Below are 57671 nucleotides of genomic sequence, written 5' to 3' on the forward strand. Positions count from 1 at the left end.
GAAAAGGTTAATTCTTCATTGGCGAGTGAATTGGGAATCGATACAGAGCTTCTTTATTTTAATGATGAAACTGGAATTAAGGTTTCGGAATTGATCCCGAATGCTGAAACGCTGAACAGCAAGACTGCCAAACGAGAAGATTATATGACCTTGACTGCCGGAATACTTAATAAACTCCATCATTCCGGAATCAAAATGGCAAACACCTTCAATGTCTTTGAAAAAATAGAAGAGTATGAGCTGCTTTTAAAAGAAGTAAACGGCAGCACCTACAGTGGCTATGAAGAAGTGAAAAGCCAGGTAATGAAATTGAAACAACAGTTTGATGCAATGGTTTTTGATTTTGTACCTTGCCACAATGATACGGTACCTGAAAACTTCGTGAAAAGTGGAGAAGAAGGAATCTATTTAATTGACTGGGAATATGGAGGCATGAATGACCCAATGTGGGATATAGCTGCCCATTCTCTCGAATGTAATTTTTCTTCTGAAGAGGAGGAGCTGTTTTTAACCATTTATTTAGACCAGGAACTAATCCCTGGCGAAATAAAAAAAAGAATCCTAATGAATAAGATTTATCAGGATTTGTTGTGGAGCGTCTGGACGAATATAAAGGAAGCAAAAGGCGATGATTTCGGAAACTACGGCATAGATCGATTTAACAGGGTAAAGGAAAATCTGACAAATCCACTATTAACGGAGAAAACCTATGAACTTAAAAAGTAAAGGGCTTTATTATGGCTTGTTCTCGGGTTTTACAAGGGCTATGGCGCTGAACATTTCTTATTCAGCCTGGGCAATCATCCTCAGCTTCTTCATCCTTGGAACGCTTGTAACCTTCAAATTGGTTTTCTTTAGCGCGGTTATCTTATTCGGTTCGGTCATGACAGTTGCCACAGCACAAGAAATGAAATTTAAAAAATTATTCAAAGCAGGGAGAACAGTATAAATGCGAGCAATATTATTAGCTGCTGGAATGGGGACAAGGCTCAGGCCGCTTACGCTGACGACTCCAAAGTCCCTGATACCAGTGAACGGTAAACCAATGCTTGAAAGGCAGATTGAATTCCTTCAGGAAAAGGGAGTAAAAGAAATTTATGTTGTAACAGGTTATCTGCATGAAAAGTTTGAATACCTTACAGCCAAATACAAAGGTATCGAATTAGTCCACAACGATAAGTATGATGTATATAACAATATTTACACCATGTATCTGGTAAGAGAATACTTGCCAAACAGTTATGTTATAGACGCTGACAATTATCTTCACCGAAACTTCCTCCTCGAGAAGCCTGGAAAGTCCATGTATTTCAGTGCCAGGAAGAAGGATTTCAAAAATGAATGGATTCTCCGTTTCGATGGTGAAAATAAGGTTTATGATATTGAAGTTGGGGATGGCAGCGGGGAATATATTCTCTGCGGGACTTCCTTCTGGTCCCAAGAGGACGGGGAACTGATTGCCTACAAGCTTGAAGAAGACATTAATGGAAATGATTTCTCTGAACGCTATTGGGATGATATCGTCAAAGACAACCTGAATTCCCTGGATATCTATATTCAAAAAATCAAGGAAGATGACAGCTTCGAAATTGATTCTCTCGATGATTTGGAGAAAGTAAACAAATATCTGGAAGATTTAAGGAAAGAACGAATCTGATTGATTCGTTCTTTTTTTTGTTGCTTTTTTGGGAGATGCGGTGCTCTTGCTTTAACGCTATAGGAGTATACAATTATTACCTTTTTATAATTTTTAGACAATTTTATCCAAATCCTAACGATATATGATATTATTCTTGATGTATATTTAAGATTGAAGATAAAGAGATTAATATAGGGAGAGGGTATAGTTGAAGGGGAAATTGTTTAATAGCCTTGCTGCTGGTGTATTGACTTTCACTTTGTTTAGTACTTCGGTACTCGCGGAAACGACAATCAATAAAACAAAGGATCCAGCTGTTGGGGGAATCAATCAGATTGAAGACAGCTTGATGGTAAATCAAAAGATTGAAATACAAAATGTCGAGGTGCCAACATCAGAGGATTCGCGCCTGGTCATTTCAGTAGAGCTCCCTTTATATAAAAGCTATGAAGGATTGAGCGATTATGAAAAGCATAATGACCCAGAGCTTGGTAAAACCGGGCAGCATTTAGGATATGGTGATACAGTAATTATCCTTGAGGAACAGCGTCTTGGAGCTAAAGTTAAAACAACTGATGGAAGTAAAGAAGGCTGGGTACATAAGGATTATCTTAGTATCAATCTAGATCAGACATGGCTTTTAAAAGAATGGAGAAATCTGCGCCAGGGGCCAAGTACTGTCTACCCACAAGTTATGATTGACGGTGTACCGGCAAAAATCCCAGACGGGTCAATTGTTTTAGTATTGCAATATGAAGCTAGCACGAACTTTTATAAGGTAAGGACGGATACTGGTCTTGAGGGCTGGGTTTATGGTTTATATATCGACTCTGAAAGCAATCAGATGACAGATGAAGGTAAGAATATCATTCAATATGAAGTAGATAAAGTTGGAACTGTAACTAACCAGGTTACTTTATTTACGCCGTTGAATACGATTGCAAATGTTACTGCCGGAGAGATTGATAATTTTATAGCAAGTAAAACATATGGGGAACAAAGACTTATTACTGGTATGGGTTCAGCTTATATAGAAGCTCAAAATGTCAGTGGACTGAATGCATTTTATTTAGTTGCTCATTCTGCAGTGGAAACAGGATGGGGGAGATCTGATATAGTCAAAGGTAAATATAATTTTTATGGTATTGGTGCAATAGACGAAAGTCCGTATCAAAGTGCATATGATTTTAGCAGCCCTAAAAATGGTATTATTGCCGGTGCAATTTGGATTAACAACAACTATGTTGAGTCGGCTTATCCTTATTACCAGCCTACTTTGGATAACATGAGAAACAATGGGAATTTCCATCAATACGCAACTGATGAAGCATGGGCAGTTAAAATTGCCTCTATCGCGAAAGAGTTCTATCTTTATAGTGGCAATAAACCGTTGAAGACAGGCTGGTATACGGAGGGCTCAAAGAAGTATTACTTTGATTCGACCGGACGGATGAAAACGGGCTGGCTGGATTTATCGGGGAAAAAATACTTTTTTGAATTGAATGGTTACATGAAAACGGGCTGGCTGCTGAACCAGAATAAGTGGTACTACTTCAATTCCGATGGTCCTATGCGTTCGAATGCCTGGGTGCTTTATGGCGGTAAATGGTATTATCTAGGCCCTGACGGCGTAATGAAAACCGGCTGGATATTATACGGAGGCAAATGGTACTACCTTGACAAAGATGGAGCAATGCTTGAAAACAAATGGGTCCATTACAAAGGCGAATGGTATTACATGGGTGCAGACGGCATCATGAAAACTAGCTGGCTTAAGTACGGAGGCAAGTGGTATCTCCTTGATAAGTCTGGTGTCATGTTTGACTCTGGCTGGAAACTGGTCAATAATAAATGGTATTATTTCTACTCGAGCGGCATCATGGCACAGAGTACCATCATTAATGGTTACCGAATTGGTGCCGATGGAGCATGGATTCGATAAAAAATAGGACTCACATTTGTGAGTCCTATTTTATTTGTAACCATCATGTCTTCAATGAATTTTGACTAATCTCAGTAAAGGTTATCGGCTGGGTTTCCATTCGCCATTTCTGGCGAAGAAATACTCACTTCCATTAATTGTGAGTTCATTTATTGCCATTGATTCATCTGTTCTTAAGTAATGCTATTTATTACTTTCTTTATGCCAGCAGGATTTCATTGTTCCGTCCTTGTTCAGGTAGTACCATTTACTGTTCCAAAGAATCCATCCGGTTTGCATTTCTCCTTCATGATTCAAAAAGTACCGGCGATTTTGATATAGCAGCCATCCTGGATAGGGTTTCCATTAACATCGTAAGGAATAGAAGTTATTTTATTTCTGAGCAGAGCAAGATATATTTTTGATATAATAATAGAATGCAGTATTAATTTCATACGCTCAAAATTAAGGGAAGCAGTCTATCGCTGAACGTGAACTTTGCGATTAAAGGGAGGATATACCGATTACAATGATTAGAAAGTGGACACCAATTGTTTTACTGAATGGCCTGCTGGCTTTTTTATTTGTGGCGTTATTCAAATTTGTCATTCGCTCATACAGCACAGCAGAATTTATTTTATGGACTGAAGAATACTCGAAAAAATTCGTCCTATATTTATTTATATTTTTTATTGCCTTTCTTTTGACCAGCCGCTGGCAACTGAAGGCTTATGATTATTTGAAAGAACAGAAACCATGGATTTTGTCTGTTTTAAATTTACTGATTGTTTTCATTATTTCTTTCTCTTTAGCAGCGGTCATTAATCTTTATTTCCAATACTCTCAAATATTACATAATAAAGAATTAACGTTGCAGTGGATTGAAACAAAACAGTCTGTATTTTTTGCTGGTCTGCTCTTTTTGTTTTTCCTTTATATCCTCATCTATGCGATTATCGGAAACATATATTTGAGCACCGCACTGACCACGGTTGTTTTGGCCCTGATGGGGTATGCGCATTACAGCAAGATGAGTTTAAGGGTTGAGCCTCTTTACCCTAATGACTTCAAACAATTCAGCCATTTGGATGAAGTTATTCCTATGGTTGTCGGCACTTTTTCTCCTATTTATATTTTTGTATTCCTTATGCTTATTTTCGGCATTTGGGCTTCGGTTAAATTTTTGCCGGCAATCAAAATCCCGAAGGTATGGAGAGTGATCCTTGCAATAAGTTCGGCAATCCTTGTCTTTACGTTTGCAAACTTCCAGGATAACTTCTGGAAATCGTATATGGAAAAATCAGATGTCGTAATCAGTACTTGGAATCCGATCAACACCTATAATGACAATGGTTTTATTATCGGCTTCCTATCTAATTTTAAAACGGTGACGGTTGAAAAGCCGAAAGGCTATTCAAAGGAAAAAGTCCTGGAAATCGCAAAAAGATATACCGAGTCTCCTAATACAAAGGATGTCCCGGACAATCAAAGGCCAAATGTTGTCTTCCTGATGAATGAAGCATTCTGGGATCCGACAAGGCTTGGCAAAGCTGAATTCAGCGAAGACCCTGTGAAGAATTACCGGGAATTGATGACGCAGTATCCTTCAGGAAACATCCTGTCTGCAGCGTTCGGCGGGGCAACAGCTAACATCGAATTTGAGGCCTTGACAGGATTCAACACAACTTTTTTAACCGCAGGAATCATTCCATACCAGGAAATCGTCGACAATAAATCATTCATTCCCACCATTGTCAGCAGTTTGGAAGTCAAGGGGTATAAGTCTCTTGCGATCCATCCGTATAATAAAGCTTTTTATAAGAGAAGCCGTGTATATGAGACATTTGGTATCGATAAGTTTTTGGATATGGAAACAATGAAAAACAATGAGACTTCAGGCCCTATGATATCAGATGAGTCCGTTTCAAATGAAATCGCGGACCATATTGTTAATAGCAAAGAACCGATGTTCATCCATGCTGTCACGATGCAGAACCATTTACCATACAATCCAGGCCGATATGAAGAAAACACTGTGAAAATTTCTGGCCTGACCGAAGAATCCACTTCGCCTCTTGAAGTTTATACAGAAGGTGTCAAGCAGGCGGATGAAGCATTAAGGCATTTGATTGAGAGAGTCGAAGAGCTGGAGGAGCCAACAATTATCGTATTTTGGGGTGACCATTTGCCGGTTCTGGGAGCCAGCAGATCGGTTTATAAAGAATCAGGCTTTGCCGATGCAAAAAATGAGGAGGAGTACGAGCGGAAATTCTCGGAAACACCATTATTGATTTATTCGACATCAGATCCCGGAAATAAAGACCTAGGCACAATCAGTCCAGCTTATTTAGGACCATTTGTCTTTGATTTGGGCAATCTCGATGCCCCGCCCTTCTATGATTTCTTAAAAGAAGTGCAGTCAGAGATACCAGCATTCAAACATGCAGTTAAAATTGGCAAGGACCAGGAGATCCTGAAAGAATTAAATGAAAAACAAAAAAGTTTATTGAACGATTATCAAATGATCCAATACGACTTGCTTGTAGGCAAACAGTACAGTAAATCACTGTTGTTCAATTAGTTTCTTTGCTTGGAGAGTATGAATTGGAAACCTAGCAATATTATCGCTCTGTGTGCCAAAGGACAGCAAAAAATGAAGATAACATTCTTTAATTAATGTTTGAAAGGGAATCAAAAAGGGAAGCAGCTATATAGCTGCTTCCCTTTTTGATATTTTAATAGACTTGATCATGAATTGTAATCTGTATCGGATGTAGAGACGGTTGACGGAGATAAGTCAAGGTGTTGCCTTAGTTTGTTGGAAAGCTCCTGTCTTGTTTCATCGTTAACAATAAAGTACCAGCTCGTAAGGCCTGAGCCATTGTCCAGATTATCGCCTTCACCCTCAATTTCGAGCTTTTCGATGGAAGCAGCGGCTTTTTTATACTTGGCCTGAATTCCGATCATATCATCCAATGTTAAGTTTGTCTTAATGTTATCCTGCAATGCTTCAAGAATGTCGTTATAATTTGTCAGCGACGAGAGTGATGCACCTTTATCGATTACTTTAGAAATAACTTCACGTTGTCTTTCCTGGCGTCCGAAATCTCCTCGAGGATCCTGTTTTCGCATCCGTGCATACATCAGAGCTTCTTCACCGTTCAAGTGATGGCTGCCTTCTTCCAGATAAACACCGTCAAGTTCGAAGGCGTACTTGTTATATACATCGATTCCGTCTACTGCGTCGACAATATCCTTAAAACCTTCCATGCTGACTTCTACATAATAATCTATCGGTATATTAAGGAAATATTCAACTGAGTCAATCGTCATTTCAATACCGCCAATAGCGTATGCATGGTTCATTTTGTCATAACGGAGCCTATCTGGATCGTCACTGTAAACTATTTTAGACCGGGTATCCCTTGGGATGCTTACGATTTTTGTTGATTTAGTTTCAGGGTTAACAGTGAGAACCAGCATCGAGTCTGTTCTTCCAGCATCACCATCACGTTCATCTACGCCAACCAAAAGGAGTGAAATCGGATCTTTACGATCGAATTCAACTTTCGTTTCCCGTTTTTTCGACTTTTCCCGGGAAATTGGATTATGCATTTTGTCGATTGCACTTGCAACATCGCTGTATATATTGTAAACATATAATCCTGCTCCCACGCTAATAATAAAGAAGAATAAAAGAGCGAAGCGGACAATTCTTTTACGCTTGTTTTTTCTAACATTGCGGCGTGTTCTATTATTCACGAAAAACCCCTTCTTTTCTTTGAATGAGGATAGAAATTAATCTATCCATAAAGAAAATTATAATCCTCATGGTAGATAATATCAACCACAAATCTGGAAATGGGAAAGTTAAAGTACAAAATCCGACAAGTTGATGTTATAATTATTTTTTGTAAATAAAGGCTGTTTTTGTATTTGTTGTTGAATTACAAATAAGTCCTTCCATTTCGCATTCTTCTAGGCATCCAGGCACCAATTAGGTAATTAAATGCGTTACTTTTGACCGTGAATACAACAAAATTTACGAAAAGAGCATAAACAAGTAGTTTTCCGTTTGTAGAGGGTATAAGACAGAGACTGACCAAGATATCAATCTTCATAAATCCTGGCCATGACCAAATAAGAAAGAAGTGAAAAGATTATGTCACAACCAATCGTTGCAATTAGCATCGTTACTTATAATAGTAAACACATCTTCAACGTCCTCGACCATTTGAAGGAAGAATTCAAGGATGATGACCGTTTCCGCTTCGTTATTTTTGATAATGACTCTACCGAAGAATATAAGCAGCAACTGAAAAAGTATGAGGATTTTGCCGATATTACTTTTCACCATGAGAACAATGGTTTTGGATTCGGGCACAACCAAAATCTTCTGAATGCCAATGAAAGGTACTTCCTGATCTTCAATCCGGACATCATCCTGAAAAAAGACGACCTTTTAAGGATGATCGAAAAAGCGGAAAAAGATCCGGATATTGCTCTATTGGTTCCAAAAGTCCTGAATCCAGATGGGACAACGCAGCATTTAATAAGAAACCAATTATCTGTATTCGACTATGCTTTGAGGTTTATTCCTTTCAAATTTGTAAAGAAGATGTTCAGTAAACGTCTTGCTGCATATGAAATGAGGGATTTGCCGGATGACCGTGATGTAGACGTAAGGATAGGTTCCGGATGCTTCATGCTTGTAAAAGGACAGGAGTACAAAGAAGTAAACGGATTCGATGATCGTTATTTTATGTATTTTGAGGACTATGACCTTTGTCTCGAACTAGGCAAAAGAGGGAAGAGAGTGGTATACACACCTTTTTCGCAAGTAGTTCATTATTATGAAAGAGGAGCACATAAGAACTCAAAGTTGTTTAAAATTTTCATGCAGTCGATGGGCAAGTTCTTCAATAAATGGGGATGGCGCTTGTTTTAAAGCCCTTATCTCAAGGTGGACTGCAATAGCTTTAGGATTTGCATCTAATCAGGGAGAGAAATACACATGACTAAGTTTGAGAAAATATTGCTTACTGTATTTTTTGTGGAATTATTCATTGGGGGCGGAGGAAGGCTGATTGACTTTGGAGTCTTATCAATTCGCCAGGTTTTATTCCTGCTTCTGATCGTCACATTTATGTTTCGGATCGTAAAAAATAAGGCGTTCTTAAATAAGGAAATGAATACATTCATCAGGATGAACCCAATTACTTTGGGCATTTACATATTGATTTTATGGTTTTTCGTGAGCGTGATCATCGGATACCTGAATGGCCATGCATTGTCTGTTATTGTCACGGATTTCTTTAGAGTATCCTTCTTTGCTGTTTACTTCCCGCTCGCTTACTATATTTCTGATGAAAGATTTTCAAAGAATAGAATCATTACGCTTTTAAAATATAGTGCATTGATTGTTGCGTTATTTACGATTACTGTTTCAGTTTTGGGGAAAACAGTATTCAGCAGTTCTTTTGACAATTTTTATTATTTCATGAACTGGCTGATGAATGATGATCTTTATTTCCGACCAAGTGCAAGCGTCTTTTATAAGAGCCATCTTTTTGTTCTTATTGGTTTGATTTTATCCTTGAATGCCGTCCTGGATAAAAAATATACAAAAGTAGATATAGCCAATATCATTTTCTGTTCCATTTCAATACTTTGGTCTGAGACTAGAGGGTTCCTGCTGGCGTTCGTTTTAAGTGTGTTCATGATAATCCTTTTGGATGCCAAGGTACTGACTGATCCGATTAAAGGATTGGCAAAAAAGGGGGCATATCTGCTTAAATCAAGATATTTTTTGAAAAAGTTCATCATTCTTGTACTGGTTGCTTCATCCGTTCCATTACTTTATAACAATATGACGTTGGACAGATTTGAATCAGAAGTGGTCGAAGAGCAGCCAGGAGATGAAATAGCTGAGGATGGAGAGAAGGGGAATTCTGGAGGTAGGAAGAATACAGAGACAGAAGTTAACGATGTGAGTGTAAATACGAGACTGGAGTTCATTATCGATTCCAAGGATATCATCCTTGCCAGTCCGGCAAATCTTGTCGTTGGCACTGGCTACGGGACAGAGATCGCAGGCAGGGTCACTGGCCTGGAAATGAGCTTCCTTGACATTCTTGTTGAACAAGGCCTCATTGGTCTTGCTGTGTGGGCATTTTTATTTTTAATCGTATTTTATAACTATTATAAAGCCTATAAACGGGGAGCTAAATTAAGTATTCTTGAAATATCATTGCTTTCAGCATTCATGGGTCTATTATTGCTGACGAATATCAACCCATTCATCAACAACCCGATTGGAATCAGCTTTTTCATAATCCTGCTCGTTTTATCGCAAAATAAAAAAGATTCCTGGTCAAAGGAGATTAAATGATGAAAATAACGGCAGTCGTTGTTTTTTACAAGCAAGAGATCGAAAGGTCCAAAACCTTTGCAAGCTTGAAAGACACACTAAAAAGCCGGACTGAATCACCAGCTGAACTGGAAGTTATTTTATATGATAATGGCCCTGATAAGCAGGATTTTGAAGCAGGAAGGTATTGGGGCGCGAACTTTACCTATATCCATGATCCAAGAAATCTTGGCATAGCTACCGCATACAATTTTGCCTGGGCTCAGGCAGGAGAAAACGGAAGTGAGTGGCTCCTGCTGCTTGATCATGACACGGAACTGACAGACGAGTATTTCGATCATATTTTAAGACTGGGATCACCCATAGATTCAGTTGCTGCCATTGTGCCGCAAATTAAAAGTAACGGTGTTGGGATTTCCCCTGTCTTCAGCAGCCAATTACGGCCGCTGCAGGGAGAGAGGCCAGGAACTGGTTTGCAGGAAACACCGGTTATGGCCATTAATTCAGGTGCTTTAATCAAGTTGTCTTTCTTGAATGAAATCGGCGGATTTAATAATGGCTTTGCATTGGATTATCTGGACCACTGGCTTTTTAATGAAGTGTATAAGCGAGGTCAGAAAGTTTGGGTCATGGATGTTATTTTAGAGCATGATTTATCCGTTATGGATTATAGCCAGGTATCCATCAATCGATATCAGAGCATTCTTGATTCGGAAATCCGTTTTTATAAAGAGCATAAACCTGAACTTTACCGGCCTTATAAAATGCAGCTTGCTAAGCGTTTCCTGAAGCAGCTTTTGCTGGTAAGAAATAAACAAATTGCAGGATATACCTTCAAAAGGCTAATTTCCATGGAGAAGGGGCATTCAAAATGATGTTATCTGTTTGCATGGCAACATATAATGGAGCGGAATTTGTTGTTCGCCAGCTGAATTCAGTGCTATCCCAGCTGAGTGAAAACGACGAGGTAGTGGTTGTTGATGATGGTTCAAAGGACCGTACTGTTGATTTGATTCGTGAAACATACGGGAATAGGGTGCAAGTCCATGTGAATCCTGAAAACCTTGGAGTTATTAAAAGTTTTGAAAAAGCGATTTCCCTTGCAAAAGGTGAAGTCATTTTCCTGTGTGACCAGGATGATGAATGGGAAAGTGATAAAGTCGAAAAAGTCCTCGCAGCTTTTCGGCAATCTGATGCCTCTGTCGTTGTCCATGATGCCTCGGTTGTGGACGGTAAAGGGGAACTGATACATAAATCTTGGAACAGTTATAATGGAAATGTGATAAGCCAGGGCATAATAGGCAATATCATCAAGAATGCATTCACCGGCTGCATGATGGCTTTCAAGAAGGAAATGGTTCCATTTTTCACTCCTTTCCCAAAGTCGATTGAAATGCATGACCAATGGATCGCACTGGTTGCGAAGTTGCGAAAAGAAAAGATTGTCTACATTGACGAACCATTAATGAAATATTATCGTCATGGCGGGAATGTTACGGGTATGAAGAAAAGACCTGTGACAGCCCAGATAAAAGGCAGGCTTGGAACAATGTCGGCGATCATGAATTACAAGAAATAGATTAAGATTAGAGACATAGTTTTAAAACTAAATTATATTTTTATTACAAAAATTGAACTTTTTGGATTTTATATAATACTTTCCTTATAATAGGGAAGGGTTCGAGTGAATGAACAGTTATTAACTAACAATTTAAGAGGAGTGAGCTTATGAAAGGCATTATTCTCGCAGGTGGAAGCGGAACAAGGTTATATCCATTGACGAAAGTAGTTTCTAAACAACTATTGCCCGTATACGATAAGCCGATGATTTACTATCCACTATCAGTGCTCATGTTAGCAGGCATTAAAGATATTTTAATTATCTCTACTCCTGAGGATATCGGCAGGTTTGAACAAATCCTTGGAGATGGTTCTGATTTGGGATTGAACTTCAGCTATAAAGTCCAGCCTCATCCAGGCGGACTGGCACAAGCCTTCATTCTCGGTGATGAGTTCATCGGTGATGATAATGTAGCACTTGTCCTTGGAGACAATATTTTTTATGGACACGGTCTTACAGATTTGCTGCGCAAGGCTGCTGCAAGGGAAACTGGCGCTACAGTCTTTGGTTACTATGTAAACGATCCGGAACGTTTCGGGGTAGTTGAATTTGATGAGGCAGGAAAAGCTGTATCTATAGAGGAAAAACCTGAAGTACCAAAATCGAATTATGCAGTTACGGGTCTTTACTTCTATGACAATCGTGTTGTCGAGATTGCCAAAGGGATCAAACCTTCTCCTCGTGGTGAGCTAGAAATCACGGACATTAACAAAGCTTATCTGGAAATGGGAGAATTGAATGTTGAATTGCTGGGTCGCGGCTATGCATGGCTTGATACAGGCACACATGCTTCCCTTCTTGAAGCATCACAATTTATTGAAACGGTTGAAAAACGCCAGACATTAAAGATTGCCTGCTTAGAGGAAATCGCATATAAAATGGGCTACATCTCTAAAGAAAAACTATTGGAATTAGCTCAGCCATTGAAGAAAAACCAATACGGCGAATACTTGATCAAAATCGCTAACCAAGGAAAGTAATCCTGGAAGAGGTGTTTTAGATGAATATTATTGATACTAAACTGCCGGATGTTAAAATCCTGGAACCTAAAGTGTTTGGTGACCATCGTGGTTATTTCATGGAAAGCTACAGCAAACAGCTTTTTAATGAGTTAGGTCTCGATTATGATTTCGTTCAGGACAACCAATCACTTTCTGCTCCTGTGGGAACATTAAGAGGACTGCATTTCCAATTGAACCCTAAGGCGCAAACCAAGCTAGTACGCTGTGTGACTGGAGCGATTTATGACGTCGCTGTTGATATCCGTAAGGGTTCACCAACTTATGGACAGTGGGTAGGCGTCATCCTGAGTGAGCATAACAAACGCCAGCTTCTTGTTCCTAAAGGTTTTGCACATGGTTTTTGCACGCTCGTACCAGATACAACTGTAGCATATAAGGTGGACGAATATTATTCTCCAGAAAACGATGGAGGAATTCTCTGGAATGACCCGGCACTCGGAATTGATTGGCCGACTTCTAGTCCCATTCTTTCTGAGAAGGATACGAAGCATCCAGTTTTAGCAGAAGCAGACCATTTAAATTTTGTTTATGAGAAATAGGAGGAAACATATGAAATTATTAGTTACTGGCGGCGCTGGCTTCATTGGCAGCAACTTTGTCCGCTATATGGTCAATAAATATCCTGAATACCAGATCGTGAACCTTGATTTGCTCACCTACGCTGGAAACCTTGAAAACTTAAAGGATATAGAGGACAAGCCCAATTATAAATTCGTAAAAGGCGATCTGGCAGACCGCGAATTTATCAATAACTTGTTCGAAGAAGAGAAGTTTGACTACGTCCTGAACTTTGCGGCTGAGTCACACGTTGACCGAAGCATCACTCATCCTGAGATTTTCATTCGTACAAACGTGGAAGGAACTCAGGTCCTGCTGGATGCTTCAAAGAAAATCGGTGTGAAGAAATACTTACAGGTTTCAACTGATGAAGTATACGGAACGCTTGGCGAAACGGGATACTTTACGGAAGAAACTCCATTGGCGGCAAATAGCCCTTATAGCGCTAGTAAAGCAGGAGCAGACCTGCTTGTCCGTGCCTACAACGAAACATTCGGACTGCCTGTGAACATCACTCGCTGCTCCAATAACTATGGCCCATATCATTTCCCTGAAAAACTGATTCCTTTAATGATCATCAATGCATTGCATGACAAGGAGCTTCCAGTGTATGGGGATGGGTTGAATGTTCGTGACTGGCTGCATGTTGAAGACCACTGCCAGGCGATCGACCTTGTTCTTCACAAAGGCCGCGACGGCGAGGTATACAATGTTGGCGGAAATAACGAACGCACAAATATTGATATCGTTAAAACGATACTGGCACAGCTTGGCAAGCCTGAATCTTTGATTAAGTATGTCAAAGACCGCCCAGGACACGACCGCCGTTATGCAATTGACGCAACGAAGCTTCGTGAAGAGCTTGGTTGGAAGCCAAAATATAATTTTGAAACAGGTATTGAACAAACAATTAAGTGGTATCTGGAAAACCAGGAGTGGTGGGAAAATATTATTTCAGGAGAATACCAGGAATATTTCCAATCACAATACGGTGACCGACTGAATGAGGTAGAGTAAATGAAAGTTGCAGTAACTGGTGCGGCAGGGCAGCTGGGAAAAGATGTTGTAATTGAACTGGAAAAACAGGGTTTTGAGGTGCTGGCACTGGACCGTGATGTCCTTGATATTACCGATGAGCAGGCGGTCTTGTCCTTTATGGAACAAAACAGGCCAGATTCCATCCTTCATTGTGCTGCCTATACGAATGTAGACGGAGCAGAGGAAGACGAACAGACTGCTTATAAAGTGAATGCCCTTGGTTCAGAGTATCTTGCAAAAGCAGCAGCAAAAATTGATGCGAAAATGCTTCAGGTCAGCACAGACTATGTGTTTGATGGATCTGCGACGGAACCTTATGGAACTGATCATCCAACCAAGCCTTTAGGTGCTTATGGAAGAACAAAGCTGGCAGGGGAAGAGTTTGTTCAGCAATACTTGGAAAAGTACTTTATCGTCAGGACTGCCTGGGTCTTTGGGGTACATGGCAATAATTTTGTCAAGACCATGATCCGCCTTGGTAAAGAGCGTGAGGAACTTGGAGTTGTTCATGACCAAGTTGGATCACCTACCTACACTGTCGATTTAGCCAGGTTCATGGTTGAACTGATGCAGAGTGAAAAATACGGTATATACCATGCTACAAATGAAGGGATCTGCAGCTGGTACGAGTTTGCGGTGGAAATTTTCAGGCAGGCTGAAATTGATGTAACAGTCAAACAGCTTACTACTGAACAGTTTCCTCGTCCAGCAGCACGACCAAAATATTCAGTTTTAAGTAAATCAAAAATCGAAGAGCAGGGCTTTACTCCGCTTCGTCACTGGAAGGAAGCACTCGCTGCTTACCTGGCAGAGTCGAACAAGCTTTAAGTAGAAAAGAACTGATATTTTATATCAGTTCTTTTTCATAATGCTCTATTATAATTAGGGAAGAATTTGGTACTATAGTAATTGGGACTGTGACGGCACTAATACGTTGGCCATTAATATAGTGAAATGCTCAAAAGGGTGGAGGGAGTACTGACATGAACGCGTTTATAGAAAAAATTAAATCTGTCCTCCGTAACAGGAAGATTTATCATAGCATGAAAGCGAACCCTTTGCTGGGCAAAGTAAATCAGCATTATAAAGATAAGATGACAGCAGGGAAACGGGAATCTGTCCAAAAATATGGGCTGGAAAGCCTGAATTTAATGAAACAGGCATTCAATGAGCATGGACGTGAATTCTGGCTGGATTACGGTACATTACTAGGTGCTGTTCGAGAAAAAGATTTTATTGGCCATGACTTTGATATTGATGTTGCTACCTTCTTTAATGGGAATGACGCTGCCAAAGATATTGAAAAGGCACTTATTAGTAAAGGCTTTAAGAAATCCCGCGAGTTTAAAATGGATGGGAAGCTTGTTGAAGAAACCTATCTTTATAAAGGTGTCAATTTGGATATTTTTTATTATTATCAGATCTTCGAAGGAAAAGCTTCTTGTTATTCGTTAGAGGAGGGTGAGAATACAATCTATGAAAATCACCCAAAATATACGAAAGTAACAGGCTTGTCAGTGAGGAGAATCGATTCTACCTTTACGGGAATCAAAATGATTGATTTTAAAGGCGGACAATTCCCTATTCCTGAATGCTATGATCAATACTTGAAGGACAACTATGGCCCTACCTATATGATCAAGGATGAAAATTGGGATTGGTCAACGATGGGGGTAGGCACATTGCCATATAAAGAAAATACAGAGGCCTTCCAGTTCAAGCAAGATTAAGTCTATTTTCCTGGACGCCATATAATATTTTCAAATTGAACAAGCTTGATGCCCATGTGGCGATGCTGTTTTATAAAGGACTTGTTTTATGAAAAAATCACTCTTTAAAAACATGCTTTATAAGATTCTGCTCAATGTTTTCAACTTAATCGTGCCAATATTGGTTGGAACATACGTAAACCGTGCACTTGGCGTCAGTTCGCTTGGGAAAGTGCAGTTTGCAGAGTCGATTTTTAATTACTTCTTCATCTTTGCTTCGTTTGGAGTCTACCAATACGGCCTAAGGGAAATGAGCCGTTTGAAAAACGACCGGGACAAGGTCAGCCAGCTGTTCACAAGCTTGTTTACCATCAGCTTTGTATCAGGAATAGCCGCCTTATTGTTCTATCTTTCATTCAGCTATTTAGGTTACAGCGATAAAAGTACGTTTCCGATTCTATTGATATTTGCATTCAATTTTATTGTTAATATTTTTTATGTCGAATGGGTCAATGAGGCAATGGAAAACTATGACTTCATTACCGTTAAAACAATTATTGTCAGAAGTATTTATGTTGTCTTGATTTTTATCATGGTCAACACGCCAGGGGATTATCACGAATACGCCATTCTGCTCGTATTCTCCATGTTCCTGAATAACATCGTCAGCTTTATTTATATAAAAAGGAAAATTAAATTTGACTTCCGGAATATATCCATAAGACAGCATATCAAGCCACTTTTCCTGGTGGTAATCTTCTCGAATGCAAATGTCTTATATACACAGCTGGATCGATTTATGCTTGGTCAGTATGTCAGTACTAAATATGTTTCATATTACGTGATTCCCCAGCAAATAATGGGGATTATAAACACGTTGCTGCTCAGCATCATCCAAGTTTCAATCCCACGACTTTCGAATATCCTCGGTGAAAATGATGATAAATCATATTTAACACTGTTGAATAATATCTCCAAGGCCTATTTCGCCTTTTTATTCCCGGCAGCAGTTGGGCTATACCTTCTTGCAGATGTCGGCGTATTCATTTACGGAGGAAGGGAGTTCATCGCAGCAGCACCTGTCCTGAGTGCATTTTCTTTTTACATGATTATCCTTGGAATTGATTTCATCCTTGCGAACCAGATCATCTATGTGAAAAAGAAAGAGCATGTCCTGGTAAGGCTGGTTTTTTTGTGTGGCTTCCTGAATCTGGGACTGAATGCACTTCTGCTTCAGTATGATTTGTTCACACCGGTCACCGCCATCCTCACGACGGCAGTATCCAACTTATTGTTGATCCTTCTGGAGTATGGTTACATAAGGCGCTATCTAAAAGTGGATTATCATTTGTTCGAGCTTGGCAAAATGAAATATTTTTTCATTGCGCTGCTGTTTATCCCGGTATCTTATCTGATTCGACAATACGTTTCCGGGCCAATCCCGCTATTCATTTCGATTGTTGGCATCAATTCGCTGCTATATGCGGGTATCCTTTTCATCACAAAGGATCAAGTTATGAAAATGTTTTTGGATAAGGTAAAGAGCAGGTTCAATAAATAATGCTGTTAGCGCATTGATTGTTGATTTTTGAACATGTACTTCTCTCTGAAATCCATAAGGTTTCTTTTTGAAGGACTGCTGAACTGAAATCGCATTAAATAGGTTGTGAAAGCTCCAAAGTTTACGAAAAAGAGCCATTAATAAAGGCTCTTTTCTCAAACTTTGTTGCTGTTGACTACAAAATAGGAGTGAATGAACTATTTTTCTTCTCAAAGCAGCCCCTTTTTATGAGAAAAGAGCATGCAAACATAATACCGAACCACAAAATAGCATTATATTACGTTAAAATCGGCATTAGGATTTTAACAACAATCTTTACGAAAACAGCCTTAATAAAAAACATTCAGGATTCGCTCCTGAATGTTTTTTTATGTAAATATGTCTTCTAGCAACTTAAAACAAAAAAATATTTCGGGGGCATTGAAACTTTTTGTGATTTATTCCGTCTAAAGTTGGGTAGCTTTAAAAGTATAATAGATTTATACTGAAGTCAGTTTATGTCGAAATAAAAAATATAATTTCAGAAAAAAAGTTTCATTGATTTTCTGTATATGCTATAATCTCAAAGGAATCAATATGGAATTTACCAAAACATTGGTTATAGGAATATACGTATCTATGATACTAGCATGGAGGGGCTTATGTTATACATTACATTAATAATCTGTTTCTTCGCAGCACTTCTCCTGACACCATTGGTTAAGAAGCTTGCGTTTGTTGTCGGAGCGACAGATCAACCAAATCAAAGAAAAGTCCATCAAAAAATAATGCCGCGTTTAGGCGGACTAGCAATATATCTAAGTTTCCTGATTGGAGTCCTGATCCTGCAGCCTGGTAAAAATTTTGACCTGGCCACGATGGTATCAAGTGAGAAGGTTCACTGGGCGTTCGTAATCGGAAGTTTATTCATCATCATTACAGGTGTAATGGATGATATTAAAGAGATTTCACCTAAGGTTAAACTGCTTGGACAAATTTTCGCTTCCTTTATTGTCGTATTGTTCGGTGACCTGAGTGTTGGAGTTATCAACCTGCCATTCGGCGGCCAAATCGATTTTGGCTATCTAAGCATTCCAATCACGATGATCTGGATCATCGGTATTACAAATGCAATCAACTTGATTGATGGATTGGATGGCCTGGCTGCTGGTGTTTCCACGATCGCATTATTCACGATTGCTGCAATGGCTTACTTTATGGGCAACCCGTATGTAATGGTAGTCGCCCTGATCGTAGCAGTTGCTTCAACTGGTTTTCTTGTATTCAATTTTCACCCAGCTAAAATCTTCATGGGTGATACTGGTGCATTATTCCTTGGATATATGATCGGTGTACTTTCATTATTGGGATTCAAGAACGTCACTTTCATCTCGTTAATCATTCCGATTATCATTTTGGGAGTGCCGATTTCTGATACTTTCTTTGCAATTATCAGGAGGCTCGTCAACAAGCAGCCGCTTTCGGCGCCTGACAAATCGCACTTGCATCACTGCTTGCTTCGCATCGGCTTCAGCCATAAGCAGACGGTATTGCTGATTTACGCTATGAGCGCATTGTTTGGCCTTGCAGCGTTTATCTTTTCCCAGGCAACCCTATGGGGCTCAATGATCATCATTGCTGCTCTACTGATTGTGATTGAAATTATTGTGGAAAAAATCGGGCTTGTTCGAGATGACTATAAACCATTGCTGAACTTTATAAAAAAAGGCATGAAACCAGCTAATGAAAAAGGCAGATATTAAAGCGAGATTGGGGAAAATGTTTCCCCGGTCTTTTTTTATGGAGATTTTCAGTATACCTGCAATCCTTTCACGTTGATTGACTTAAATCACCGGCAAGCCCTCAGTAATCTGCGATATTTAATCAAACACCGCCCAAAATTTGCCGCTGAATATTTATAACAATTACCAGCCAAAGATTGTTTTCCTTTTAGCTTAAAAGGACAGAATAGGCATAAGGAGGTTTCAGATGCCATATTTTATCCTTATTTGCTGCTTTTTATTATCATTACTATTAACCCCGATTGTAAAAGCTATCGCATTGAAAATTGGCGCGACTGACAAGCCCAATCATCGAAAGGTCCATGAACGGATAATGCCCCGGCTGGGCGGTCTCGCGATTTTCATCAGCTTTGTGGCAGGCGTTCTCTTAAGTGACCTTAGTCATTCCCATGTATTTTATATACTGCTCGGCAGTTCAATCATCGTATTGACTGGAATTGTCGATGATCTTACTGAGCTGAGTGCTAAAATTAAGCTTATCGGACAGTTGCTGGCTGCTGCTGTCATAATCCTGGGCGGTGGGATGCAAATCGACTTTGTCGCCTTGCCATTTGGAGGAGAGTGGGATTTTACCTATTTAAGCGTACCGGTGACATTCCTTTGGATCATAGGAGTTACTAATTCAATCAACTTGATTGATGGCCTGGATGGCCTGGCTTCAGGGGTTTCATCGATTGCAATTGTCGCAATAACCAGCATGGCCATCATAAAAGGAGATTTCTTTGTATCGGTTTTGGGGCTTATCTTATTAATGAGTACCCTGGGCTTTTTGGTGCATAATTTTCATCCGGCAAAAATCTTCTTGGGAGACACCGGCTCTTTGTTCTTAGGGTTCATTATTTCGGTCCTGTCCTTGCTGGGCTTCAAAAATGTCACGTTCATATCCCTGATTGTACCAGTGATTATCCTGGGAGTGCCGCTTTCGGATACCTTCTTTGCGATTATAAGGCGGATCAGCAATAATAAGCCGCTGACAGCACCAGACAAATATCATTTGCATCATTGTTTACTCCATGTGGGACTTACCCATAGACAGGCAGTACTCTCCATTTACGGAATGGCTGCCATGTTTGCGGCCATAGGGATGATTTTAATGATATCGGATATTAAAGGGACTTATTTCCACGTTATCATACTGCTGGTCATCATCGAACTTTTTGCCGAAAAAATCGGCTGGGTAGGCAAAGAGTTTAAACCAATACTGAGCCTGCTGAAATTCCTCAATCAGCCAATGGCAAAAAAATAGGGACTTCCAAGGAAGTCCCATTGAATTTATAAATGCAATAACGTTTCCAGATAAGTAGTTTCCCCTGAATTAATCACACCCTGACCGTTTGTCAGCTCCGTCATCCATTCAGTGTACTCTTCTGCTTTGGCTTCCTCGACATAAGTCTCAAATTCCACTTTTTCCAGGTAATGTATATCCTTTAACTGATACTGAGATCCGCGAAGTTCATTTTCTACTTTGCCAAGCAAAGTATAATCAATTGTCGTATGCATTACCCGCATTAGTTTTCGTTCAACAATGCCTGTCGCTGAAAGCCCCTCAGATGTAGCTTTTCCATATGCACGAATCAACCCGCCTGCCCCCAGCTTGATGCCGCCAAAAAATCTTGTTACAACAACAACCGTATCTTTTAGTTTTCTCTTTTTAAGTACTTCAAGGATAGGAACACCTGCAGTGCCGCTCGGTTCACCATCATCATTAGCCTTTTGGATTTGATCATTCTCTCCAATCATATAGGCAGAGCAGTTATGGGTTGCATTCCAGTTCTTCTTTTTTATGTCATTAATAAATTGCTGTGCTTGTTCCTCTGTTTCAGCCCTGTCGATATATGCGATGAAACGAGACCTCTGAATTTCGATTTCGTGTTCTCCATACCCTTTTACAGTAAAATAGCTTGGAAGCATGTCTCCTGCTCCTCTCTATTAAAAATTTTCCCAACTGAAAGCAGTCTGCTTCATGTTGATTTCTATTTTCCTAAATCAGTCTTAATGCTACAATTCATATAATCATTATAAGTATCAAGCTGGCTACAAACAACATGTCTTATGATTGTAATATAACTTTAATACAGTAAAAGTGTTTGAATGTTATAATAGTTAGTGGTCTGACAGCCACAAGAAAAAATGGAAATATTATTACAACAAAAGTTTTAATTCTAAATTGGAGGTTTATCTACTAAAATTATAGGATATAAGACTTAGGATATAAAACTTAAACTGTGTCTTTTTAACGATTTTTGCTAGAATTGGCATGATTTTCTTGTTCATTATTAGTAACAAATAACTTTTCACGCTAAAATATCATTAAGTGTCACCCGTGGGGGAGTAATACATGGTGATTAAACAATTCGACAGCAAATCACTTGATCTTATTTTGGAGAAAATGATAGAAACTGTCGGTAACAGCAAAGATGAAATCTTCCGAATCGGAGAAGAATGCAGGAATGACTTTGAATCTATTACTCTTGAGCTGCAGGAGATCAAGCGGAAAGTCGCTCAAATTATCAATGAAGGCGATAAGCTTGACATCCAGGTCAGGTCTGCAAGGAAGCGGCTTTCGGAAGTAAGTAAGCATTTCAAAGATTATACAGAGGCTCAAGTCCGTGAAGCATATGAAGTTGCTCATAAGCTGCAAATGGACCTGACGATGAACCGACAAACAGAAAAACAGCTCCGTGAAAAACGTGACGATTTAGAGCGAAGATTGATTGGGCTAAACGAAACGATTGAGCGGGCAAACCATCTTGTATCCCAAATTTCAGTAGTTATGAACTATATGATGAGTGATATCAGGCAAATGGGTGAAGCGCTAGAAACCGCAAAACAGAAACAAGATTTCGGCCTGAAAATCATCGAAGCCCAGGAAGATGAGCGGAAACGCCTTTCTCGGGAAATTCACGACGGTCCAGCACAAATGCTGGCGAATGTCATGATGCGCTCTGATTTGATTGAGAAGATTTATAAAGAAAGAAGCGCGAACGAAGCAATCAGAGAAATCAGGGATATGAAAAAAATGGTGCGAAGCGCGCTGTATGAGGTCCGAAGAATCATTTATGACTTGAGGCCAATGGCTCTTGACGACTTGGGACTGGTTCCTACCCTCAAAAAATATTTACAGACAATCGAAGAGTATCATAGGACGACAAAAATAGAATTCATTAATGTCGGGAATGATAACCGACTCCCTGCAAAGTATGAAGTTGCGCTGTTCCGGATGATTCAAGAGTCCGTTCAAAACGCGCTCAAGCATGCCGATGCACATGTGATCCAGGTGAAGCTGGAAATTAAACAGGACAATGTCATGGTAGTCGTAAAGGACGACGGCAAAGGTTTTGATATGAGCGATAAGAAACCTGAGTCTTTTGGCATCCTGGGCATCAGAGAACGAGTCGAACTGCTTGAAGGCGAGCTGTCTATCCATTCGAAAATTAGCACAGGGACCCTGGTTATTATCCAAATACCATTGAATCATTAAAAAAGCATTACATCCATTTGCGGCGCTTTAGCCGCCACTGAAGATTAAAAATAGAGATAGAAGCCGTAAGGGAGGCGAATGTTATGACAACAAAGATTGTCATTATTGACGACCATCAACTTTTCAGAGAAGGGGTAAAACGGATCCTGGATTTTGAACCAACATTTGAAGTAGTGGCAGAAGGTGACGACGGCAGCGAAGCTATCTCGTTAGTAGACCAGCACCAGCCAGACGTTGTCATTATGGATATCAATATGCCAAATATAAATGGTGTGGAAGCTACAGCTGAGCTGATTAAAAAATATCCTGAGTCAAAGGTTATCATCTTATCCATCCATGATGATGAAAATTATGTAACGCACGCACTTAGGACAGGAGCGACAGGTTACTTATTGAAAGAAATGGATGCAGATGCATTGATCGAAGCAGTGAAAGTGGTTGCTGAAGGGGGATCATACCTGCACCCGCGGGTAACTCATAACCTTGTAAAAGAATATCGCCGTCTCTCTGCTGATGAGAACGGTTCAGACAAATACATATCTCCAGTTGAAATTCGCCGCCCGCTTCATTTGCTGACCCGCCGCGAATGTGAAGTCCTTCAGCTATTAGCGGATGGAAAGAGCAACAGAGGAATTGGCGAAGCACTATTTATTAGTGAGAAGACAGTCAAGAACCATGTAAGCAATATCCTGCAAAAAATGAACGTAAACGATCGGACCCAGGCAGTAGTCGTCGCTATCAAGAATGGTTGGGTAGAAGTTAGATAAGAGCTGCATTCGCAGTGATTGCTCCTTTTCGAATACATACAGTTATCCGCATTCTTAAAGGTTTCGGGCTCTTTTCGAAGATGCTGCCGTATCGATTATGCGAATATAATCGTAAAAACCCAGAAGCCGGTTTTTACTTTGTGTGTAAAAGCAACAAAGATTACGAAAAGAGCGTAGATAAAACAAAGAAACCACATTTGTCGACACGACGAATGTGGTTTCTTGTCGTTTTATGGTGGAAAAATACGACAAAAACACTGTTGAAGATTTACAAAAACTTAATAAAATTCGATATAATTAGGGAAAATAAAACAAAGGGGTGGTCAAAATATCTTCTCTATGGGAAATCACAGACGAAAAATTGATAGAAGCTTATCAAAAGGCTACTCTACTAAATTTGGATGAAACCTTTATTGAAATGCTGATAGATGAAATTGAAAGCAGAGGAATAGGCAGTTTAATTTGTTCATATGTCTCTTAATTTTGTAACGCCGTGCAATCGATTGCCGGCGTTTTTCTTGTAATAAGACGGGTTTATCGAACGCATCGAAAGTATTTGCGCAATGAGCGAGTTACTGCTAATGTATTGACCCATCAAAGGTTATTTAGGGATTTTAAGCGCCCATCATTTGATCGTTTTTCTCCTTACAAACCATATTTATTAACCCCTTGCTAAAATAGTTTTCCTGAAAGAATGCATTTTACATAAAGTTCATATAAAATGGGATTGTACATACGGTAGAGAAAAACATAAGGATGGTAATATAATAATGAAAACGGCAGTTGTCACGGATAGTACTGCGTACATCCCGAAGGAGTTGCGGGAGAAATGGAATATCCACATGATTCCTTTGAGCGTGATTTTCGATAATGAGACATATAGAGAAGAACTAGATATCAGCGCGGAAGAATTTTATGAAGAAGTGAAACAGCGTGAGCTTCCGACAACGTCAATGCCTCCAATTGGCGAGTTCGTCGAGCTTTTTGAAAAATTAGCCAAGGATTACGATTCGGTCATCAGCATCCATTTGTCCAGCGGAATCAGCGGTACTTACCAGGGTGCGGTGAGCGCAGGCGAGATGGTTGATGGAATAAAGGTATATACCTTTGATTCAGAGGTCAGTGCGATGGTGCAAGGCTTTTATGCATTGGAAGCTGCTGAGTTGGCTGGACAAGGTGTCGATCCTGAAGAAATCATGGAACGGCTCTATCAAATCAAAGAAACATCTACCGCTTACTTCATGGTGGATGATTTAAGTCATCTTCAGCGCGGCGGAAGGTTGTCAAGTGCTCAGGCTCTGATTGGAAGTCTGCTGCAGGTGAAGCCTCTGCTACATTTTGAGGACAAAAAAATTGTCCCGTTTGAAAAGGTTCGCACACGTAAAAAAGCAATGAATCGTGTAGTGGAACTGCTCGCCGAAGACGCGAACAGCGGCGGTGAGTATCGTGCTGTTGTGATTCATGCCAATCGCGAAGCAGAAGCTCTCGAGTGGAAAAGCGAGCTTGAAGCCCAGTACCCGAATGTGGAATTCATGCTCAGCTATTTCGGCCCGGTCATCGGCACGCACCTTGGAGAAGGATCGATGGGCATGGGATGGTACAAGAAATAATACCGGAAGAGTTTTTACATCAATGTTAAGGCGCCAATTCCGTACTTGGAGTTGGCATTTTTCTTTTTATCCACAGAAAGTAGATGTTATCAACAAAACGATCCACTTATCAACAAATAATTTACACTGATTTTAAAGTTATCAACAAACATAAACGCTTACATAAAGTTAAACAACAGATTACCAACAAATTAACCCACATTATACACAGGAAATTTAATTTATCCACAGATTAATCCACAAAAGGTTGTGATTAACATTGAAAGACGGAAAATTCATCCCCATTTACAAAGATGAACAGAAATTCACCAGCGCTAAACACTCACAGATATCCCCGCTATCCACAAATCATTCTTTTCCTTACAATTCAGAACTTCAAAAATTACTAACAGGTAAGCAGCTCTTGCTAGAAGAAGTGCCTTTTCCTCAAAAGGATATCCAGGAGCACTATGATAATGGCTATCTAATATACCGGCAAGGCATCAAGCGTTCACCGCTTTCATGCGCCAGGTGCGGCAATAGAGATGAATCCTGGTTCGGTGAATTCCCCTGTTCCCGTTGTGGAAAAGTAGAACTGTATTGCCGGAAGTGTTTGATGATGGGAAGGGTAAGCGAATGCACTCAACTTGTTAGCTGGGCGGGACCTGAGCGGGAGTTTAATATAGGTAAGGAACCGCATCAATGGGGCGGTCATTTATCAGAAGGACAACAAGTCGCTTCTCAACGTGTTGTCGAAGCAGTCAAAAACAAAGCAGAGCTCCTCGTCTGGGCAGTTACCGGAGCGGGAAAAACGGAGGTTTTATTCGCGGGAATTACGCAGGCTTTATCCACAGGCAAACGGGTTTGCATTGCCACTCCTCGCACAGACGTAGTTCTGGAACTGATGCCCCGCTTGCAAAAAGTCTTCCCGGATATAAAAATTGCTGCTCTCTATGGCGGAAGTGAAGACCGGCATGAATATTCCCAGCTCACCATCGCGACAACCCACCAGCTGCTCCGTTTTTACCAGGCATTCGATGTCGTCATTGTTGATGAAGTAGATGCCTATCCTTATTCAATCGATGAAACCCTCCAATATGCTGTCCGGCAATCGAGGAAACGAGAATCCTCTCTTATTTACTTAACTGCAACCCCAAACAAGCAATGGCAAAAAGAATGCAGTCTCGGAAAAAGAGAATTTATCACGATTCCGGCCCGCTTCCACCGTCACCCGCTGCCTGTCCCGAGATTTGTATGGGCGGGGAACTGGGAGAAGGAGATATTTAAGGGGAAACTTCCTCCTAATATCATTAGGTGGGTGGAGTCAAGGTTAGCCTCCGGGAAACAGGCATTGATTTTCTCACCGAAAAAAGCCGCTATGGAAAAAATCCTCAAGATACTCCGCAAACAGAATCTCCTTATCGAAGCCGTCCATGCTGAAGATCCAAACAGAATAGAAAAGGTCATGAAAATGCGAAACAAAGAAGTCCCCATTTTGCTTACTACGACAATCCTGGAACGCGGTGTAACTTTCCCGTATATTGATGTGGCCGTCATAGGTGCGGAGGACAGTGTTTTTACAGAGAGTGCGCTTGTACAGATAGCTGGACGGGCGGGCAGGAGTGCAGAATACCCAACAGGCGACGTGACATTTTTCCATTATGGTAAAACAGAAGCGATGCTCAGTGCACGCAGGCAGATTGAGATGATGAACAGAGAAGGGGTAATGAAAGGGCTGATTGATGGATGAAAGGTAGTCATTGTCTGTTATGCCATGTAGAGATTGAACCTATACTGTCATGGAGGACTCTTTTTGGGGAAGAAAAAACACCTAGACTCTGCGAGCAGTGCAACGAGAAATTCACACCGATTACAGGTGAGATATGCGAAATCTGCGGGCGGCCATTTGCCTTTTTGGAAGCGGAATTTCGGGAGGGGAATGTATGCCTGGATTGCAAGCGCTGGGAGGAAGACGACTGCTGGAGAGGAAGCCTGGATCAGAACCGGTCGCTGTATCGCTATACTGATTTTACAAAAGAAGTAGTGGCAAGATTTAAATTTCGCGGTGATTATGTTCTTGCTGAAATTTTTGCAGAAGATCTTCAAAAGGCTTTGCAAGCTTTCCAATATGATTACCTTGCGCCGATCCCACTTAGTAACGAACGGCTTTATGAAAGAGGCTTCAATCAGGCAGAAGCTCTTATCAAGTCAGCCGGCTTGGAACCAAGCCACTTGCTCTCGAGAGTTCATACAGAGAAACAGTCAAAAAAATCAAGATCGGAAAGAATCCATATAGAGCAAGTATTTAAAGTGGAGGAGGAGATTGATATCAGAAGTAAAACTATTTTGCTTATTGACGATATATATACTACAGGCTCGACACTGCGCCATGCGGCCAGGCTGTTGAAAGAGACCGGAGCAGCCAAGGTGTATTCTTTCACTTTGGCTCGATAGATGAGATAAAATTAGAGGAGGAAGGACATTGGACCTTTCGAATTGCCCACAATGCGGCGAAATATATGTGAAAAATAAATTCCGCGATGTTTGTGAAAAATGCTGGAGAGAAGAAGAAGCGGCGTACGATACCGTTTCTAAATATATGAGAAAGCGCGAGAATCGGGCAGCGACAATGCTGCAGGTAGTGGAAGCAACGGGAGTTTCGCAAAAACTGATCTTGAAGTTCATAAAAAATGGCAAACTTCAGATCACTCAATTCCCGAACCTGGGTTATCCTTGCGACAAGTGTGGCACGGTAATCCGTACTGGCAGACTTTGCGATGACTGTGCGAATGATATCAGAGATGATTTAAAACATTTAGAACGTGAAGAAGAATTTAAACAAAAGTTAAACAGTCACAAGGCGACATATTTCTCAAAGGATTAATAAGTCTAAAGTCTTTATTTTACATTACTACTAAAGATAACGGGGAAATATCCGATAAGAAAGATATAGAATCCTCAACTTAATGAAAGCGAGGGATAATGAATGAAGATCAATAATTTTAACACCAATCGAATCAACCCATATAACAACCAAATGAATAAAGTTGATGAACTAAAGAAGGCTGAAAAACCAGTTGATAAGGTAGAGATTTCTTCAACTGCGAAGGCCATGCAGCAGATTTCTGAAGTAGAACAGCTGCGCCAGAAGAAGGTTGAAGAGCTGAAAGTCCAGGTGGAGAATGGCACATATAAGCTTAATCCGGAGGATATTGCAAAAAGCATCGCTGATTTTTATTTGAAAAAATAATGGCGGGGGAAAACAATGGGCATCAATCTATTAATCGAGAGCCTGGAGAAGCTTCTGAAGCTGCACAAAAGCCTGCTTGAATTGGCGCTTAAGAAAACAGGGGTGTTGGAGGCAGAAGACATCCAGGCTCTTACCCAGCTTTTAAAAGAAGAGCAGGCACATATCCTGGCAATTGAAAAAATTGAAGCGGAACGGAGCAAGGCGGTTGCAGCTTTTTCTTCAACAAAACGCACGCTGGGCGAACTGCTGGATGAGCTTCCGCCAGAGAAGCAGGAGATTGTCATCAGGATCAGTGAAGAACTTAGGAATGTGATTGCGAGAATCCAGAAGCAGAATGAATTGAATCAGGGATTGATTTCACAATCGTTAAAATTCATCTCTTTTTCGAGGAGTCTCGTAGAACCGCCGCAGGATGATTATAACTATGGACCGAACGAGACGGGCATTCCGGGAAAAAGCCTGTTCAGTTCCAAAGCGTAAATTTCACACTGGAGGAAGTCTTACATGCGTTCGACCTTTATGGGATTAGAAACAGCAAGGCGCGGGATGTTCACACAGCAGACCGCTTTACATACGACAGGACATAATATCGCCAATGCAAATACACCTGGCTACACAAGGCAGCGGGTTAATTTTGCCCAGACTGAACCCTATCCGGCAGCGGCATTCAATCGCCCGAACCTGCCAGGACAAACCGGCACTGGAGTTAAAGCTGATGCAGTGCAGCGGATCCGTGAAGGCTTCCTTGATATCCAGTACCGCGGCGAGACGAATAAGCTGGGCTACTCTTCAACAAAAGCTGAAGCGTATTCCAAGCTGGAACAGATCATGAACGAACCGTCGGAGTCTGGCCTGGCAAATACGATGGACCAGTTCTGGCAATCATTGCAGGATCTTGCGGTCAATCCGAATAATGAGGGCGCAAGGTCGGTTGTCCGCCAGCGTGGTATTGCCGTTGCAGAGACATTCAATTATTTGCATAATTCGCTAGTGGCAGTGCAGAAGGATATCGGCAATGAAATCAATGTGACCGTTGATAAAATCAACTCCATAGTCAGCCAAATCCATGGCTTGAATGAGCAAATCGGCGACATCGAGCCGCATGGCTATTTGCCAAATGACCTGTATGATGAACGGGATCGGTTGATTGATGAACTCTCTTCCCTTGTTAATGTAAAAGTGGATTATGCAGCAAGCGGCGGGAATGCCCATTCGGGAGCTGAAGGGAAAGCGGTCATCAAGCTTGTCGGCGATGATGGCAAGCAGCATGCCGTGCTTGTTGGGGCGGCAGGCTACAACAAAATCAGCGTGAATAAAGATGGCGTTGAAGGTTCTGTTAAAACGATTTCTGTTGGCAGCACGAACCTGAATTTCACAGACATGAAATCAAGCGGAAGGCTGCAAGCGCTTGTTGAGTCATATGCGTATGAAAAAGATGGCGAGGCGACTGCGGTTTATGCAGATATGCTGGAAGAGCTTGATAACCTGGCATACACGTTCGCGACTGAATTCAACGCAGTTCATAAATCAGGCTTGAGCCCGAATGAAATCAAGAATAAAAAAGCAGAGGAAATTAACTTTTTTGCTGATTCACAGACCGGTGGAGTTACTGAACGAAAAGGCTTTGCCGGACGGATGATGCTAGATGGTAACATCCTCGATAGCCTGGACAATATCGCATCGGCAACAGGCGATGACCCGCTTCTGGCGACACTTGGAGATGGCACGAATGTGCTCAACCTCGCGAATGTCCTGAATAAGCAATTTGATTACAATGGCAGCTCGGAGTTATCAGATTTCCGGAACTATTATGAAGGAGTCATCGGCAAGATGGCCGTCGAGTCACAGGAAGCCAACCGGATGACGATGAATAATCAGGCGCTCCAGCAGGCAGTCGAAACGAAGCGTCAGTCTGTAAGTTCGGTTTCCCTCGATGAGGAAATGACGAATATGATCCAGTTCCAGCATGCCTATAATGCATCAGCGCGGATGATCACACTCCAGGATGAAATGCTGGATAAAATCATCAATGGCATGGGAACAGTCGGAAGGTAAGGTGAAATAAATGCGGATCACACAATCGATGCTCGCCTCCAACTCGCTTAAGCATCTAAGCGAGAGCTACCGGAGGATGGGGAAATACGAGGACCAGTTATCCACTGGCAAAAAAATAACAAAGCCTTCCGATGATCCAGTCGTCGCGATGAAGGGCATGACATACCGCTCAAACTTAAAGGAAGTTGAACAGTACAAACGCAATCTGTCAGAGCTATACCTCTGGATGGACAACTCAGAGGCAGGAATCGACCAGGCAAACAGCGCGCTGCAGCGTGTACGCGAGCTGACGATCCAGGGAATGAACGATTCCTATAGTCAGGAAGACCGCCAGGCTATAGCCCGGGAAGTTGAACAGCTGAAGCAGAGTCTTGTGGCAACTGCGAATACCCAGGTGAGCGGCAGATATATTTTTCATGGTACGGACGTCATGAACCCGCCAGTTCCGCAGGAAAACCCTGTACAGGTTGCCGCTAACATAGCAGATGAGGATATAAACAACTATAAAGTTGAAGTTTCCCGCGGCGTTTTCATGAAGGCGAACGTGAATCCGGCGAATGTTTTCAATCAGGAGATGTTTGATACGGTTCAAGCGATTCAAGATGAGCTCGGAACTGCCAATCCGCAAAGGATGGACGAGCTGTTGAAGGATCTTGATAAAGTCATGAACACATTGTCTGCAGAACGCTCAGAGCTTGGCGCGCGCTATAACCGCCTCGAAATGGTTGAAACCCGACTTGGAGAGCAGGAAGTCATGGCAACGAAGATCCTGTCCGACAATGAAGATGCCGATATCGAGCGGGTCATCATGGACCTGAAATCGCAGGAAAGCGTACACCGCGCAGCATTAAGCGTAGGTGCACGGATCATCCAGCCGACATTGATGGATTTCTTAAGATAAATTTAGAGCCTTATCAAGCTATTTGATAAGGCTTTTCTTATATTGGGAAGGGGAAGCCTATGAATATACCTCAACTTAGGATGGAATCTACTTTTGCTAGAATCGGAATAGAAACACAGTCAGCCAGATTGGAAATCCAGCAGCCGCAAGCATATATGAGCATCGAACAGCCAAAGGCGGAAATGATGGTGGACCGAAGACCGTCAAAGCTGACGATTGATCAGTCGAGAGCTTTTGCAGATGCTAATCTGAAAAGCGTTTTTCGAATGACAGAAGAAAATGCCCAGGCAGGATATCAGGCAGCAATGAATGCCATCGCCACCATGGCCCAGGAAGGTGATGAGCTGATGATGATCGAACATGGTTTCTCAGCACTCCGAAGCCAGGCCGAGCGAAACAGCCTGCCTCCGCAGGCAGATTTCAATATTGGCTGGATTCCATCACATAACAGTGTCAAAATAAATTATGACCCGGGTGATTTGAACATCCGATGGAACACGCAACCTGTTAAAATTGACGTAAGACCAAATAAGCCAATTATAGATTACTATCCGGGCAAAACAGATATCTACCTGCAGCAGAAAAATTCACTCAGGATCGATTTTGAAGCTTAAAAGGAGACTTTGAAATGAGACTTAATACAAAATACCATAATGAAGTTGAGATAAAAGAAGAAGAAATTTTACATTTTGAAAAGGGGATTCCGGGGTTTCCAGAGGAAACTAAATTTGTCGTCTTGCCGCTGTCCGAAGACGGATCATTTTCAGTTATGCAATCCGTAGCTACTTCTGAACTAGCATTCGTCATTGCCAGTCCGTTTGGGTTTTTTCGGAGCTATGATTTCAAACTGGAAGATTCAGTGGTGGAAGAGATTGAGTTGAAATCCGAGAATGATGTCGTCGTCTATTCCATCCTGACCGTCGAAGATCCTTTTGATAAAACAACTGCAAACCTTCAGGCGCCAGTCATCATCAATAAAGCAAACAACAAAGCAAAGCAGGTCATTCTCATAGAAGAAGGCTATAAAACAAAGCACAGCCTGTTCGGCAAAACAGAGCTGCACAAGGTAAAGGGGTGAGATGAATGCTCGTACTGACACGCAAAAACGGCGAAACCATCAAAATCGGCGATGACATCGAAATCACCATCGTCTCATCCAAAAACGACCAGGTCAAAATCGGCATCAAAGCACCCAAAACCATCGAAATTTTGAGAAAAGAAGTCTACGAACAAATCCAGGAAGAAAACCAGCAGGCATCAAAAGACATTTCAGGTTTACTAGTGAATCTAAAGTCCCGAAAATAATTTATATTTTTTTCTCAAAACTATTAAACAAACAAAAACTCCAGACGATAAATAAATTGTAAGGGAAAATAAGGGCGGCCGCCTTATCGACCCTGACCAAATTAACAGGTTCACAAGGATGTGAACCATACATTCAAGGAGGAAAATTATAATGAGAATTAATCACAATATCGCGGCTCTTAATACACATCGCATGCTAAACTCAGCTACAGGCGCGCAAGCTAAATCAATGGAGAAGCTAGCATCTGGCCTTCGTATCAACCGTGCAGGGGATGATGCTGCTGGTCTAGCTATTTCTGAAAAGATGCGCGGACAAGTTCGTGGGTTAGAACAAGCTTCTCGTAACTCACAAGATGCAATCTCATTAATTCAGACTGCTGAAGGTGCTCTAAACGAAACTCATTCTATTCTTCAGCGTATGCGTGAACTATCAGTTCAATCTGCCAACGGTACAAATACAGATGAAGATAGAGATGCACTCAACAAAGAGGTAGTTGAATTAAAGAGTGAGATTGACAGAATTTCTAGTCAAACAGAGTTCAATACTCAAAAATTAATTGATGGTACTTTTGGTACTCAGGTAGACCAGGATACTACTTCATCAACAATACTTGCAGTTGCTGGTGTTACCGGCGCAAATACAAATGGTGGTGTAGATGCAGGTACTTGGACCATTACTGCTGGTGATGGAGTGGCTGTACCGACAGGAGCTTTTTCAATTTCAGATGGTACTACTACTCTAGTATCTCAGGTTTGGACTGATGGAGATGCTGGTACTTTAACATTTGGTAATGGCGAAATTACTGTTTCGCTTAACAATGCAGCTTTAGGTGCAGACTTAGACGCAACAGCTATTGTAATCTCCGGATCAGGTAATACATTCCAAATTGGTGCTAACGAAAACCAGACACTAGCGTTATCAATTGGAGATATGAGTACTAAAGGGTTAAGTGTTGATGGAGTGGATATCTCTACATCAACAGGTGCCCAAAGTGCTATTACTAGTATTGACACAGCAATCAAATCTGTTTCTGATGAGCGCGCCAAACTAGGTGCTAACCAGAACCGTTTAGAACATACTATTAACAACCTAAGCACATCATCTGAAAACCTAACAGCTGCTGAATCTCGTATCAGAGATGTTGATATGGCAAAGGAAATGATGGAGCAAACTAAGAATTCTATTCTTTCTCAAGCAGCACAAGCAATGTTGGCTCAATCAAATCAGATGCCTCAGGGAGTTTTACAACTTCTGAGATAATGATAAGGGCGTCTTATCTGGTAACGGATAAGATCATCACTGGGTGAATTGCTGGGACTTCCTAAAGCTTCATCAACCACAGCGTAGCTGGAAACAGCAGGCGTGAAGGTTTGAAAATGGTGAAGATACAATAATGGATAATCAGCAGCCGAGCTCCTGTCTCGAAAGAGTGGAGAAGGTTCAACGACTAGGGAATACGGTCTAAGGTGAAGGCTATGGCTATGAATCCCGTAGGGCAGCTAAGCTGTCCGAAGTGCCCGGCCCCTGATTACAGGGTGAAGATATAGTCTATTCTGCAACTGAAAGGTGCAGTCGCAAAGCAAGCGAACCAACAACCACAAGGAGTTCTTCAACTTCTTCGTTAATATCTCAAGATGGCCATCTGTAAGACGGCCATCTTTTTTATTTATCATAATAAAGTTCACCTTTCTTTAATAAAACAATCCTCAACTGGTTTCTAGTTTTTAAAGTTACTATCTAGTAAAAAAAGAATGGATATATTAGAAATATAGGTGAAATAAACTAGAAATTTCCTGTTGTTTAGTAGTATAATAGACTAAAACTCACAGTTATCCAAAGTGAAAAAGGCAAACTATAGGAAACTATAGGACGCAAAGCCAAGGGCCTGTTCCATGTTTTTATGGATGGCAGCCGGTTGCCACAAGGAATCATAGTCTGTTTACCTATGAACCTTGTTTAAGGTTCTTTTTTGTTTGGATTCTGTCCGAAAGGCGGGACGATTTTTAATGGAAAGACAGTTTTACAGGAAATTGACTATTCTTGCATTATTCCTTATGTTTTCTCAAGTTTTTTATCCACTTGGTAATGCACTAGCTTCAACAAGTGTTCTCCCTCCTAGTAATCTGGCAGCCCAACTGGTTACCCCAGATGATGTGAAACTCACATGGAGTGGAGTATATGGTGCGACTGGCTATAACATATACGAAATTACAGAAGGCCAACTAATATTACGTGATAAAACTACAGCTACGAGTTATAACTTTAATAATCTAGCAGAAGGATCGTACAGGTATGTGGTTTCAACACTTAGTGCAGAAGGAGAATCCGGACCTAGTGCTCCTGTATCTGTCGGTATCGTTTATCCTGAGATGGTTGGACCGACCACTCTTTCCAAGGCAGTATCCAACGGAAATGATATTACTTTAAGCTGGCCTGCATCAACATATGCTGACCAATATCATATTTATCAACTTTCGGATGATGGCCAAAAATCTTTAATTGCATCACAAACATCAAGATCATATAAGATTACCAATGCTCCTGAAGGAAGCTTTACCTATGCTGTAACTGCGTCCAACTCCTTGTATGGAGAGTCGGAGCTTTCTCCGTATGTAAAAGTGGATATTGTATATCCAACAATGAATGTTCCAAATAACTTTAGTTATACGATAACAAATGGAAATGATGTAACCCTTAAATGGGATACAGTCTCATATGCAACAGACTATAAAGTATATGAGATTACTACAGAAGGAAAAGTTTTAAGAAACACAGTTGCAGGTACAACGCTAAAATTTACTAATGCTCCAGCAGGTGAATACGTCTACGAAGTTCACTCGAACAGTGACCGGTTCGGAGAGTCAGCAGAGGGTAGCCGAGTGTCAGTCACTATTGGTGAAATTGTCATGACAGCTCCTGAAAATTTCATCTATGAACTTAAGAACATTAATGATATCTATCTGAAATGGGATAGTGTTGCCTATGCAACCGGCTACAATATCTATGAAATAGTTAACGGGGAAAAACTATTAAAAAGTGAAAAAGTGACTGGTACAAGTATTACATATTTAAAATCAGAAGCAGGGAATCATACTTATGTGATTCACTCGTTTAGTGACCGATTTGGCGAGTCTGACGAAGGCAGCCGGGTAGACTTATCTATCGATCAGGTAACGATGGAAGCACCAGCTAATTTTACACATGAAATCCAAAATGGGAATGATATCGTTTTAAACTGGGAAACCTCTCCAAATGCTACAGGGTATAAAATCTATCAGGTAGTGGATGGTCAAAAGGTATACAAAGCAACTGTTTCAGATACTTCTTACACGTTCGCAAAAATGCCAGCCGGTGAATACACTTACGAAATTCACTCATACTCAAGCAGATTCGGTGAATCCCTAAAGGGGAGGCAGCTTTCAGTTACACTCGTACTACCAGTAATAAAAGCCCCTTCCAATTTAAAAGAGACTATCATAAACGAAACTGATTTCACTTTAACTTGGGACTTAGCTGAATATGCGGATAGTTACAGGATATATCAAATGGTTGATGGTCAAAAAAAATATGTTGCTGCTGTTAGTAATTCAAGTAAAGGATTTACAAGCATGCCGTCTGGAGAGTATACATATATCGTTTACTCATACTCCTCTCGTTTTGGTCTATCAGACGAAGGGTCACAACTGACGTTTACCTTAAAAGGAAAAACTATGCTTCCTCCTGAAAATCCTGCTTATACAGTCACAAATGGCAATGACATTAAGCTCAATTGGACTGCTGCAGAGAATGCAACAGGATACAAAGTATACCAGGTAGTAGGCAGTGAAAAGGTTTTAAAGAAAACAATAACCGGAACGGTTACAAGCTTCTTAAACTTACCTGCTGGCGATTATCATTTTGTCATTCATTCAAACTCTACACTTTTTGGTGAGTCGAACGAAGGTTCTGACCTGAAATTCCAATTGGTCCATCCAGTGATGGAAGCACCTGTGGAAGTAAACCAAAGTGTAAGAAATGGCAATGACCTTGTTCTAAGCTGGACAGAGGTTGAATATGCAGACAACTACAAAGTATATGAAATAGTTAACAATGAGAAAGTATTGAAGTATGAAGGTTCTGCATTAGCAAAGGTTATTTATAAAGTGCCAGCAGGAAACCATACTTACATAGTCCATTCTTTCAGTAACCGGTTCGGAGAATCAATAGCAGGTAAACAATTAACGGTAACTATACAAGACTACACTATGGATCCACCTGAGATTACAAATCAGACTGTTACAAATGTTAATACTCTAAAACTCGAATGGGCACCTGTTGGATATGCAACAAAATACAATATATATGAAATTATTAACGGAGAAAAAACACTCAAAACTACAGTAACAGGTACTACCGCAACAATTTTTAATATTTCTGAGGGAGAACATTACTACCAAGTTCATTCTTTTAGTGATCGATTTGGCGAGTCACCAGAGGGTACTGCAGTACCAGTTGATATTGTTTTTCCCGAAATCAAGTCACCGGAGAGCTTAAATAACGAAATTAAAAAGGGTAACGATGTAGTTTTAAGTTGGTCAGCTACTGACTTTGCTACAAATTACATGGTGTATGAACTGATTGGTGAAGAGAAAATACTGAAAACAACTGTTGCAGGTTTGACGACAACACTGGTAAATGTTTCAGAAGGGAACCATACTTATATTGTTCATACTTATAGTTCAAGGTTTGGAGAATCTCCAGAAGGGAACAGCCTTGTAGTTTCTGTTATATATCCAACAATGGAGGCTCCTGATAACTTTTCTAATAGTGTTACAAATGGGAATGATGTTATCTTAACATGGGAAAAAGCTGATTATGCAACGAACTATAAAGTCTATCAGATTGTTGATAATCAAAAAGTTTTAAAAAGTACTGTAACTGGTACTTCTGTAACATACGAAAATCTTCCTGAAGGTAATTATGAATACGAGATACATTCGTATAGCAACCGTTTTGGTGAATCACCAGAAGGTAAATCATTAACCCTTGAAATGGTTCACCCGATCATGCAAGCGCCAGAAAATCTGACACACACCATATCAAATGGAAATGATATTACACTTAACTGGAGTGGCGCTTCGTATGCCACCGGTTATAAAGTGTTTCAAATAATCAATGGTGAAAAAGTTTGGAAGAAAACAGTCTTCGGAACTTCAGTAAGTTTCACTAATATGCCTGAAGAAGATTATGAATTCGAGGTTCATTCATTTAGTAATCGTTTTGGCGAGTCCCTGGCAGCCTCTGAGTATTCTTTTAACCTGGTCCATCCAACAATGCAGAAACCGGAAAATTTCTATCAAACGATTCTTAATGGAAATGATATCAGGTTGCGCTGGAGTGCAGCTGAATATGCAACTGGTTATAAGATTTATCGTATAACCGATGGGCAAAAAGAATTAGTAAAGACTTTATCAGGATTAATCACAACCTTTGTCAATATGCCAGAGGGAGACTACCAATATGAGATTCATTCCTTTAGTGATCGATTCGGCGAATCACCGGAAGGTACAAAGCTAACTTTCAACCTAACATGGCCTGAAGTGGAAACACCAGTTTTGTCTGGAACAATTTTTAACGTAAACAATATTACGTTGACCTGGCCAGCAACAGCCTGGGCAGACGAATACAGGGTTTATCAGATAACAGATGGTAATAGAGTATTAGTTACTAAGGGTACATCAAGAAGTGTTAAAGTATATAATTTAACTGAAAAAACTCATTCATTCGAGGTAGTTTCCTATAATACTCGCTTTGGAGAATCCAAACCTTCGAATCTGGTGACAGAAACAATTGTTTACCCTGAGATGGAAACACCTAAAGCAAACTTGATTTTGCTAAGTGACACTAGCGCAAGAATCTACTGGGATTTTGTTACTTATGCAAATGGGTACAATATTTATGAAATCATTGACGGGAAGCCAGTACTTGTAGCTGAGAAAGTCAATAATCTGTCATATACATTGACAAACCTTTCGTACGCTAACCACCTATACTATGTAACCTCCTACAGCAACTCGTTCGGTGAGTCCGATCCATCCGAAACGGTACTAGCAAAGTTGATCATCGACGAGGAAGCACCTGTCACTACTTTGGATGCTTCTGCAGATTGGACTAACAAAGTCGTGACGGTTAATTTGTCGGCTACAGACAATGAAACTGGCGTAGATGCGACATATTATTCTATCGACGGTTCAGACTTTGTTAAAGGCACGACTTTTACAGTAGAAGATGAAGGAGTACACAAGGTATCTTTCTATTCGATTGATAAAGTAGGCAATAAAGAGGAAATTAAATCTACTGATGTTAAAATCGACAAGACTCAGCCTGAAACATCTTCGGATCTCAGTGATAACTGGGCAACGGCAGATGTGGTGGTTAAGTTATCTGCAGCGGATCAGCTGAGCAGTGTGGCTAAGACATACTACTCTGTAGACGGAACTGAATTTGCTGAAGGTGATACGTTTACAGTATCAGGCGACGGAATTCACAACGTGAAGTTTTTCAGCGTTGATCATGCAGGCAATGTTGAAGATGTTCAATCTAAGACAGTTAAAATTGACAGCCAGACACCAATGACAAAGTCCAACATTGAAGATAAATGGTATCAAGATGTAGTAACAGTCGAACTGACTGCAACAGATGACTTAAGTGGAGTTGCTGCAACTTACTATTCATTAGATGGTTTGAATTTCACTGAAGCTACTGAGATCACGCTTGAAGCTGACGGCATTTACAAAGTTTCCTATTACAGTGTCGATGAAGCAGGCAGCATTGAAGAAACTCAAACGCAAACTGTTAAAATTGACAGTGAAGCTCCAGTAACCTCGGACAATGTATCGGATATTTGGTACAACGCCGATGTTGAAGTAGTATTGAGCGCCAAGGACAACTTAAGCACAGTTGACAAAACATACTATTCTATCAACGGCTCAGTGTTCATTGAAGGTACAAGCTTCGATGTATCAGAAGAAGGCATTAATGAGGTTATGTATTACAGCGTTGACAAAGCTGGAAATAAAGAAGAAGCAAAAACAACGCAGGTTAAAATCGATAAATCAGCACCAACGATTTCTGCGGACCTGCAGGAAGAGTATAAACTTGGTTCCGATTTCACCATTTCATACACTGCAGCCGATGAACATTCTGGCGTTGCTAGCGAAGAAGTGACGATCAACGGTGTTGCCTATAAAAATGGCGATACAATGACTCTAGACAACCCAGGTGTTTATACACTAAACATCAAAGTAACTGACCATGCTGGCTGGACAACAACAGTTGAAAAGGAATTTGTCGTCTACATCCCGGCAACTCTTGAGGTGCTGCCGAAAGTCATTAAAGGCAACAAGGGCATCTTTACAGTCAAGGCGAACCTTCCGGCCGAATTTGCCCGTTCTTCATTCGATGTTCCGACAGCGACATTGAATGGAGTGGCTCCTAAGGTTGATAATAACGGCTTGTTTAAACAAGCGGATAAAGGCCATTTCAAATTCGAACGTGAGGATTTTGACTGGAAGCCGGGTAAAGTAGAATTAGAATTCAGAGCATATCTTGATAATGGTTACCTTGTGGTAGGTTCGACTATTGTCGATGTAAAATAAGCAAACAGCAAAGGCCCCTCGAAATGAGGGGCCTTTCTTTTTAATCTTCGGGATACATTACATGATTCTGGCAGCTTCATCATTAAGGTTCATCAACTCTAGCTGATTTTGCAAATATTGTTTGAGGTCAATGTTATCAAAAATCAACCCAAATGATTGGGCATCGCGAAGGAACTTTAATTTTGCCTCCGGTGGAGCTGCCTTAAAAAATTCCTCAACCTGATTCAGCTCTAGATTTTGATCTCTGCTTACTTCCATTATCGGATGGCTGCTGCTGCCAGAAATCGCACTGGCAATTCCTATTCCATCACCTGTTTCAAGTGCAGTCGCTTCCGATCGATCCTCTTTCAAACTCTTATAATATACAAGTAAATCCTCAATATGCTCCAAATTAAACGCATTTTTAAAAATGTTCCTTACTTCTTGGGAAACTGGATCATCAGAAGCATTCGCTTCAGCCCTTTTAAAGTCATCTTCTGTTGAATTCATATCGAGTACTTCCACAGAAGCAGGATAGGAGTATATAAGCTTAAAAAAATCACTTAAGTTCCGTGCGACGATTTTTACCGGGTCATCAAAATCCATTGGTGATACCCGGACAATATATGACTCCTCTAAATCCTCGACCAATCCAAAATCGGTGAGGAAGCCGAAGTGGATGCCATCCGAACCAGGACGGGCAAAAGTAATTAAATCAATTGGTGTGTTCAGATAACGCTGGTCTACCTCGTCTAATGAAAAGTACAAACCAAATAAATCCCCGTAAGGCAGCAGGTCTCTTTGTTCAAGTTCCTTTTGCAAATCAATTAGCTTTATTAATGTCTCTGGAACAGCGTATTTCCCATAATTGCGATTAACCACTGAGCCACTCTCCAATAATTCATTTTACCTTTTATTATTCTCCAGACTCCTAGCCGTTCCTTCCCGCCTGGCTTAAAAGATTGCAAACATTCCCAGCAATCTAGTCATATATTCACATTCAAAAAATCAGATAGAAGCCGATACAATTAGTAGATTTATATGTTCGGAGTGTGTTGAGATGATACAGGTAACAAATCATTCGGTTTCAAGACAGATAAATGAAAGCACGACTCGGATCAATACCGGCGATGTTACACCGGTGCTGATCAAGGATAGAACCGGAGCGAATGAGGCGACGGTGATCATCAAGGGCCAGGAGTATAAAGCTCAGTTTGAAGGCTCGGTGCCTGCTTCAGACCGTACCCTGGCTGAAGTCGTCGGAATGCCTGAAAAAGGAAAGGTTGTATTACGCCAGGCAGATATGCCCTCGTCTCTACAACGTCCAGAAGTCCAAACCATTGATACACGTCTTACTAAGGCTGGAATCGATCCAGCTAAAAACATAGATTTGAAGAATGCTGTGAAAATACTTGATGCAAAGTCTATTTCTTTATCAAAAGACAGTCTTCAAGTGTTGCAGAAATTCATGAATGAAGCACCTGGAACCATCCAGGAAAAAATTGAAACGGTAAAAGTGATTGCCCAAAAGAGCCTGCCGGTGACAGCTCAGCATTTAAAGTCCATCCATTCGGCGATGCATGGACCTGTACTAAAAAATGCGCTGCTCGAACTTGCGGCAGGAAATGAAATGAAACTTGATTCCCCACAGCCAGCAGCTAAGCCAGAAACATCCCAGACGGCGCCTGGGAGGCAGGCAGCAAACGGCAGTGCACGCCCTTCAAATATAGAACATGTACTGCAGCAAGTTAAGAACGGGCCCATCCCTGCAAAAGAAATTCAAAGAATTGTTGCTGAAGCTGGAAACAAGTCCAATCCAGAAGTACAGACGCTAAAACAAGAGATCCTCAAGGCTTTGCAAATCCATGAAGCTGGGACAGAGCGCATCAACCAGGCCAATGCAAATCAAGATAAAACCAAAGTGGCGCAACTGGTGGCAGATGGCCAGAAGCTGCAGCAAATTTCAGCCGCAAGGCTTGCCCAATCACTGGGAAGCCTGGTTACTCTCTTAGAGGCAGATAAAGAGCAAATTAGCCAAAGTCTATTAAACTTTCACTCTTCTATTAAAGATGCCCAAAAAGAATCTTCCGTTGAAAAGATGCTGCAAAGTATTGGCCAGGCTATTGAAAGTTTTGAAGATACACTCGATTTAACACAGTTAAAGTCTTCTTTTGAAAAAGCACACCTGCTATCGGAGCAAGGAAGGGAGCTTGCAGCCCGAAAAGCAGTAGCAGAGTCCGTCAGCCAGCTCGAGAAGCAGCATCCGATTTTACAAAAGAATGCGGACCCGCATGCATTGACAGATGCTGAACAGTACGCAATCAATGAATCACTTCAAACACTGGGACTCCAGTCGAAGGCCATTTTGGTTACGGAAATCTCCAAAAAACTCTCGCAGATGGCGATCGATTTTAAAAAAATCAAGCAGGATATTACAAGGAATCTGGATAATATCTCGAGCCTGATCGAACAAAGCGGCAGCAAGGTTACGGCCAGGCAGATGCTTGATACGACTATCAACAAGCTCGATAATGCCATATTAAAAAGCAATTTCATGCTGTATACAGATATGCTGACTGAGAAAAAAATGCTGAATGCCAGCTCCCGTTTGAATGAAGCGAGAAACCTTCTGGCGAAAGGCGATTTCAGTCAGGCAAGCCAGATTGTAAAAGAAGTGAAAACAGTCCTTGATCAAATCATTTTTAAGCCGTCGACTACAAGAGTGCAGAACTTCGTCAGTGAACAAAGCTTCTTAAAGTCTGCGCCAACGATGGATGAGCAGCTGGCCTATAGCATCAAGCAGGCAGTCAGGCCGATGCCTGACCAGGATTATTCATCTCGCCAGGTGTTTGAATCACTGAAACGATTGGGCCTGACACATGAAAATGATGCTGCAAACAATCTGGTGTTCGGTTCAAAAGGGAATCAAGAGGAACTTAGTCCTAATGTTAAATCGCTGCTGATCAAAATGAGCCAGGAAGGTGAAGGGCAGGCAAAAGCGGAACAGGCCCTTTCCAGCCTGACTGGCCAGCAGCTGCTGAATAAGCAGGATTCAGCAGGAATGCAAAACCTGTTCATGCAAATGCCTTTCCTCCTGAATCAGAAAATGGAAAATATCAAGGTGTTCATCAACTCCCAGAAGTCCGGGGGAAAAATCGATTGGGAGAATTGCAGCCTTTATTTTGTCCTTGAAACAAAGAAACTCGGTGAGGTGGGCATCCTTGTTACGGCACAGAATCGCAATATCTCGATTACTTTTAACAGCAACAAGGAAAACCTTGAGCAAAAGCTTACGCCATTAACAGAAGTGTCAGCGGAACGCTTGCAGGAGATAGGCTATAAGCTTGAGGGCCTGAAATCGAAGAAGCTTGCAGAGGCTCAACCTGAATCAAATGGTGAAGAGAAACAGAGTTTAACCCCTGCTTTTACAGAGAAAGGGTATGATTTCACAATATGAATAATCTTTATTTTAACCAAATCAATCGCAGAGTGGCGAACGGGCCTTCTGCGGCTGTTATTAAATATGACGAGGAGCAGGGGAAATCTCCGACGGTCGTTGCGCAGGGAACTGGTGCAGTGGCTGAAAAGATCATCGAAATGGCAAAGAAAAATAATGTCCATCTCCAGGAAGATTCCTCCCTGCTGCAGGACCTGCTTGATATCGACCTTGGGGATTCCGTACCCCCGCAACTATACGGAGTCGTTGCCGAGATTTTTATTTTGCTGGAAGAATTAGAGAAAAACTATTAAACTTCGGCGGGTATTGCCGATAAATACATTAGTTACCATTTACGGAGGTATAAGATGGAGGCACTGACAAAAGACGTCATCTTTAAGAAAAGCCCCCAGGAGCTAACGGCCCTCCTTTATGAAGGGATCATCGATAACCTGGAACAGGCAATTGAGCTGATCAATGATAAGTCCTATGTGCAGGCAAATGCCAAGCTGCAGCGGACAAATGATATTTTACATAGGCTTGGAGTCGGGTTGAAGTATGAGGCTGGACCGATTGGCCAGCAGCTCGACATGCTGTATAACTATATGGCTGACCAAATTATCCAGGCGAATTTGAGAAAGGACACAACCCTTCTCAGAGAAATGATCAATCTAATCCAACCCATCGCCCAGGCATGGAGCGATGTTCTAAGGAAGAAAGTGAACGTATCTCAATCCAGTACTGTACGAAAAGTGACAGCATATGAAAACAGTGTAATGAGGGTTCAAAATTAAAGAGAGATAGAGGGAGAATAGAAAATGAGAATCAACCATAATATTTCCGCATTGAACGCATACCGCAATTTGGCGGTTAACAATACAAACACAGCGAAGAGCCTCGAAAAATTATCTTCTGGTCTTCGCATCAACAAAGCTTCCGATGATGCAGCAGGTCTCGCCATCTCTGAAAAAATGCGCTCGCAGATCCGCGGCCTGGAAATGGCGGAAAGAAATGCACTGGACGGCATCTCTTTGATCCAGACAGCTGAAGGGGCACTATCTTCTTCCCATGATATTTTACAGCGTATGCGTGAGCTTGCCGTACAGGCAGCAAACGACTCTTACACAGATACAGACCGTGCTGAAATCCAGAAGGAAGTAAACCAGTTGACTTCCGAGCTTAATAGAATCGGGAATGCGACTGAGTTTAACAGTGCATCTCTTCTGAATGGAAGCAGGATGAACACTCTATCCACAAATGGAAAAGTATTTGCAGATGGAGCGGGAAGCAAGTTTGATGATGTGACGGGCATGGACCTTACAGTCGGCAGCGAGCTTGAGCCAGGCAGCTATACAATCAATGTGTTCAAGTCGCCGGCGGGGGCATTGCTAGCGAATGGAGCAGAAACAGAAGTGGTTGAACTTTCTGCTAGTGATTTGACGATTACTGGCTCTGCAACACCTACATTTACTGGAAATGGCATAACTTATGACCGTGGCCAGGGAAATCCGGCACCAGCTCTGAATGATACAATCACTCTTGAAATGCTTGACGCTGCTACTTTTAGCGTGAAAGACAGCTCAGGCACAATCAATGATACTTACACAATCGGAGAGCAATATAACAATCACGGAATCTCTTTCCGCATTGAAGATGCCTCAGGATTCGTGGCAGGAAATAAAGCCGAATTCACTATTGATGCTGAGTCAGGCACTGTAGGTACGCTGCAGCAAGGATTCGCAGCAGCGAATACAGGTAATAATGATGTAACATTTGTGCAGCCAATCATGGTTACCACTGCAGCAGAAGCTGGCGATTGGAACCTTACAAAGAATGGTGCTGACTGGCTAGTCAAATTCACACCAGCTGGCGGAAGCACTCCTACAGTATCGGATACAGTGGGTGAAACGGGGCTTTATGACAATCACGGTATCTCATTCCAGTTTGCATCTGCAGATATGGCTGACGGAGATAAAATCACTTTCAGTACAACTGGAGCTCAGCCATTCTACAAGTATTCAGTAGAAATGGGCGGCGTTGAACAGGTAGTTGCACCAAGCGTTGCTGATGGTGTAGAACCGATTGTAATGGCATTCGATGTAACTGAAGGGTTAAGCTTGAACAGCCTTGGTTTAAAAGAAGGATCGTTCAGCTTCGAAATCCAGGAAGTAACAACTGGCAAGGATGGCTCATTGAACTTCCAGATCGGTGCGAATGCAGGACAGTCAGTTACTCTGGAAGTTAATGATATGCGTGCAAAGGCATTGAAGGTCAGCGCTGACACTGCCGGAGAAACTTCTGTCACTTTGCAAAATGGAACACAACAAAAAGTTTGGTACACAACTGCTGCTGATGTAAATGATGGAGTTTCCGCTGAAAACACAGAATTCGCAGTAGACGTAACTTCTCATGAAAAAGCTCAGGCTGCGATCACGGTATTCTCTGATGCTATCCAGCAGGTATCATCCGAGCGTGCGCGTCTTGGATCGATTCAGAACCGTCTTGAGCACACAGTAAACAATCTGAGAACAATGACTGAGAATGTGACATCTTCCGAATCACGTATCCGTGACCTTGATATGGCAAAGGAAATGTCAACATTCACAAAGAACAACATCCTGAACCAGGCTGCACAGGCAATGCTTTCACAGGCAAACCAGATGCCTCAGGGAGTTCTTCAGCTTCTTAAATAATATCCATAGGAGAGAGGCAGTAATTGCCTCTCCCTTTTTATGTTAAATATCGGCTATAATGGAATAAATAGATTAGTATAAGGGTGTGTACGATGGATATACAACGTGTTACCAAAGCTTCGGTCAATAAAACTGGAATGAAGGAGCAAGTCGCCAAGGATTCAATCTCATTCAGTGAAGTAGTCAGCCAGCGTCGCACGGATGTTACTTTTGAACGTTTGAGCAAGAAAATGAAAGAAATTGAGGATCAGGGAAAAAAACTGGTGGATACCAGGTCAGTCGAGAACCTGAAAAAATATAAAAAACTCGTTAAAGATTTCATGGAAGACGCGGTAAAAAACGGACTTGAGTTAAAAGAGCACCGGGGCTTCAGCCAGCGTGGTTCTTCAAAAGTTTACAAGCTTGTAAAAGAAGTGGACAGCAAACTCATTGACTTAACTAACAATATCCTCGATAAAGAGAAAAAGGGAATTGATTTGTTGGGACTTGTTGGCGAAATCGAGGGTATGCTCATCAATATTTATACGTAATGCTTTCTCCGTGCGAGGAAGCTTTTTTATTTTTCACAAAAAGTTAAAGAGTTGTGGCGAACAGGCCGATATATTAAATATAATATGCGCTTTAGAGGAGGCAATAGCATGATTAACCGTCTCTCTTCAGATACACCTGGTACATACATCTACGAAACGATTAAGACGAAAATTGATAACATCGGTGCGCAAGCCGAACCCGAAAAGAATCCGGGCCCTATTCCTGCTGAGGAAGGGATACAGACTGTTCCAAAAGAAAAACTTGAAGGTGTAGTTGAGGGGCTGAATAAATACCTTTCACAAAGCCAGACTTCATTAAAATTCCAATATCATGAAAAGTTGCAGGAATACTATGTAACTTTAGTAGATGAAAAAACAAAGGAAGTTGTCAGGGAAATCCCGCCGAAGAAAATGCTGGATTTTTACGCGGCAATGACGGAATTCCTAGGACTAATAGTAGATAAAAAGATTTAAAGGCAGGTGCAGAATTTATGGTAAGAATCGGCGGCCTTGCAAGTGGCATGGACATCGACACGCTTGTAGGCGACTTAATGAAAGCTGAAAGAATCCCGTTGAACAAGCTGCATCAGAAGAAACAGATAATTGAATGGCAGCGAGACGATTACCGGGCGATGAATAAATTGCTCGCAGATCTTGATAATTTTATATTTGATGGCGTGTTTCGCCAATCAACTTTTTCGAAGAAGACAGTGACAACTTCGAATGAGGCAGCGGTTTCGGTAAGGAATATTAATGCCACATCGAATCTCAACTCGAGCATAAGTGTAAATAGACTTGCTGAATCAGCAAATATGGTCAGTTCCTCTAGAATTGGGAACACAAATTTTGATCCAAATGGAAAGTTAGCAGACCAGAAGGATAACTTCGTCACTCCTTATAATACGGCTGACACAAAAATCTATATTGAAGCGATTGGCAAGGATGGCAGCATGCCTGCAGCTCCAGTTGAAATTACAATTGATCCAGCAAATGATTCATTGAATTCTGTCATTAATAAAATCAATAATTCCAACGCTGGAGTAGTTGCTTTCTACGACTCAGTTGAAGGTAAAGTCTCCATTACAGCTAAAAACTCTGGGGATAACACAGCAGGTGCTGAAATAAAGCTTTCTGGCAATTTCCTGACAAATCAGCTCAATCTTGATACAGACAGTGATATTGCAGCAGGAGCATCAAGGGGAAAAGTGGGAACAAGCGCTGAATTCACGATTAATGGACTCACTACTACACGTCCAACCAACACCTTCGTCATCAACGGATTCGAATACACGTTGAAACAAACAACAGGCACAAACACTGTTACGGTCAACTCAGCCACTGATGAAGAAGCTGTTTTTAAATCGATTACCGATTTCGTTAATAAATACAATGAAACTATCGCTGGAGTCAATTCAAAGGTAACCGAGGAACGCTTCCGTAAATATCAGCCGCTTTCTGATGAGGAAAGGGAAGGGATGACTGAAAAGCAAGCGGAAATGTGGGATGAAAGAGCGAAAAGCGGGATGCTGCGCAACGATTCCATTCTCTCTGGTACTTTGAACAAGATGAGAATGGACCTTTACGGCAGAGTTGGTAATGATACTGATGCTGTTAATGATAACTACGATCAGCTGGCTGAGATAGGCATCACCACTTCCAAAAACTACTTGGACAGAGGTAAGCTTGTAATAGATCCAAACAAGCTTCGTGAAGCAATAAAAAATGATCCAAATGCAATCTATAAACTTTTTACAAACGAAAGCACAGTAGAAAGTGAACAAGGAATCGCCAGAAAATTAAGGGCAACCATTAAAAATACGATTACAACTATTGAAGGCCGTGCCGGCAACGCAATGCGCACAAATGCGCAGTTTACGCTGGGCAGGAACCTGTCATCGATTGATAAGCAAATCGATCGTTTTGAAGACCGATTGATAAAAGTTGAGGACCGCTACTGGCGCCAATTCACAGCAATGGAAAAGGCGATCCAGAAGGCGAATGAGCAATCGGCTTACCTGATGTCGCAGTTCTACAGCGGCTAATGCTAGAAAGGGCGTGGAATGATGGCAATACCAAATCCATATCAATCCTATAAGCAAAACTCCGTCAACACAGCCTCACCGGGAGAATTGACTTTAATGCTTTATAACGGATGCTTGAAATTTATCCACCAAGCGAAAAAAGGGATGAGTGAAAAGAACATCCAAGAAAAAAATAATAGTATCTTGCGAGCCCAGGATATTATCCGTGAACTGATGGTCACACTTAATCCTGATATTGAGGTCGGAAAGCAGATGTTGAGCATGTACGATTACATGCTTAGAAGGCTTGTAGAAGCTAATATTAAGAATGACCTTGAAATTTTGGATGAAGTTGAAGGCCTTGTGACGGAATTCCGTGATACTTGGAAGCAAGTCATCCAAATTAACAGACAAAAGCAATTCTCCCCGGACGGAAGAGTGTAATGAGCCCGTTAGAGAAGTTTTATGAAACAACGGCAAAGCTCGTCCAGGTGCTTGAAGGTACATTCGACCGGGATGAAAAAATTCTGCTCCTGGATAAGCTGCTTGCCGAGCGGGATGTTTTATTAAAAGACATCAAACGTCCGGAACCTGAGGAAGCAGTGCTTGCTGAAAAGGTGGTCAAGCTTAATCAAAAGCTGGACATCCTTTTAGTTAAGGAAAAAACACTTATCCAAAAGGATTTGAAGGATTTAAAGAATCACAAGGAAAAATCGGACAGGTACCAGAATCCATACGCTTCCGTATCCGTTGATGGAATGTTCTACGATAAACGCAACTAAACCGCCTATCCGGGCGGTTTTTTAGTTTTCGGACAAGTTCCTCCAAAATATCCACTATTCCGACGGTAAAAACAGACATAAAAATGTCAAATCTTCAGACTGTTTTTGCAGGAGTTCTTTGGGGTAAAATAGAATTAGTAATACATAGTCATATCCCAAAGGAGGAGTCCACTATGAACTACAACATTCGTGGAGAAAACATTGAGGTAACGCCAGCAATCAGAGAGTATGTTGAGAAAAAGGTTGCGAAGCTTGACCGGTATTTTACCGAGTCACCCAATGCCAATGTGAACGTTAACCTGAAAGTTTACCAGGATAAAAAATCAAAAGTTGAAATTACAATTCCGATGAAGGACCTAGTGCTTCGCGCAGAGGAGCTTCATGAAGATATGTATGCGGCGATCGATTTGATTACGGACAAATTGGAGCGCCAAATCCGCAAGCACAAAACAAAAGTCAACCGCAAATTCCGTGAAAAGGATAGCCTGAAGGACTTCGCGCCGATCTTCACAGAAGTTGAGCAGGTTGAAGATGAAGAGGATCTGGAAGTTGTCCGTACGAAGAGCTTCGACCTCAAGCCAATGGATAGTGAGGAAGCAATTCTGCAGATGAACATGCTTGGCCATAGTTTCTACGTGTTCACAAACGCTGAAACAAACCAAACAAACGTTGTTTACAAGCGTAACGACGGACGATATGGCTTGATTGAAGCTCAATAAGAATGGTTGCAACGGCTTGGTTGAATCTCGCCGCCAGCCAAAAGAACCTTAAACTCTACCCACAGTCAGAAATTGGCTGTGGGTTTTAATTTGTTCCCCAGAAGGGAATTTTATACCGGGTGCCGAAATAATTTCTACAGGAGGCGATACATATGACATTTTCGATAGTAGGTTATGATCCGCAGGAAAAAGAGTGGGGGATTGCGGTTCAATCCAAATTTCTTGGAGTTGGGGCAGTCGTGCCGTTTGCGAAGGCGGGAGTGGGTGCTGTGGCTACCCAGTCTTATGCGAATACCGCTTATGGCCCGCGGGCACTGGAGTTAATGGCGCAGGGAAAATCTGCTGAGGAAGTTATGGAGCTGATCACGAAGGATGACCCTGACAAGGAAATGCGCCAGGTCGGCTTGATCGACGCCGAAGGAAACGGTGCAACGTTTACAGGTACATATTGCTATGACTGGGCAGGCGGGGTGGCAGGGAAGCATTTCGCGGCACAGGGAAATATTTTAGTAGATGAGAATACTGTAAAGGCGATGGCTGAAACGTTTGAGTCGACGGAAGGGTCGCTCGCTCACCGGTTGCTGCAAGCGCTCAATGCCGGCCAGCAAGCCGGAGGAGACAGCAGGGGCCAGCAGTCTGCAGCACTTCTTGTTGTCAAGGAGAAGGGGGGCTACGGCGGTTATAATGACCGCTATATCGATCTGCGTGTAGATGACCATCCCGAACCAATTACGGAACTCATCCGCATCTACGGACTTCAGCAGCTCTATTTTGCAAAATCAAAGCCTGAGAACGTAGTTGCAATTGAGGGTGAGGTAAAGGAAACCGTCGTCCAGCATCTCAAGCGTCTCGATTACCTGAAGGCAGATCCATCTGACGAAGAGGAGCTCCATAAAGCGCTAACTTCCTACATTCACACCGAAAACTTCGAAGAAAGAGAACAGGAGAAAGGCAAGATTGATTTAGAAGTGTTAGAGTTTATGAAAAACCAATAATTCTTCCGTCCCTCTGTCAACCGGCAGAGGGACTTTTCGCATACCTCGATTGGTTGTCACCCCCTGCCGTAAGTGGTAAGATAGTATTTAGCAATAAATCGAATTTTTCTAAAAGGGATTCGGTGCGTTTACAGCGAATCTTTTTTCTTTGGTGCATTTTTTCACATAACCAATTAATTTAATACAATGAGATTCAATAGATAAAAGGAGCGTCTGTATGGGGATTTTAACGAAAATTTTCGACCAGAATAAACGCGATATCAAAAGATTGACGAAAATGGCGGATCAAATCGATGCGCTTGCAGGTGATATGGAAAAGCTGTCAGACGATCAGCTCAGGGAAAAAACGGAGGAATTCAAATCCCGTTACCAGAACGGCGCGTCTACTGATGACCTGCTGATTGAAGCATTCGCAGTTGTCCGTGAAGGTGCTAAGCGTGTCCTTGGTCTTTATCCTTATAAGGTCCAGCTGATGGGTGGTATTTCCCTTCATGAAGGGAATATCTCTGAAATGAAGACTGGTGAAGGTAAAACCCTTACAGCAACAATGCCGGTTTACCTGAACGCGATCACTGGACGTGGTGTGCACGTTATCACGGTCAACGAATACCTGGCAAGCCGTGACGCTGTTGAGATGGGCAAGCTGTATGAATTCCTTGGCCTGACTGTCGGCCTCAACCTGAACAGCATGACGAAGGAAGAGAAGCAGGAAGCGTATCGTGCCGATATTACTTATGGTACGAACAACGAATTCGGCTTCGACTATCTTCGCGACAACATGGTGCTATACTCAGACCAGAAAGTACAGCGTCCGCTGCACTTCTGTGTCATCGATGAAGTTGACTCCATCTTGATCGATGAAGCGCGTACGCCGTTGATCATTTCGGGGTCTGCACAAAAATCTGCCGCGCTTTACATTCAGGCGAATGCATTCGTTCGCACTTTGAAGCGCGAAGAGGATTACACATATGATGAAAAAACAAAAGGTGTCCAGCTGACTGAGGACGGAATTACAAAGTCCGAGAAGGGTTTTGGCATTGAAAACCTTTTTGACATCAAGCATGTGACATTGCTTCACCACATCAACCTGGCGATGAAGGCCCAGACTAGCATGCATAAGGATGTCGATTACGTCGTCCAGGATGGCGAAATTGTCATCGTTGACCAGTTCACAGGACGTCTGATGAAGGGCCGCCGTTACAGTGAAGGCTTGCACCAGGCAATTGAGGCAAAAGAAGGTCTTGAAATCCAGAATGAAAGCATGACGCTTGCAACGATCACATTCCAGAACTACTTCCGTATGTACGAAAAGCTATCCGGTATGACCGGTACGGCGAAGACTGAGGAAGAGGAATTCCGCAATATTTACAATATGAACGTTGTTGTCATCCCGACGAACCGTCCGATCGCCCGTGACGACCGTGCGGATTTGATTTATGCAACGATGCAAGGGAAGTTCAAGGCAGTCGCTGATGACATTGCCGAACGCAACCAGGCTGGCCAGCCGGTCCTTGTTGGTACTGTTGCGATTGAAACATCTGAAATCATTTCTGCCTTCTTATCGAAAAAAGGCATCAAGCACAATGTCCTGAACGCGAAAAACCATGAGCGTGAAGCTGAAATCATCGCTGAAGCCGGTCATCAAGGTTCGGTTACGATCGCGACAAACATGGCGGGCCGTGGTACGGATATCAAGCTTGGCGAGGGCGTCAAAGAGCTTGGCGGTCTTGCTGTTATTGGTACAGAGCGTCATGAGAGCCGTCGTATCGACAATCAGCTCCGCGGACGTTCCGGACGTCAGGGTGACCCGGGTGTCACGCAGTTCTACCTTTCAATGGAAGATGAGCTGATGCGCCGCTTTGGTTCTGACAATATGAAAACAATGATGGAGCGTCTTGGCATGGATGATACCCAGCCAATCCAGAGTAAGATGGTTTCAAGAGCCGTCGAATCTGCGCAAAAACGTGTTGAAGGCAACAACTTCGATGCTCGTAAGCAATTGCTTCAGTACGATGATGTTCTTCGCCAGCAGCGCGAAATTATCTACAAGCAGCGTGACGAGGTTCTTGAATCTGAAAATCTCCGCGATATCGTTGAAAGAATGATCAGGTCTGCGTTGGAGCGCAATGTCTCTGCCCATACGCCAGCAGGCGAGGATATGGAAAAATGGGATCTGAACAGCATCATTGACTACGTGAACGGCAACCTGCTTCACGAAGGCGACATCACTGTCGAAGACCTTCGCGGCAAAGAACAGGACGAAATCATTGAAGCCATCATGGCGAAGGTGAAAGAGCGCTATGATGAAAAAGAAGAGCTGTTGACTGACGAGCAAATGCGTGAATTCGAGAAAGTTATCGTGCTTCGTTCGGTTGACTCAAAGTGGATGGACCACATCGACCAGATGGACCAGCTGCGCCAGGGTATCCACCTGCGTGCTTATGGCCAGATCGATCCACTGCGCGAATACCAGCACGAAGGCTTCGCGATGTTCGAAAACATGGTACTATCCATCGAAGACGATGTTGCGAAATATATCATGAAAGCTGAGATCCGCAGCAACCTTGAGCGCCAGGAAGTAGCGAAAGGCCACGCGGTGAATCCAAAAGAAGGCGAAGGCGGCAAAGTGAAGAAAAAGCCTGTCGTCAAAACGATGGATGTCGGCCGTAATGACCCGTGCATCTGCGGCAGCGGCAAGAAATACAAGAACTGCTGCGGCAAAGCTGAATAAACTGATACAAGAGGCCGGCGGGCAATCCGCTGGTTTCTTTTTGTAGACCAGATGTGAAATCCATTTATTAAGAAGCTATAATATACTATGAGGTGAATGATATGGAATTAGCAGATATCAGAAATGAGCTTGAAAAAACAGCTAAGAAATTAGCGGACTTCAGGGGGTCTCTTTGACCTCGAAAATAAAGAAGCGCGAATCGCTGAGCTAGAGGACGGTATGCTTGCGCCAGACTTTTGGGATGACCAGCAGAAGGCACAGGTTGTCATTAACGAAGCGAATGCGCTTAAGGAACAGGTTAATGTATTTAACGAATTGAGTGAGACTTACGAGAATCTTGATCTTACTTATGAGCTGGTAAAAGAGGAGAACGATGCGGATCTTCGTGAAGAGCTGGAGAAGGAGCTCGTGGAATTCAAGGAGAGCTTAAGTGAGTTTGAACTTCAGCTTCTTTTAAGCGAGGAATACGATAAAAATAACGCGATTCTTGAACTTCATCCAGGCGCTGGCGGAACGGAATCACAGGACTGGGGCTCCATGCTGTTGCGGATGTACACACGCTGGGCCGAAAAACGCGGCTTCAAGGTCGAGACGCTTGATTACCTGCCAGGAGACGAGGCGGGAATCAAGAGTGTAACTTTGAAGATTAACGGACACAATGCATATGGTTATTTGAAAGCGGAAAAAGGCGTACACCGCCTGGTTCGAATTTCGCCGTTCGACTCTTCAGGACGCCGCCATACTTCATTTGTTTCCTGCGAAGTTATGCCGGAATTCAACAACGAAATCGAGATTGAAATCCGGACGGAAGATTTGAAAATCGATACGTACCGTGCAAGCGGTGCCGGCGGTCAGCATATCAACACGACTGATTCAGCCGTCCGTATTACCCACTTGCCAACTGGCGTCGTTGTATCATCCCAGGCAGAACGTTCACAGATCAAGAACCGTGAAACGTCGATGAAGATGCTGAAAGCTAAGCTTTACCAGCGTGAAATCGAGCAGCAGCAAGCCGAACTGGACGAAATCCGCGGCGAGCAAAAAGAGATCGGCTGGGGCAGCCAGATTCGCTCCTATGTGTTCCACCCATATTCTATGGTCAAAGACCACCGCACCAGCGCGGAATCCGGCAACGTGCAGGCAGTCATGGACGGGGATATTGATATGTTTATTGATGCTTATTTGAGATCGAAGTTGAGTTTGGGTGAGTAATATGAGGTCCCCCGCCGGGTTGGCGGGGGATTTTTATTTAGGTTGATATCTTCTGCCTTTTGTTGAACCTGTTGCGAGGAGATTTGATTTTGCCAGCAGCTTGGATGCTAATTTCTGTGATGGTAAATGAACGAACGCGCGAAACTGGCGGTTATTGATGGATGAATTAAATAATAGAAAATAATCTTCAAGTGCTTGTAAATGGGCATCTTTTGCAGTAGCTCCGCAGTGATTACAGTTCCAAGTGCCACTGTATCGCTCCATCGCATAACGATTGCAAGACGGGCATTGGACTCCAGTAAGGTATTCAGATGGAAGAATTTGGAGTTTTGGCAAGTGGGATTCAGGAGGCTGGTCACTCTTTAGTAAGAGCTTACTTAGTCTCTTATGTTCTTTCACGGTAAGTTCTTCATTTTTATATTTTGAAAGAAACTCTTCTATTTTAAAAATTAGTCTGCTAGGAGGACAGACGCGGTGGTATATTTCTGGATCATTGTAGGGATTACGCAAGGCAGTTGAAGGATTACTGCTAAAGACTAGATATTCAATAGGGATCATAGGGTAATGGTGGAGATTCAGCCATTTTAGCAGGAGTATCCGGTGTCTTTTTGCCTGGAGAAGTGGGTCATCAAACGTGTCTGTTTTATCATTTAGGCTGCGGTCCATTTGATTAAAGTGGGAATTGAAAGTGAGGGTGCCCGCCATGTTTTTGGATTCAATAATACTGGCGAATGAAGGGGAGAGGAGCAGGGAGTCCATTTGGAAATGAGTTTCACCTGTTTTTAAGCGTAAACCCTGGAATATATGAAAATCATCTTCATGGAGCAGGTTTGTGTAATAGTCTAAATTTACCTCTCCTTTGTGGCCAGCTCCGAATCGCATTGAATCCTGCATGACGCCTGCCCGTTTGGGATGTGTTTCAGGTAATCTTCTTAAGACAGCATCATTAATTTTAAGTCTTAACGGTACTTTTCTTCTTTTAACGATCAAAAGTGGTTACCTCCTTGTGTTTGACTACACACTCTTCGATAAGACACACTAAAATTCCTGCTAAAATCAAGGGTTAGGAGTGAAAATTGGTAGTGATGATAAAATAATTAATAAAATTATAGTTAATCTCTACGATATCTCAACTATTCTCTACAAAAATAGTATATTCTCTACGAAATGACCCACATTCTCTACGAATTCCGCCATATTCTCTACGTTTACCATTTAACTAGGAAAAACCAAAGTGCCAATTACCTTTTTACAACAACCCCACCCAGCCAGATGCTAGCTGTTCACAAAAAAGCGGCCCTCCGCAAAAGGCCGCTCTCCAATTCTATATTAGATAAACAAATTCAATCCAGAATCCTCCGCGTCGCCGAGGTAGGCTGCAACGCCGCCGATTTCGACTCCGCCGATGAGTTCTTCTTTTGCAATCCCCATTAGGTCCATGCTCATTCCGCAGGCTACAAGCTTCACGCCTGCATCCATGGCGTTTTTCATCAAGGTTTCTAGATTGTCGACATTATGGTTTGCCATGACAGTCTTGATCATCTTGGCTCCCATGCCGCCCATATTCATCTTGGACAACGGCAGGTCATTTGCGCCATTTGGCATCATCATGCTGAATATTTTTGCCATCATGTCCTTCTCTGTAGCCGGTGCGTCGTTGCGCTTCAGGATGTTCAGTCCCCAGAAGGTGAAGAACAAGGTTACCTCTTTGCCCATTGCCGCGGCACCGGATGCGATGATGAAGGTTGCGATTGCCTTATCAAGGTCGCCGCTGAACACGACCATCGTTGCACCATTCTTAGCCGGAGCAGCTGTAGGAACGCCAGTCGGAACCCCAGCAGGAGCTGCCATGATATTAACAGGCACAACTACGTTGCCTTTCATGATCTGGGCCTTGAACTTCTTATCTTCAAACTTGTTGCTGACAAGCTTGTTGCCTGTTTTTTCGCACCAAGCCTTGATGTCCTTCGCGAAGCCTGGGTCTGTTGCGTGCACTTCCATCACCTCGCCGTCCTGCATGTCGCCAATTGTCTTATACACCTTCATGATTGGACCAGGGCAAGACAGGCCGCAAGCATCAAGAGTAGTTTTCACAATCGGCGGGGCAGCTTCCACGGCAGGAGCAGCTGCCTGAGTAACAGGAGCAGCCTCAACAGCTAATCCTACACTAGCCTGAGCCGCACCAGCAGCAATTTCCTCCATCGCATGTTTATGCTGTGCAACGCCGTTATCGCTGATTGGTGTGCCGCAGTTTTCACTGGCATCTGGCTCATACACGCAAGAGTAAGTTTTATAACCGCCATCCAGATTGCGTACCTTGAATCCAGCCTGCATCAGGATACGTGTAGCTAGATATCCGCGAAGACC

53 protein-coding genes and 1 riboswitch (2 of these 54 running past the window's edge) are annotated in these 57671 nt (G+C 42.0%); of the genes, 46 read left to right on the top strand and 7 right to left on the bottom strand.

The window, feature by feature from the left end; all coding sequences use genetic code 11:
• The 4 genes from DYI25_RS15085 to DYI25_RS15100 form a co-directional block, all read left to right on the top strand.
• Positions 1-726: the final stretch of a phosphotransferase gene (locus tag DYI25_RS15085; protein WP_213370334.1), read on the top strand. Its footprint begins 1155 nt before the window's first position; the window shows 726 of its 1881 coding nt (coding positions 1156-1881); its start codon lies beyond the left edge, outside the window; it ends in the stop codon at positions 724-726.
• Positions 710-949 (top strand): hypothetical protein, encoded by a 240-nt coding sequence (locus DYI25_RS15090; RefSeq protein ID WP_213370336.1) that lies wholly within the window; start codon positions 710-712, stop codon positions 947-949. Before DYI25_RS15085 ends, DYI25_RS15090 begins: the two co-directional genes overlap by 17 nt.
• Positions 950-1657 (top strand): sugar phosphate nucleotidyltransferase, encoded by a 708-nt coding sequence (locus DYI25_RS15095; RefSeq protein WP_213370338.1) that lies wholly within the window; start codon positions 950-952, stop codon positions 1655-1657. It abuts the gene before it with no gap.
• A 190-nt stretch (positions 1658-1847) separates the two neighbouring features.
• A complete protein-coding gene (locus tag DYI25_RS15100; RefSeq protein ID WP_213370341.1) occupies positions 1848-3581 on the top strand; it encodes a glucosaminidase domain-containing protein in 1734 nt (577 codons plus the stop codon).
• Positions 3582-3764: 183 nt separating this feature from the next.
• On the opposite strand, the gene DYI25_RS22800 is transcribed toward DYI25_RS15100, so the two are convergent.
• Positions 3765-3905 carry a hypothetical protein gene (locus DYI25_RS22800; protein ID WP_425374532.1) on the bottom strand — a complete coding sequence of 47 codons (141 nt, stop codon included), beginning with the start codon at positions 3903-3905 and terminating at the stop codon, positions 3765-3767.
• A 184-nt stretch (positions 3906-4089) separates the two neighbouring features.
• Here DYI25_RS22800 and DYI25_RS15110 point away from each other — a divergent pair, with 184 nt between their 5' ends.
• On the top strand, positions 4090-6141 hold the full coding sequence (locus DYI25_RS15110) for an LTA synthase family protein (RefSeq protein ID WP_213370345.1): 2052 nt from the start codon (positions 4090-4092) through the stop codon (positions 6139-6141).
• Positions 6142-6308: 167 nt separating this feature from the next.
• On the opposite strand, the gene DYI25_RS15115 is transcribed toward DYI25_RS15110, so the two are convergent.
• Positions 6309-7322: an LCP family protein gene (locus DYI25_RS15115; protein ID WP_213370347.1), complete on the bottom strand. Its 1014-nt coding sequence runs from the start codon at positions 7320-7322 to the stop codon at positions 6309-6311.
• A gap of 400 nt (positions 7323-7722) precedes the next feature.
• Here DYI25_RS15115 and DYI25_RS15120 point away from each other — a divergent pair, with 400 nt between their 5' ends.
• The 12 genes from DYI25_RS15120 to DYI25_RS15175 all read left to right on the top strand — a co-directional run bounded on the left by DYI25_RS15120 (position 7723) and on the right by DYI25_RS15175 (position 20466).
• The gene (locus DYI25_RS15120; protein WP_213370349.1) at positions 7723-8508 is read left to right on the top strand and encodes a glycosyltransferase family 2 protein; all 786 of its coding nucleotides are present in this window, start codon (positions 7723-7725) and stop codon (positions 8506-8508) included.
• 66 nt (positions 8509-8574) lie between these two features.
• Entirely contained in the window at positions 8575-9951 is a 1377-nt protein-coding gene (locus DYI25_RS15125) for an O-antigen ligase family protein (RefSeq protein ID WP_213370351.1), read from the top strand.
• The gene (locus tag DYI25_RS15130) at positions 9948-10805 is read left to right on the top strand and encodes a glycosyltransferase (RefSeq protein ID WP_213370354.1); all 858 of its coding nucleotides are present in this window, start codon (positions 9948-9950) and stop codon (positions 10803-10805) included. Before DYI25_RS15125 ends, DYI25_RS15130 begins: the two co-directional genes overlap by 4 nt.
• The gene (locus DYI25_RS15135) at positions 10802-11509 is read left to right on the top strand and encodes a glycosyltransferase family 2 protein (RefSeq protein WP_213370356.1); all 708 of its coding nucleotides are present in this window, start codon (positions 10802-10804) and stop codon (positions 11507-11509) included. The genes DYI25_RS15130 and DYI25_RS15135 overlap by 4 nt, the downstream gene beginning before the upstream one ends.
• A 149-nt stretch (positions 11510-11658) precedes the next feature.
• Positions 11659-12531: a glucose-1-phosphate thymidylyltransferase RfbA gene (gene rfbA, locus DYI25_RS15140; protein ID WP_213370358.1), complete on the top strand. Its 873-nt coding sequence runs from the start codon at positions 11659-11661 to the stop codon at positions 12529-12531.
• Positions 12532-12551: 20 nt separating this feature from the next.
• The gene (rfbC, locus tag DYI25_RS15145; protein ID WP_213370360.1) at positions 12552-13112 is read left to right on the top strand and encodes a dTDP-4-dehydrorhamnose 3,5-epimerase; all 561 of its coding nucleotides are present in this window, start codon (positions 12552-12554) and stop codon (positions 13110-13112) included.
• A gap of 10 nt (positions 13113-13122) precedes the next feature.
• Positions 13123-14148, top strand: a complete 1026-nt coding sequence (rfbB, locus tag DYI25_RS15150; protein ID WP_213370363.1) for a dTDP-glucose 4,6-dehydratase — start codon at positions 13123-13125, stop codon at positions 14146-14148.
• Positions 14149-14997 (top strand): dTDP-4-dehydrorhamnose reductase, encoded by an 849-nt coding sequence (rfbD, locus tag DYI25_RS15155; protein ID WP_213370364.1) that lies wholly within the window; start codon positions 14149-14151, stop codon positions 14995-14997.
• Positions 14998-15152: 155 nt separating this feature from the next.
• Complete coding sequence (locus tag DYI25_RS15160; RefSeq protein ID WP_213370365.1) at positions 15153-15899, top strand: LicD family protein; 747 nt, start codon at positions 15153-15155, stop codon at positions 15897-15899.
• A gap of 88 nt (positions 15900-15987) precedes the next feature.
• The gene (locus DYI25_RS15165; RefSeq protein ID WP_213370367.1) at positions 15988-17439 is read left to right on the top strand and encodes an oligosaccharide flippase family protein; all 1452 of its coding nucleotides are present in this window, start codon (positions 15988-15990) and stop codon (positions 17437-17439) included.
• A 641-nt stretch (positions 17440-18080) separates the two neighbouring features.
• Positions 18081-19181, top strand: a complete 1101-nt coding sequence (locus tag DYI25_RS15170; protein ID WP_213370369.1) for a glycosyltransferase family 4 protein — start codon at positions 18081-18083, stop codon at positions 19179-19181.
• A gap of 226 nt (positions 19182-19407) precedes the next feature.
• Positions 19408-20466: a glycosyltransferase family 4 protein gene (locus tag DYI25_RS15175; RefSeq protein ID WP_213370371.1), complete on the top strand. Its 1059-nt coding sequence runs from the start codon at positions 19408-19410 to the stop codon at positions 20464-20466.
• Between the two features lie 26 nt (positions 20467-20492).
• Here the strand turns inward: DYI25_RS15175 and DYI25_RS15180 are convergent, their stop codons facing one another.
• On the bottom strand, positions 20493-21131 hold the full coding sequence (locus DYI25_RS15180; RefSeq protein ID WP_213370373.1) for a YigZ family protein: 639 nt from the start codon (positions 21129-21131) through the stop codon (positions 20493-20495).
• Positions 21132-21558: 427 nt separating this feature from the next.
• Here DYI25_RS15180 and DYI25_RS15185 point away from each other — a divergent pair, with 427 nt between their 5' ends.
• The 15 genes from DYI25_RS15185 to DYI25_RS15255 all read left to right on the top strand — a co-directional run bounded on the left by DYI25_RS15185 (position 21559) and on the right by DYI25_RS15255 (position 33829).
• On the top strand, positions 21559-22701 hold the full coding sequence (locus tag DYI25_RS15185) for a sensor histidine kinase (protein WP_213370376.1): 1143 nt from the start codon (positions 21559-21561) through the stop codon (positions 22699-22701).
• Between the two features lie 83 nt (positions 22702-22784).
• Positions 22785-23468 carry a response regulator gene (locus tag DYI25_RS15190; protein WP_213370378.1) on the top strand — a complete coding sequence of 228 codons (684 nt, stop codon included), beginning with the start codon at positions 22785-22787 and terminating at the stop codon, positions 23466-23468.
• Positions 23469-23787: 319 nt separating this feature from the next.
• Positions 23788-23949 (top strand): sporulation histidine kinase inhibitor Sda, encoded by a 162-nt coding sequence (gene sda / locus DYI25_RS22805; protein WP_213370381.1) that lies wholly within the window; start codon positions 23788-23790, stop codon positions 23947-23949.
• A 289-nt stretch (positions 23950-24238) separates the two neighbouring features.
• Positions 24239-25078 carry a DegV family protein gene (locus DYI25_RS15200; RefSeq protein WP_213370383.1) on the top strand — a complete coding sequence of 280 codons (840 nt, stop codon included), beginning with the start codon at positions 24239-24241 and terminating at the stop codon, positions 25076-25078.
• Positions 25079-25337: 259 nt separating this feature from the next.
• Complete coding sequence (locus DYI25_RS15205) at positions 25338-26807, top strand: DEAD/DEAH box helicase (protein ID WP_249745468.1); 1470 nt, start codon at positions 25338-25340, stop codon at positions 26805-26807.
• A complete protein-coding gene (locus DYI25_RS15210; RefSeq protein ID WP_213370385.1) occupies positions 26804-27511 on the top strand; it encodes a ComF family protein in 708 nt (235 codons plus the stop codon). Before DYI25_RS15205 ends, DYI25_RS15210 begins: the two co-directional genes overlap by 4 nt.
• Positions 27512-27539: 28 nt before the next feature.
• Positions 27540-27941 carry a TIGR03826 family flagellar region protein gene (locus tag DYI25_RS15215; protein WP_213370387.1) on the top strand — a complete coding sequence of 134 codons (402 nt, stop codon included), beginning with the start codon at positions 27540-27542 and terminating at the stop codon, positions 27939-27941.
• A 102-nt stretch (positions 27942-28043) separates the two neighbouring features.
• Positions 28044-28307 carry a flagellar biosynthesis anti-sigma factor FlgM gene (gene flgM / locus DYI25_RS15220; protein ID WP_213370389.1) on the top strand — a complete coding sequence of 88 codons (264 nt, stop codon included), beginning with the start codon at positions 28044-28046 and terminating at the stop codon, positions 28305-28307.
• 15 nt (positions 28308-28322) lie between these two features.
• Positions 28323-28787: a flagellar protein FlgN gene (locus tag DYI25_RS15225; RefSeq protein WP_213370391.1), complete on the top strand. Its 465-nt coding sequence runs from the start codon at positions 28323-28325 to the stop codon at positions 28785-28787.
• 24 nt (positions 28788-28811) lie between these two features.
• Positions 28812-30362 (top strand): flagellar hook-associated protein FlgK, encoded by a 1551-nt coding sequence (gene flgK, locus DYI25_RS15230; RefSeq protein WP_213370393.1) that lies wholly within the window; start codon positions 28812-28814, stop codon positions 30360-30362.
• Between the two features lie 10 nt (positions 30363-30372).
• Positions 30373-31263, top strand: coding sequence for a flagellar hook-associated protein FlgL (gene flgL, locus DYI25_RS15235; RefSeq protein ID WP_213370395.1), 891 nt, complete (start codon positions 30373-30375; stop codon positions 31261-31263).
• Positions 31264-31322: 59 nt separating this feature from the next.
• The gene (locus DYI25_RS15240) at positions 31323-31877 is read left to right on the top strand and encodes a DUF6470 family protein (RefSeq protein ID WP_213370398.1); all 555 of its coding nucleotides are present in this window, start codon (positions 31323-31325) and stop codon (positions 31875-31877) included.
• A 14-nt stretch (positions 31878-31891) separates the two neighbouring features.
• Positions 31892-32341, top strand: coding sequence for a flagellar assembly protein FliW (gene fliW, locus DYI25_RS15245; protein ID WP_213370400.1), 450 nt, complete (start codon positions 31892-31894; stop codon positions 32339-32341).
• Between the two features lie 5 nt (positions 32342-32346).
• Positions 32347-32568: a carbon storage regulator CsrA gene (gene csrA, locus DYI25_RS15250; protein ID WP_213370402.1), complete on the top strand. Its 222-nt coding sequence runs from the start codon at positions 32347-32349 to the stop codon at positions 32566-32568.
• A 151-nt stretch (positions 32569-32719) separates the two neighbouring features.
• Positions 32720-33829, top strand: coding sequence for a flagellin (locus tag DYI25_RS15255; protein WP_213370404.1), 1110 nt, complete (start codon positions 32720-32722; stop codon positions 33827-33829).
• 239 nt (positions 33830-34068) lie between these two features.
• On the opposite strand, the gene DYI25_RS15260 is transcribed toward DYI25_RS15255, so the two are convergent.
• Positions 34069-34242, bottom strand: a complete 174-nt coding sequence (locus tag DYI25_RS15260) for a hypothetical protein (RefSeq protein ID WP_213370406.1) — start codon at positions 34240-34242, stop codon at positions 34069-34071.
• A 163-nt stretch (positions 34243-34405) separates the two neighbouring features.
• Positions 34406-34492, top strand: a riboswitch (cyclic di-GMP riboswitch).
• An 83-nt stretch (positions 34493-34575) separates the two neighbouring features.
• On the opposite strand from DYI25_RS15260, the gene DYI25_RS15265 reads away from it, so the two are divergent.
• The gene (locus DYI25_RS15265; protein ID WP_213370408.1) at positions 34576-40206 is read left to right on the top strand and encodes an OmpL47-type beta-barrel domain-containing protein; all 5631 of its coding nucleotides are present in this window, start codon (positions 34576-34578) and stop codon (positions 40204-40206) included.
• A gap of 57 nt (positions 40207-40263) precedes the next feature.
• On the opposite strand, the gene DYI25_RS15270 is transcribed toward DYI25_RS15265, so the two are convergent.
• Positions 40264-41067 carry a hypothetical protein gene (locus DYI25_RS15270; RefSeq protein WP_213370410.1) on the bottom strand — a complete coding sequence of 268 codons (804 nt, stop codon included), beginning with the start codon at positions 41065-41067 and terminating at the stop codon, positions 40264-40266.
• 178 nt (positions 41068-41245) lie between these two features.
• Between DYI25_RS15270 and DYI25_RS15275 the strand changes: the two genes are divergently transcribed.
• The 13 genes from DYI25_RS15275 to prfB all read left to right on the top strand — a co-directional run bounded on the left by DYI25_RS15275 (position 41246) and on the right by prfB (position 55304).
• Complete coding sequence (locus DYI25_RS15275) at positions 41246-43642, top strand: hypothetical protein (protein ID WP_213370412.1); 2397 nt, start codon at positions 41246-41248, stop codon at positions 43640-43642.
• Positions 43639-43935 (top strand): EscU/YscU/HrcU family type III secretion system export apparatus switch protein, encoded by a 297-nt coding sequence (locus DYI25_RS15280; protein WP_213370414.1) that lies wholly within the window; start codon positions 43639-43641, stop codon positions 43933-43935. Before DYI25_RS15275 ends, DYI25_RS15280 begins: the two co-directional genes overlap by 4 nt.
• Positions 43936-43989: 54 nt before the next feature.
• Positions 43990-44415 carry a flagellar export chaperone FliS gene (gene fliS / locus DYI25_RS15285; RefSeq protein WP_213370417.1) on the top strand — a complete coding sequence of 142 codons (426 nt, stop codon included), beginning with the start codon at positions 43990-43992 and terminating at the stop codon, positions 44413-44415.
• A 24-nt stretch (positions 44416-44439) separates the two neighbouring features.
• Complete coding sequence (locus DYI25_RS22620; RefSeq protein WP_213370418.1) at positions 44440-46314, top strand: flagellin; 1875 nt, start codon at positions 44440-44442, stop codon at positions 46312-46314.
• A gap of 92 nt (positions 46315-46406) precedes the next feature.
• Positions 46407-46844 (top strand): YaaR family protein, encoded by a 438-nt coding sequence (locus DYI25_RS15295; RefSeq protein WP_213370420.1) that lies wholly within the window; start codon positions 46407-46409, stop codon positions 46842-46844.
• Between the two features lie 108 nt (positions 46845-46952).
• The gene (flaG, locus tag DYI25_RS15300) at positions 46953-47318 is read left to right on the top strand and encodes a flagellar protein FlaG (protein ID WP_213370422.1); all 366 of its coding nucleotides are present in this window, start codon (positions 46953-46955) and stop codon (positions 47316-47318) included.
• A 17-nt stretch (positions 47319-47335) separates the two neighbouring features.
• Entirely contained in the window at positions 47336-48886 is a 1551-nt protein-coding gene (locus tag DYI25_RS15305) for a flagellar hook-associated protein 2 (protein ID WP_213370424.1), read from the top strand.
• A gap of 21 nt (positions 48887-48907) precedes the next feature.
• Positions 48908-49309 (top strand): flagellar export chaperone FliS, encoded by a 402-nt coding sequence (gene fliS / locus DYI25_RS15310; RefSeq protein WP_213371240.1) that lies wholly within the window; start codon positions 48908-48910, stop codon positions 49307-49309.
• Positions 49309-49647, top strand: coding sequence for a flagellar protein FliT (locus tag DYI25_RS15315; protein WP_213370426.1), 339 nt, complete (start codon positions 49309-49311; stop codon positions 49645-49647). The genes fliS (DYI25_RS15310) and DYI25_RS15315 overlap by 1 nt, the downstream gene beginning before the upstream one ends.
• 173 nt (positions 49648-49820) lie before the next feature.
• Positions 49821-50366 (top strand): ribosome hibernation-promoting factor, HPF/YfiA family, encoded by a 546-nt coding sequence (gene hpf / locus DYI25_RS15320; protein ID WP_213370428.1) that lies wholly within the window; start codon positions 49821-49823, stop codon positions 50364-50366.
• 152 nt (positions 50367-50518) lie between these two features.
• The gene (locus DYI25_RS15325) at positions 50519-51361 is read left to right on the top strand and encodes a DUF1028 domain-containing protein (RefSeq protein WP_213370430.1); all 843 of its coding nucleotides are present in this window, start codon (positions 50519-50521) and stop codon (positions 51359-51361) included.
• A 217-nt stretch (positions 51362-51578) separates the two neighbouring features.
• Positions 51579-54092, top strand: coding sequence for a preprotein translocase subunit SecA (secA, locus tag DYI25_RS15330; RefSeq protein ID WP_213370432.1), 2514 nt, complete (start codon positions 51579-51581; stop codon positions 54090-54092).
• 101 nt (positions 54093-54193) lie between these two features.
• Positions 54194-55304 (top strand): peptide chain release factor 2 gene (gene prfB, locus DYI25_RS15335; protein WP_213370434.1). Its coding sequence is split into 2 segments (ribosomal slippage): positions 54194-54265 and positions 54267-55304, totalling 1110 coding nucleotides; the frame shifts between segments, so codons are not numbered across the junction.
• 33 nt (positions 55305-55337) lie between these two features.
• On the opposite strand, the gene DYI25_RS15340 is transcribed toward prfB, so the two are convergent.
• Together DYI25_RS15340 and DYI25_RS15345 are read right to left on the bottom strand one after the other, a co-directional pair.
• A complete protein-coding gene (locus DYI25_RS15340; RefSeq protein ID WP_213370437.1) occupies positions 55338-56294 on the bottom strand; it encodes an NERD domain-containing protein in 957 nt (318 codons plus the stop codon).
• A gap of 339 nt (positions 56295-56633) precedes the next feature.
• Positions 56634-57671: the final stretch of a CoA-disulfide reductase gene (locus tag DYI25_RS15345; RefSeq protein WP_213370439.1), read on the bottom strand. It continues 1542 nt past the right edge of the window; only the last 1038 of its 2580 coding nucleotides appear in the window; its start codon lies beyond the right edge, outside the window — the gene reads right to left on this strand; the stop codon is at positions 56634-56636.

Source organism: Mesobacillus boroniphilus (assembly GCF_018424685.1).
Lineage (GTDB): Bacteria > Bacillota > Bacilli > Bacillales > Cytobacillaceae > Mesobacillus > Mesobacillus boroniphilus_A.

Coding starts and splice junctions, on each gene's coding strand:
- DYI25_RS15090 (WP_213370336.1), top strand. CDS start 710: ATGAACTTAAAAAGTAAAGGGCTTTATTATGGCTTGTTCTCGGGTTTT.
- DYI25_RS15095 (WP_213370338.1), top strand. CDS start 950: ATGCGAGCAATATTATTAGCTGCTGGAATGGGGACAAGGCTCAGGCCG.
- DYI25_RS15110 (WP_213370345.1), top strand. CDS start 4,090: ATGATTAGAAAGTGGACACCAATTGTTTTACTGAATGGCCTGCTGGCT.
- DYI25_RS15120 (WP_213370349.1), top strand. CDS start 7,723: ATGTCACAACCAATCGTTGCAATTAGCATCGTTACTTATAATAGTAAA.
- DYI25_RS15125 (WP_213370351.1), top strand. CDS start 8,575: ATGACTAAGTTTGAGAAAATATTGCTTACTGTATTTTTTGTGGAATTA.
- DYI25_RS15130 (WP_213370354.1), top strand. CDS start 9,948: ATGATGAAAATAACGGCAGTCGTTGTTTTTTACAAGCAAGAGATCGAA.
- DYI25_RS15135 (WP_213370356.1), top strand. CDS start 10,802: ATGATGTTATCTGTTTGCATGGCAACATATAATGGAGCGGAATTTGTT.
- rfbA (WP_213370358.1), top strand. CDS start 11,659: ATGAAAGGCATTATTCTCGCAGGTGGAAGCGGAACAAGGTTATATCCA.
- rfbC (WP_213370360.1), top strand. CDS start 12,552: ATGAATATTATTGATACTAAACTGCCGGATGTTAAAATCCTGGAACCT.
- rfbB (WP_213370363.1), top strand. CDS start 13,123: ATGAAATTATTAGTTACTGGCGGCGCTGGCTTCATTGGCAGCAACTTT.
- rfbD (WP_213370364.1), top strand. CDS start 14,149: ATGAAAGTTGCAGTAACTGGTGCGGCAGGGCAGCTGGGAAAAGATGTT.
- DYI25_RS15160 (WP_213370365.1), top strand. CDS start 15,153: ATGAACGCGTTTATAGAAAAAATTAAATCTGTCCTCCGTAACAGGAAG.
- DYI25_RS15165 (WP_213370367.1), top strand. CDS start 15,988: ATGAAAAAATCACTCTTTAAAAACATGCTTTATAAGATTCTGCTCAAT.
- DYI25_RS15170 (WP_213370369.1), top strand. CDS start 18,081: ATGTTATACATTACATTAATAATCTGTTTCTTCGCAGCACTTCTCCTG.
- DYI25_RS15175 (WP_213370371.1), top strand. CDS start 19,408: ATGCCATATTTTATCCTTATTTGCTGCTTTTTATTATCATTACTATTA.
- DYI25_RS15180 (WP_213370373.1), bottom strand. CDS start 21,131: ATGCTTCCAAGCTATTTTACTGTAAAAGGGTATGGAGAACACGAAATC.
- DYI25_RS15185 (WP_213370376.1), top strand. CDS start 21,559: ATGGTGATTAAACAATTCGACAGCAAATCACTTGATCTTATTTTGGAG.
- DYI25_RS15190 (WP_213370378.1), top strand. CDS start 22,785: ATGACAACAAAGATTGTCATTATTGACGACCATCAACTTTTCAGAGAA.
- DYI25_RS15200 (WP_213370383.1), top strand. CDS start 24,239: ATGAAAACGGCAGTTGTCACGGATAGTACTGCGTACATCCCGAAGGAG.
- DYI25_RS15210 (WP_213370385.1), top strand. CDS start 26,804: ATGAAAGGTAGTCATTGTCTGTTATGCCATGTAGAGATTGAACCTATA.
- flgM (WP_213370389.1), top strand. CDS start 28,044: ATGAAGATCAATAATTTTAACACCAATCGAATCAACCCATATAACAAC.
- DYI25_RS15225 (WP_213370391.1), top strand. CDS start 28,323: ATGGGCATCAATCTATTAATCGAGAGCCTGGAGAAGCTTCTGAAGCTG.
- flgK (WP_213370393.1), top strand. CDS start 28,812: ATGCGTTCGACCTTTATGGGATTAGAAACAGCAAGGCGCGGGATGTTC.
- flgL (WP_213370395.1), top strand. CDS start 30,373: ATGCGGATCACACAATCGATGCTCGCCTCCAACTCGCTTAAGCATCTA.
- DYI25_RS15240 (WP_213370398.1), top strand. CDS start 31,323: ATGAATATACCTCAACTTAGGATGGAATCTACTTTTGCTAGAATCGGA.
- fliW (WP_213370400.1), top strand. CDS start 31,892: ATGAGACTTAATACAAAATACCATAATGAAGTTGAGATAAAAGAAGAA.
- csrA (WP_213370402.1), top strand. CDS start 32,347: ATGCTCGTACTGACACGCAAAAACGGCGAAACCATCAAAATCGGCGAT.
- DYI25_RS15255 (WP_213370404.1), top strand. CDS start 32,720: ATGAGAATTAATCACAATATCGCGGCTCTTAATACACATCGCATGCTA.
- DYI25_RS15260 (WP_213370406.1), bottom strand. CDS start 34,242: ATGATAAATAAAAAAGATGGCCGTCTTACAGATGGCCATCTTGAGATA.
- DYI25_RS15265 (WP_213370408.1), top strand. CDS start 34,576: ATGGAAAGACAGTTTTACAGGAAATTGACTATTCTTGCATTATTCCTT.
- DYI25_RS15275 (WP_213370412.1), top strand. CDS start 41,246: ATGATACAGGTAACAAATCATTCGGTTTCAAGACAGATAAATGAAAGC.
- DYI25_RS15280 (WP_213370414.1), top strand. CDS start 43,639: ATGAATAATCTTTATTTTAACCAAATCAATCGCAGAGTGGCGAACGGG.
- fliS (WP_213370417.1), top strand. CDS start 43,990: ATGGAGGCACTGACAAAAGACGTCATCTTTAAGAAAAGCCCCCAGGAG.
- DYI25_RS22620 (WP_213370418.1), top strand. CDS start 44,440: ATGAGAATCAACCATAATATTTCCGCATTGAACGCATACCGCAATTTG.
- DYI25_RS15295 (WP_213370420.1), top strand. CDS start 46,407: ATGGATATACAACGTGTTACCAAAGCTTCGGTCAATAAAACTGGAATG.
- flaG (WP_213370422.1), top strand. CDS start 46,953: ATGATTAACCGTCTCTCTTCAGATACACCTGGTACATACATCTACGAA.
- DYI25_RS15305 (WP_213370424.1), top strand. CDS start 47,336: ATGGTAAGAATCGGCGGCCTTGCAAGTGGCATGGACATCGACACGCTT.
- fliS (WP_213371240.1), top strand. CDS start 48,908: ATGGCAATACCAAATCCATATCAATCCTATAAGCAAAACTCCGTCAAC.
- DYI25_RS15315 (WP_213370426.1), top strand. CDS start 49,309: ATGAGCCCGTTAGAGAAGTTTTATGAAACAACGGCAAAGCTCGTCCAG.
- hpf (WP_213370428.1), top strand. CDS start 49,821: ATGAACTACAACATTCGTGGAGAAAACATTGAGGTAACGCCAGCAATC.
- DYI25_RS15325 (WP_213370430.1), top strand. CDS start 50,519: ATGACATTTTCGATAGTAGGTTATGATCCGCAGGAAAAAGAGTGGGGG.
- secA (WP_213370432.1), top strand. CDS start 51,579: ATGGGGATTTTAACGAAAATTTTCGACCAGAATAAACGCGATATCAAA.